Source organism: Cupriavidus sp. GW822-FHT03E04 (assembly GCF_058801495.1).
On the sequence record NZ_JBXANI010000021.1, the window covers coordinates 1 to 57,671 of the forward strand.

45 protein-coding genes and 1 pseudogene are annotated in these 57,671 nt (G+C 60.8%); 14 read left to right on the forward strand and 32 right to left on the reverse strand.

Translation table 11 applies throughout. The annotated features are described in order from the left end of the window. The 8 genes from AC1RQC_RS27635 to AC1RQC_RS27670 form a co-directional block, all read right to left on the reverse strand. Positions 1 to 611, reverse strand: a 611-nt coding sequence (locus AC1RQC_RS27635; protein ID WP_492885184.1) for an MFS transporter, incomplete at its 3' end; no start/stop codon positions are given. 83 nt (positions 612 to 694) lie between these two features. Continuing rightward, positions 695 to 1,444, reverse strand: coding sequence for an SDR family NAD(P)-dependent oxidoreductase (locus AC1RQC_RS27640; protein WP_492885186.1), 750 nt, complete (start codon positions 1,442 to 1,444; stop codon positions 695 to 697). 183 nt (positions 1,445 to 1,627) lie between these two features. Next, positions 1,628 to 2,533, reverse strand: a complete 906-nt coding sequence (locus AC1RQC_RS27645; RefSeq protein ID WP_492812030.1) for a LysR substrate-binding domain-containing protein — start codon at positions 2,531 to 2,533, stop codon at positions 1,628 to 1,630. Between the two features lie 691 nt (positions 2,534 to 3,224). Next, positions 3,225 to 3,950 (reverse strand): hypothetical protein, encoded by a 726-nt coding sequence (locus AC1RQC_RS27650; RefSeq protein ID WP_492812260.1) that lies wholly within the window; start codon positions 3,948 to 3,950, stop codon positions 3,225 to 3,227. A gap of 105 nt (positions 3,951 to 4,055) precedes the next feature. Next, a complete protein-coding gene (locus tag AC1RQC_RS27655) occupies positions 4,056 to 6,191 on the reverse strand; it encodes a TonB-dependent siderophore receptor (protein WP_492812032.1) in 2,136 nt (711 codons plus the stop codon). Between the two features lie 187 nt (positions 6,192 to 6,378). Then, the gene (locus tag AC1RQC_RS27660; protein WP_492812034.1) at positions 6,379 to 8,664 is read right to left on the reverse strand and encodes a TonB-dependent siderophore receptor; all 2,286 of its coding nucleotides are present in this window, start codon (positions 8,662 to 8,664) and stop codon (positions 6,379 to 6,381) included. Positions 8,665 to 8,786: 122 nt separating this feature from the next. After that, complete coding sequence (locus AC1RQC_RS27665) at positions 8,787 to 9,788, reverse strand: FecR domain-containing protein (RefSeq protein WP_492812036.1); 1,002 nt, start codon at positions 9,786 to 9,788, stop codon at positions 8,787 to 8,789. Continuing rightward, complete coding sequence (locus tag AC1RQC_RS27670; RefSeq protein WP_492812038.1) at positions 9,767 to 10,273, reverse strand: sigma-70 family RNA polymerase sigma factor; 507 nt, start codon at positions 10,271 to 10,273, stop codon at positions 9,767 to 9,769. Before AC1RQC_RS27670 ends, AC1RQC_RS27665 begins: the two co-directional genes overlap by 22 nt. A 629-nt stretch (positions 10,274 to 10,902) precedes the next feature. On the opposite strand from AC1RQC_RS27670, the gene AC1RQC_RS27675 reads away from it, so the two are divergent. The 3 genes and pseudogenes from AC1RQC_RS27675 to AC1RQC_RS27685 form a co-directional block, all read left to right on the forward strand. Continuing rightward, entirely contained in the window at positions 10,903 to 11,478 is a 576-nt protein-coding gene (locus AC1RQC_RS27675; protein ID WP_492812040.1) for a TetR/AcrR family transcriptional regulator, read from the forward strand. 101 nt (positions 11,479 to 11,579) lie between these two features. Continuing rightward, positions 11,580 to 12,275: a pentapeptide repeat-containing protein gene (locus tag AC1RQC_RS27680; protein WP_492812042.1), complete on the forward strand. Its 696-nt coding sequence runs from the start codon at positions 11,580 to 11,582 to the stop codon at positions 12,273 to 12,275. Between the two features lie 456 nt (positions 12,276 to 12,731). Continuing rightward, positions 12,732 to 13,117, forward strand: a pseudogene (locus AC1RQC_RS27685) (transposase); the annotation flags it as partial. A 454-nt stretch (positions 13,118 to 13,571) separates the two neighbouring features. On the opposite strand, the gene AC1RQC_RS27690 reads toward AC1RQC_RS27685, so the two are convergent. The 11 genes from AC1RQC_RS27690 to AC1RQC_RS27740 all read right to left on the reverse strand — a co-directional run bounded on the left by AC1RQC_RS27690 (position 13,572) and on the right by AC1RQC_RS27740 (position 25,251). Further along, positions 13,572 to 14,174, reverse strand: a complete 603-nt coding sequence (locus AC1RQC_RS27690) for a nitroreductase family protein (RefSeq protein ID WP_492812044.1) — start codon at positions 14,172 to 14,174, stop codon at positions 13,572 to 13,574. A 101-nt stretch (positions 14,175 to 14,275) separates the two neighbouring features. Then, entirely contained in the window at positions 14,276 to 14,872 is a 597-nt protein-coding gene (locus AC1RQC_RS27695) for a malonic semialdehyde reductase (protein WP_492812046.1), read from the reverse strand. An 88-nt stretch (positions 14,873 to 14,960) separates the two neighbouring features. Further along, positions 14,961 to 15,713: a class II aldolase/adducin family protein gene (locus AC1RQC_RS27700; RefSeq protein WP_492812048.1), complete on the reverse strand. Its 753-nt coding sequence runs from the start codon at positions 15,711 to 15,713 to the stop codon at positions 14,961 to 14,963. 100 nt (positions 15,714 to 15,813) lie between these two features. Further along, positions 15,814 to 16,254, reverse strand: coding sequence for a Zn-ribbon domain-containing OB-fold protein (locus tag AC1RQC_RS27705; protein ID WP_492812050.1), 441 nt, complete (start codon positions 16,252 to 16,254; stop codon positions 15,814 to 15,816). Continuing rightward, positions 16,251 to 17,453, reverse strand: a complete 1,203-nt coding sequence (locus AC1RQC_RS27710; protein WP_492812052.1) for a thiolase C-terminal domain-containing protein — start codon at positions 17,451 to 17,453, stop codon at positions 16,251 to 16,253. Before AC1RQC_RS27710 ends, AC1RQC_RS27705 begins: the two co-directional genes overlap by 4 nt. A gap of 20 nt (positions 17,454 to 17,473) precedes the next feature. Further along, positions 17,474 to 18,880: an amidohydrolase family protein gene (locus tag AC1RQC_RS27715; RefSeq protein WP_492812054.1), complete on the reverse strand. Its 1,407-nt coding sequence runs from the start codon at positions 18,878 to 18,880 to the stop codon at positions 17,474 to 17,476. Positions 18,881 to 19,042: 162 nt separating this feature from the next. Next, positions 19,043 to 20,281, reverse strand: coding sequence for an FAD-dependent monooxygenase (locus tag AC1RQC_RS27720; protein WP_492812056.1), 1,239 nt, complete (start codon positions 20,279 to 20,281; stop codon positions 19,043 to 19,045). Between the two features lie 71 nt (positions 20,282 to 20,352). Beyond that, the gene (locus AC1RQC_RS27725; protein ID WP_492812058.1) at positions 20,353 to 21,339 is read right to left on the reverse strand and encodes a fumarylacetoacetate hydrolase family protein; all 987 of its coding nucleotides are present in this window, start codon (positions 21,337 to 21,339) and stop codon (positions 20,353 to 20,355) included. 12 nt (positions 21,340 to 21,351) lie between these two features. Further along, a complete protein-coding gene (locus AC1RQC_RS27730; RefSeq protein WP_492885188.1) occupies positions 21,352 to 22,287 on the reverse strand; it encodes a VOC family protein in 936 nt (311 codons plus the stop codon). Between the two features lie 122 nt (positions 22,288 to 22,409). Beyond that, positions 22,410 to 23,588, reverse strand: coding sequence for a CaiB/BaiF CoA transferase family protein (locus tag AC1RQC_RS27735; RefSeq protein WP_492812062.1), 1,179 nt, complete (start codon positions 23,586 to 23,588; stop codon positions 22,410 to 22,412). Between the two features lie 163 nt (positions 23,589 to 23,751). Then, positions 23,752 to 25,251 carry an aldehyde dehydrogenase gene (locus tag AC1RQC_RS27740; protein WP_492812064.1) on the reverse strand — a complete coding sequence of 500 codons (1,500 nt, stop codon included), beginning with the start codon at positions 25,249 to 25,251 and terminating at the stop codon, positions 23,752 to 23,754. A gap of 441 nt (positions 25,252 to 25,692) precedes the next feature. Here AC1RQC_RS27740 and AC1RQC_RS27745 point away from each other — a divergent pair, with 441 nt between their 5' ends. Beyond that, positions 25,693 to 26,994, forward strand: a complete 1,302-nt coding sequence (locus AC1RQC_RS27745; protein ID WP_492812066.1) for an NtaA/DmoA family FMN-dependent monooxygenase — start codon at positions 25,693 to 25,695, stop codon at positions 26,992 to 26,994. Between the two features lie 62 nt (positions 26,995 to 27,056). Beyond that, entirely contained in the window at positions 27,057 to 28,376 is a 1,320-nt protein-coding gene (locus AC1RQC_RS27750) for a flavin monoamine oxidase family protein (RefSeq protein ID WP_492812068.1), read from the forward strand. 142 nt (positions 28,377 to 28,518) lie between these two features. Here the strand turns inward: AC1RQC_RS27750 and AC1RQC_RS27755 are convergent, their stop codons facing one another. The 8 genes from AC1RQC_RS27755 to AC1RQC_RS27790 form a co-directional block, all read right to left on the reverse strand. Beyond that, the gene (locus AC1RQC_RS27755) at positions 28,519 to 29,130 is read right to left on the reverse strand and encodes a TetR/AcrR family transcriptional regulator (RefSeq protein ID WP_492812070.1); all 612 of its coding nucleotides are present in this window, start codon (positions 29,128 to 29,130) and stop codon (positions 28,519 to 28,521) included. Positions 29,131 to 29,781: 651 nt separating this feature from the next. Continuing rightward, positions 29,782 to 31,251, reverse strand: coding sequence for an MFS transporter (locus AC1RQC_RS27760; RefSeq protein ID WP_492812072.1), 1,470 nt, complete (start codon positions 31,249 to 31,251; stop codon positions 29,782 to 29,784). A gap of 83 nt (positions 31,252 to 31,334) precedes the next feature. After that, positions 31,335 to 32,126: a TorF family putative porin gene (locus AC1RQC_RS27765; RefSeq protein WP_492812074.1), complete on the reverse strand. Its 792-nt coding sequence runs from the start codon at positions 32,124 to 32,126 to the stop codon at positions 31,335 to 31,337. Positions 32,127 to 32,751: 625 nt separating this feature from the next. Next, positions 32,752 to 33,123 carry a nuclear transport factor 2 family protein gene (locus AC1RQC_RS27770; RefSeq protein WP_492812076.1) on the reverse strand — a complete coding sequence of 124 codons (372 nt, stop codon included), beginning with the start codon at positions 33,121 to 33,123 and terminating at the stop codon, positions 32,752 to 32,754. Positions 33,124 to 33,293: 170 nt separating this feature from the next. After that, positions 33,294 to 33,812, reverse strand: coding sequence for a flavin reductase family protein (locus AC1RQC_RS27775; protein ID WP_492812078.1), 519 nt, complete (start codon positions 33,810 to 33,812; stop codon positions 33,294 to 33,296). A 166-nt stretch (positions 33,813 to 33,978) separates the two neighbouring features. Next, positions 33,979 to 35,154 (reverse strand): cupin domain-containing protein, encoded by a 1,176-nt coding sequence (locus AC1RQC_RS27780; protein ID WP_492812080.1) that lies wholly within the window; start codon positions 35,152 to 35,154, stop codon positions 33,979 to 33,981. 105 nt (positions 35,155 to 35,259) lie between these two features. Continuing rightward, positions 35,260 to 36,228 (reverse strand): dihydrodipicolinate synthase family protein, encoded by a 969-nt coding sequence (locus AC1RQC_RS27785; RefSeq protein WP_492812082.1) that lies wholly within the window; start codon positions 36,226 to 36,228, stop codon positions 35,260 to 35,262. A gap of 52 nt (positions 36,229 to 36,280) precedes the next feature. Then, positions 36,281 to 37,750, reverse strand: coding sequence for an aldehyde dehydrogenase family protein (locus tag AC1RQC_RS27790; protein WP_492885190.1), 1,470 nt, complete (start codon positions 37,748 to 37,750; stop codon positions 36,281 to 36,283). Positions 37,751 to 38,072: 322 nt separating this feature from the next. On the opposite strand from AC1RQC_RS27790, the gene AC1RQC_RS27795 reads away from it, so the two are divergent. Genes AC1RQC_RS27795 through AC1RQC_RS27805 form a run of 3 tightly spaced genes read left to right on the forward strand, consistent with a single transcriptional unit; the run spans position 38,073 to position 40,464 of the window. Further along, on the forward strand, positions 38,073 to 38,768 hold the full coding sequence (locus tag AC1RQC_RS27795) for a MarR family winged helix-turn-helix transcriptional regulator (RefSeq protein WP_492812086.1): 696 nt from the start codon (positions 38,073 to 38,075) through the stop codon (positions 38,766 to 38,768). Beyond that, a complete protein-coding gene (gene ribBA / locus AC1RQC_RS27800; RefSeq protein ID WP_492812088.1) occupies positions 38,765 to 39,916 on the forward strand; it encodes a bifunctional 3,4-dihydroxy-2-butanone-4-phosphate synthase/GTP cyclohydrolase II in 1,152 nt (383 codons plus the stop codon). Before AC1RQC_RS27795 ends, ribBA begins: the two co-directional genes overlap by 4 nt. Before the next feature lie 41 nt (positions 39,917 to 39,957). Next, positions 39,958 to 40,464, forward strand: a complete 507-nt coding sequence (locus AC1RQC_RS27805) for a MarR family transcriptional regulator (RefSeq protein WP_492812090.1) — start codon at positions 39,958 to 39,960, stop codon at positions 40,462 to 40,464. Between the two features lie 91 nt (positions 40,465 to 40,555). On the opposite strand, the gene AC1RQC_RS27810 is transcribed toward AC1RQC_RS27805, so the two are convergent. Continuing rightward, complete coding sequence (locus tag AC1RQC_RS27810; RefSeq protein WP_492812092.1) at positions 40,556 to 41,536, reverse strand: tripartite tricarboxylate transporter substrate-binding protein; 981 nt, start codon at positions 41,534 to 41,536, stop codon at positions 40,556 to 40,558. 377 nt (positions 41,537 to 41,913) lie between these two features. Here AC1RQC_RS27810 and AC1RQC_RS27815 point away from each other — a divergent pair, with 377 nt between their 5' ends. After that, a complete protein-coding gene (locus AC1RQC_RS27815) occupies positions 41,914 to 42,531 on the forward strand; it encodes a MarR family winged helix-turn-helix transcriptional regulator (protein ID WP_492812094.1) in 618 nt (205 codons plus the stop codon). 263 nt (positions 42,532 to 42,794) lie between these two features. On the opposite strand, the gene AC1RQC_RS27820 is transcribed toward AC1RQC_RS27815, so the two are convergent. Further along, positions 42,795 to 43,325: a MarR family winged helix-turn-helix transcriptional regulator gene (locus AC1RQC_RS27820; protein WP_492812096.1), complete on the reverse strand. Its 531-nt coding sequence runs from the start codon at positions 43,323 to 43,325 to the stop codon at positions 42,795 to 42,797. A gap of 190 nt (positions 43,326 to 43,515) precedes the next feature. On the opposite strand from AC1RQC_RS27820, the gene AC1RQC_RS27825 reads away from it, so the two are divergent. The 3 genes from AC1RQC_RS27825 to AC1RQC_RS27835 all read left to right on the forward strand — a co-directional run bounded on the left by AC1RQC_RS27825 (position 43,516) and on the right by AC1RQC_RS27835 (position 46,979). After that, a complete protein-coding gene (locus AC1RQC_RS27825; RefSeq protein WP_492885192.1) occupies positions 43,516 to 44,538 on the forward strand; it encodes a Rieske 2Fe-2S domain-containing protein in 1,023 nt (340 codons plus the stop codon). Positions 44,539 to 44,738: 200 nt separating this feature from the next. Next, entirely contained in the window at positions 44,739 to 45,935 is a 1,197-nt protein-coding gene (fdhA, locus tag AC1RQC_RS27830) for a formaldehyde dehydrogenase, glutathione-independent (RefSeq protein WP_492885194.1), read from the forward strand. Positions 45,936 to 46,031: 96 nt separating this feature from the next. Beyond that, positions 46,032 to 46,979 carry a PDR/VanB family oxidoreductase gene (locus AC1RQC_RS27835; RefSeq protein ID WP_492885196.1) on the forward strand — a complete coding sequence of 316 codons (948 nt, stop codon included), beginning with the start codon at positions 46,032 to 46,034 and terminating at the stop codon, positions 46,977 to 46,979. A 1,042-nt stretch (positions 46,980 to 48,021) separates the two neighbouring features. Here AC1RQC_RS27835 and AC1RQC_RS27840 read toward each other — a convergent pair. Then, positions 48,022 to 48,378, reverse strand: coding sequence for a hypothetical protein (locus AC1RQC_RS27840; RefSeq protein WP_492885198.1), 357 nt, complete (start codon positions 48,376 to 48,378; stop codon positions 48,022 to 48,024). 476 nt (positions 48,379 to 48,854) lie between these two features. Next, on the reverse strand, positions 48,855 to 49,481 hold the full coding sequence (locus tag AC1RQC_RS27845; RefSeq protein ID WP_492812108.1) for a hypothetical protein: 627 nt from the start codon (positions 49,479 to 49,481) through the stop codon (positions 48,855 to 48,857). A gap of 4,692 nt (positions 49,482 to 54,173) precedes the next feature. Between AC1RQC_RS27845 and AC1RQC_RS27850 the strand changes: the two genes are divergently transcribed. Continuing rightward, positions 54,174 to 54,881, forward strand: coding sequence for a nucleotide-binding protein (locus AC1RQC_RS27850; RefSeq protein ID WP_416046825.1), 708 nt, complete (start codon positions 54,174 to 54,176; stop codon positions 54,879 to 54,881). Continuing rightward, positions 54,881 to 55,213: a hypothetical protein gene (locus tag AC1RQC_RS27855; RefSeq protein WP_492812110.1), complete on the forward strand. Its 333-nt coding sequence runs from the start codon at positions 54,881 to 54,883 to the stop codon at positions 55,211 to 55,213. The genes AC1RQC_RS27850 and AC1RQC_RS27855 overlap by 1 nt, the downstream gene beginning before the upstream one ends. Before the next feature lie 79 nt (positions 55,214 to 55,292). Here AC1RQC_RS27855 and AC1RQC_RS27860 read toward each other — a convergent pair whose 3' ends face one another. Then, on the reverse strand, positions 55,293 to 56,627 hold the full coding sequence (locus AC1RQC_RS27860) for a replication initiation protein (RefSeq protein ID WP_492812112.1): 1,335 nt from the start codon (positions 56,625 to 56,627) through the stop codon (positions 55,293 to 55,295). Positions 56,628 to 57,671: the final 1,044 nt, after the last annotated feature.

Below are 57,671 nucleotides of genomic sequence, written 5' to 3' on the forward strand. Positions count from 1 at the left end.
GATGGCAGCGCCTCCAGCATGAACAGCCACTTCCACCCGGCCAGGTCCAGCGCGCCGTGGAACGCGTGCATGATGTAGCCGGAAAGCGGCCCGCCAACGATGCCCGCCAACGGAATCGCCATGAAGAACATCGATAGCGCCTTGGCCCGTCGTTCCGATGGGAACCAGTAGGTCATGTAAAGGATGACACCCGGCGCGAATCCGGCCTCCGCCACGCCGAGCAGGAAACGCAACACGTAGAAGGAAGTGGGGCTGCTGACAAAAGCAAAGCTCGCCGAGATGACGGCCCATGTCAGCATGATGCGTGCGAGCCAGTTGCGCGCACCCACCTTGTGCAGGATCATGTTGCTCGGGACTTCGAAGAGGAAATAGCCAAGAAAGAAGATGCCGGCGCCGAGGCCATAGATCGTTTCGCTAAAGCGCAGGTCATTGAGCATCTGCAGCTTGGCGAATCCCACGTTGACCCGGTCCAGGTAGGCGCCAAGGTAGCAAAGCATCAGGAACGGTATCAGGCGCCGTACCACTTTTGCGTAGGTTCTGGATTCAAAGGTGGCGGCATCCGCGTGCGCCATCACATCGCCCGCAACGGGCGAAGCGTATTTGGTTTTCATGTTGTCTCCTGCCATGCGCCCCGGGTTCGCCCGGGTGCGCGGATTGTTCCGCCAGTTGAAGGGAAGGCGGTAGTCGGCGATGATCAGTGAATCAGCATCCCGCCATTGACGTCGAGCGTGATGCCCGTCAGGTAAGCGGACAGGTCGCTGATCAGGAAGAGGCAAGCGTTGGCCACGTCGGCGGCGTCACCCAGGCGGCCCAGCGGAATCCCCTTGATGATGTCGGCCCGCATTTCCGCGGTGAGCTTGTCGCCGGTGATGTCCGTCTGGATCAGGCCGGGCGTGATGGAGTTGATGCGGATGTTGTCGCCACCGAATTCGCGGGCCATGGCACGTGCAAGGCCAAGTACGCCCGCTTTGGCCGCGCTGTAGTGCGGCCCCCCGAAGATGCCGCCGCCGCGTTGCGCGGAGACAGACGACATGCAAACGATGCTGCCGCGCCTTTGCTCCTTCATTTGCGGGAGGACGGCCTGCGACATGTAGAGCGTGCCGCGCAGGTTCACATCGACCACGGCGTCGAAATTGGCGGGCTGGATGTCCAGTGTCCGTACCGGCTGCGTAATCCCCGCGTTATTGACCAGGCCATCGATCCGGCCGTATTTTTCCAGGGTGGCGCGTGCTGCCAGTTGGCAGGCCTCGCGGTCGGTCACATCGCATGCGAGGCCGAGATGGCCTGCGCCCAGTTCCAGCGCTGCGCGCTCAGCGTCAGCCTGCAGCAGGTCCAGGACCACCACCTTGGCGCCCTGCGCGGCAAGGGCGCTTGCCGTTGCCCTGCCGATGCCGCGGGGGGAGGCGGCGCCGGTTACGATCACAACCTTGTTCTCGAGCATCATGTCTGTCTCCTGATTATTGAAATGATGATTCGAGTGTGGTGCCTCGGGCAGCGCTGATCAATGCAGTCCATCTCAGCTATTGCTGAGAAATTTTCAGATGAGAAACGCGGTTCAGCAAAAACGGGAATGGTGCGCCGCACAATTTCCGGCTTTGAGCGAGAAATAGGCCAAGCAAAGCGTGGGCTAAGCTCCCGCCATTTTTCCGGCAGTTGACTTCCGTTCGCGCTCGATCCAGTCCAGAAATCGTTGAACCCGAGGCAAGTCCGCATTCTGTGATGGGCAGACGATATGGTGCGCTCCCACTTCCACGGCATGCGTATGGTCAAAGACCGGTACCAGCGTTCCCTTCCGGAGGTGCACTGACGCCAGCAACATGCTTTCCAATGCCACGCCGATGCCAAGGGCCGCCGTCTCCAGTGACATGTACGAGCGGTCAAAGGAAAAATCAAACGCTTGGGGCTGACTTGAGACGCCGAACCTGGCGAACCATTGCTGCCACTGGACAAGAGGCGTCTCTGAGAAGATCAGGCGTTGCTCAAGCAGATCAGCCGGACTACGAACGGGGTGCTCGGCAAGATACTCTGGGGACGCCAGAGGGGCGATGAACTCGTCGCGGAGTGTCTTGACCTGCAAATCACGCCAATGCGCATAGCCGTATCGGATATCGATGTCGTAGTAGCCGCTAGTGAACGAGATGTCCTCATAGGAGCAGGATAAATTCAACTGGATGTCGCCATTGTCGGCTTGAAACGACTCAAGCCGCGGCAGCAGCCACATCAGGCCGAAACTCGGACTCGAGTGCACCCTGAGTATGTCGACTTCGGCCTGGCTGGATGCGCGCTCCGTGGCGCGGTTCAGTTCTGCAAGCGCCCCCGTGACGTCGCGCAGGTATTGCTCACCAATAGGAGTGAGGGCCAGCCCCCGTCCTTGTCGAAAGAACAGCGGCTGGCCAACGATGGACTCGAGATTGGCAATCTGATGGCTCACTGCCGACGCGGTCAGACCTAACTCCTCGGACGCCCGGCCTACGCTCTTCGTTCTGGCGACACTCTCAAACGCGACGATCGACTTCACCGGCGGAATGCGCATGTTTGGTTCTCTAGTGACAGCGGTGAAGAGAGTAAATACTTGAAGTACCCGTCCCAGCGGTCTTCTGCTCCCAAGTCAATCGGCATACCGCCAAGACATGAAAACGAGCAACACGATTCTGAAGTTTCGCATAAAGTACACCACGGTTGTGAAGGGTCCCGCAATCGGTGATGACATCCCATCAGAGCGAGGCGAGTCATTTCACACCAAAGCTGCGAACGACGGAGCCGACGACGGCGTCCCTGCTTTCGAAGCAGCCGGTACAGTATTCTCCACTTGGCGGCGAGTTGGACAAGCGTCGCCTCAGATGTGGGTATTGACAAACTCGCGGTAGCTCCATCCTTGATCTGAGATTCACGCGGCGACGGGGCCAAGCGCCTGTTGGTATGGGTCGCCCCAATCGCTGGCGCCGCTACGTCGCAAGGCTGGGCTAAGCGGCTACAGCCTCGTCAGCAAAACAGACGCGGTGCTATGAGCCAGCAACCGGTCATGACTGCCCGGTCTACGGTGAATTGTAAACACAACCCCTCCGCGAGCGTAGCCCCCTCACAATGGCAGACCGCATCAACCATTCAACTCACCTCGTGTCCAGTGCGAGCAGTTTCGTACTTCCGCCGGCCAAGACAGAATGACCAGCAATCGACCATGGAGTCGCCCGACTGAAACGGGCGCCCCCCCGGGACGGCACGCGCTACCTGGCGACCTTCTCCTTCTGCAAGCCGACCGCCCAGTCCACCGCTCCATCGAATAACCGCACACCCTGCGTGCTGAGTTGTCCGAAGGTCAGGTTGTCCAGGAATAGCGCCGCACGGCGCGCCGGCGCGATGAAGTCATAGTCCATGGTTGCGCCCTGCTCATAGCCAAACACCACCGCCTTGTCGGGATCGCCCGGCAACGTGGCGATCACGATGGCGCTGCGCGCAGGGGTGCCCCAGCCCATCGCCACGTCACGCGGATAGACGTAGGTCTTGCCGGCCGGCAGCCCCGCTGCCAGTGGATGCGGCGCATTGACGACGCGGATGTAGTGCTCTTTCTCGACCTCGCCGTAGTCCACGCCCTTCCTGCGCCCTGTCAGGCGCAGCGAGTCGAGCAGGTCGTTCTCCCAGGTCACCAGCGGAACCGGTAGATTGCGGTAGGCGGTGTCCGCCATCTCGCGAGACTGCACCACCGACGACAAAATTACCAGGTCGTAGTTGCGTGCGGCATCAGGTGCCGCAGCCTGGTCCGCCATGGTGACTCGGAAACCACGGGATTCGAGATGCGCGCGGACCCTGGAGTCGCTCTCCAGCCCTTTTTGCTGAAGTTCACGGTGTCGCTCCGAGGCATTGGGATCCTGCTTGAGGCGGGTGACATACAGCACCGATTTGCCGTTGTCTTGCGCCTGCGCTGGTGCAACGCCCGCGATCAGCATCAGCATGCCGAGTGCGGCGGAGGCAGTGAATCGCGTCAGCAAGGACTTGGCATAGGGGGCAAATTGCATGGGAAATCCTTGTAAAGAATCAGATGGAGACGTTCGGGAAACTCAGAACTCGAAGACCGAGGCGAGGGTCACGGTGCGCGGCATGCCTACAGCCATCTGGCCGCTGCCCGCCGCACTCCAGTAGCGCTTGTCGCTGAGGTTGTCGATATTCGCCCGTACCGTTGCCCGCGTACCGTAAACCCTGGTGGTATAGCTGACGCCGGCGGTAAAGGTAGTGTAGCCACCGATATAGGCCTGGTTCAGGTTATTGACCGGCCGCGAGCCAACCGCATAGGCACCCGCATTGACGCTCAGACCCGCCAACAGCGGCACGCGATAGCTGAGAAACACGCTGGCGGTGCGCTGCGGCGTATTCTCCGGCGTCTTGCCGACCAGGTTGGCGCTGGTCGACGAAATGACCTTGGCATCGAGCAGCATCAGCGAGGCCAGCACGGAGAGATCGCGCGTCAGCTTGCCTTGCAGCGAGAACTCCAGCCCGCGATAGCGCTCCTTGCCGTTGAGCGAATAGATGTCGTCGCTGCCCGTGCTAGCCGACGGCCGCCCTAGTTCGAAGTAGGCGGCCGATGCCAGCAGGTCGCCAAAGACACGCGAGCGGATGCCGATCTCCTTTTGCCGGCTGACGGCGGCGGGCAGCGACTGCCCCGCGTTGCCGGCAGTGACGGGCGCCGTGCCGGCAGACTCCAGCCCCTCGATATAGCTGCCGTACAGGCTGATACGCGGCGTGGCCTTGTAGATGACGCTGACCGCCGGCGATGTGGCCGAAGCCTCGTAGGACGCGCTATTGCGCTGGTCGATGGTGTACTTACTGTAGCGCAACGCGCCCACCACCTGCCACTGCTCGTTCAGAGTGATGCGGTCCAGGGCAAATACGCCGCCGTTGCGCACGGTCTGCTCATAGAAGGAACGGTCCCGCTGCGTGTTCTTGCTGCCGTTGGGCGCGCGCTGCAGCGAGGTGATCTCGACCGGGTCGTACAGGTTCTGGGAGGCTCGGTACATCGACGTTTCGAAGCTCGGCTGATATAGCCGGTTCTGGCTCGCCCCGATCAGCACGTCATGCCCGATCGGGCCGGTCTTGAACACGCCGTTGACTTCGGCCCGCACGTTCTGGTTGAGGTAATCCTGCCCCGGCTGGTCCGCACCGTACAAGGTGCCGGCGCCGGTCTTGACATTGTAGTTGTCGAAGATCCACAGCCAGCGGTCCCGCCGCGTGCGGGATTGGCCCAGGCTCAGGCTGGCGGTCCAGCCTTCATTGAAGGCGTAGTCGGCTCGCAGCAAATGCGTGGTGGCCTCGGACTGTGTGTCCTTGCCCTTCATGGACAGCAGCCTCCCAGGGTCCGGGATTGAGGGCAGCGTGATGACGCCGTTGACCGCGTTCTGCGGCACGATACCCGCCTGCTCCGTGATGCGGGCGCGGATGCGCTCCATATCGTACTTGAGGGTCAGGCTGTCGGTCACGCGCCAGTCCAGCGCGGCGCTGAACATACGGCGGTAGCCATTGTCGCCGTCAATCGGCGTATGGACGTTGTTGGTGAGTGCGTTGACACGCACGCCGAACTGCTGGCGCTCGCCAAAGCGCCGGCCCAGATCGATGTGGGCCAACGACGAACCGTTGTTGTCGGTGGAAAACGCCAGCGCCGTGACCGGGTTGGCGCCGGCGCGCTTGGTCACCATATTGACCACGCCGCCCGGATCGACAAAGCCGTAATAAAGCGCCGCGGCGCCCTTGAGTACCTCCATGCGCTCCTTGTCCTCCATCGGGATCGGGAGATTATTGTCGAACGGCAGGACACTGTTGAACATATAGCTCGACCGGTTGTCGAGGCTGATGCCACGTACCGAGAGCTGGTCGTAGGCAATGCCGCTTTGCTGCTGGCGCACTACGCCGGCCACGTTGCGCAGCGCGTCGTGCAGGCCGGTGGCGCCCTGCTCGTCCAGCACCTCGCGCGGCACCACGTTGACCGTAGCAGGGATATCGAGCATGTCCAGCCCGCGGTACATGCCCAATTCCGCATGGACCGGCGCGAATCCGTTGGCGATGTTGCCGACCACGTTGACGGCGGGCAGGTCGTTCGGGGCAGCCGCCGCCTCCGGCGCGGCGGTTTGCGCAAGCGCGGGGGCAGTCGATTCGATCAGGGCAAGCGTGATCAGCGCGCGACGAAGCGCTACGGCAAACATCATGATTTCCTAGGTTGTCTTTCGGCCGGCGAACGGGAGCGGCCATGCGAGCGCGCGCCCCGAGGGCGCGGCGAGCGGCGTGGCTCCTATGCACCACGCCCTGCTCCGCCGAGCTCCTACCTGGTAAGCCGGACGAGAACAGAAAACGTGCAAATGCGCGCGAGAAATTCGCGCGGCGCGGAGCGCGAGCTCAGAAGGCGACGCTTGCCAGCAGCCGCGCCTCGCGCCGCGCGCCCACATTGACCCGCAGCGCGCCGGCGCTCGACGGATAGTAAGCCTGGTCGAGCAGATTGTTGACGTTGACTTGCAGCCGCGTCCTGTAGCCGCCCAGCCGGCTCTCCCAGCGCAGGAACAGGTCGACGATGGCGTAGCCGGGTAGCCAGAATGCGTTGGCCTCATCGCCAGCGCGCCTGCCGACATAGCGCGCGCCGCCGCCGATGCGCCACTGGCCGGCGAACGCGGGCAGGTCCAGCCGGTGGCTGGCGTACAGGCTGAACGCGTGGCGCGGCACATTGACTAGGCGGTTGCCCGCCGTGACGGGATCTTCCAGCACCCGGGCATCGGTATAGGCATAGGCTCCGACCAGTTCCCAGCGCGGGCCCAGCCGTGCCCTGACATCCAGCTCCACACCGCGCGAGCCGGCCTTGCCCAGCGCGCGGCTGACACTCAGCCCGGTTTGGGGATCGGCTTCGGCCACTACGATATTGCGCTTGCGGATGTCATACACAGCCAGGCTGCCCGCCAGTCCCGTGGACAGTTCGAGCTTCGCCCCGGCCTCGAAGCTGCGCCCTTGCTCGGGCTCGAATCCCTGCCCGGTCTGCGTAGCGGCACGGTTCGGCACGAACGAGCGGCTGTAGTTACCATACAGCGAGACCTGTGGGGTGAGCCTGTACACCAGGCCAGCGAAAGGCAGCCAGGCCTGCAGGCTGTCGTCGGTCCTCGGCACGAACGGCCGGCCGATACCCTGGTATTGGTGCAGGCGCTGGTAGCGGGCCCCCAACGCAAGCATCCACTGCTCGCCCAGGTGCCAGTTGTCCTTGAGATACAGCGCGGATGCCGCGATGCGCGACACATAGCCGCTGCTTGCTTCGTCCACCACCGCCGGCGCCGCCAGGTTGCCGTACGCCGGGTCGAACACATCGAATGCGCCGTTGACAGCGCCGCGCAGCGAGTCACCCCGGGTTTCGCCGTTGCGCTCCAAATTGGCGCCCACCACCAGGTCGTGGCGCACGCCAGCCACCACGGGATGGCCCTGCACGCTCCAGTCGAGGTAGTGGATGGTCTCGTGCACGTCCCGGTTGCCGTCGCTGCGGCGCGTGAGCATGCCCGCGCCGGACAGCGCCACCGGCCTGGCCATGCTGTCATCGTAGAGGCTCTTGCTCCAATTGTAGTGCAGCCGGGTTTTCCAGTCGCCGGCCAGGCGCCGCTCAACTTGCAGGCTGAGGTTTTCATTGTGGCCATCGGCCACGGCCCAGTGTTCGTCAAAGCGCTGGCGGTAGCCGGTGCCGACGGGCTTACCGTCGACAAATACCGTGCCCCGGTCGAAGGGCTGCGTGTAGTCGTTGCGCTCGTAGGCCAGCAGGATCCGCGTATTGCCGCCGGTCCAGCGCAGAGACGGCGCCAGCAGCGTGTGCACGTTGGCACCGAAGTTGCGCCAGTAGTCCTCATGCCCGCGCTCCGCGATCATCCGGTAGTCCAGCCCGCTGTTCGCCACCGGCCCGGTCACATCCGCCATGACGGTGCCGCCGCCATAGCTGCTGGTTTCCGCACGCGCCTCTGCGTGAAAAGCAGAGAGTGGCTGCCTGGAGATAACGTTGATCACGCCACCCGGCTCCATCACGCCGTAAAGCAGAGATGCCGGGCCTTTGAGGATCTCGACCCGCTCCGTGGTGGCGCTGAACTTGTGTTGGCTGGCGCTGCGCGCGCCGTCGCGCAGAACCGAGCCATCGGTATTGGTGCCGAAGCCGCGCTTGATCAGGCCGTCCTCGGTGTTGCCGTAGGTATTGCTCTGGACCACGCCGCTGGCAAAGCGGGCGATATCGTCCAGCGAGCGCGCGCGGAAATCGTCAATCATCGCCGGCGTGATCACGTTGACTACCTGCGCGTCTTCCAACGCCAGTATCGTCATCATGCCGGCGGTGACGCTGGCGCTGGCGTGGTAGCCCTGGATGGCGCCCGCGCTGACGGTCACGGCGGGCAGGAGTGGATCGGTCTGCGCCGGCGCTGGCGCCGCCAGCTGGCGCAAGGTGTATGCGCCGTCGCCCAGCGCCACCGCTTCCAGGCCGGAGCCCGCCAGCAAGGCGGCAAAGCCCGCCGTCACCGTGTAGCTGCCGGCCAGCCCCGCAGCGCGCAGCCCGTACGCGTTAGCGGGATCGAACGATAGCGCCACACCTGCCTCAGCGGCAAAGCGGCCCAGCGCCGTCGCCAGCGGACCGGGCTCGACGTGGTACGACCGGCCTGATTGGCTACTGGGCACAGCCGGCTCTGTACTGCTGAATCCCAGTTGCGGCGCTAGCACCGCGCAGGCAGCCACGCCTTGCGCGGCAAGCCGGATCCAGGCGGAAAACAAGATCGCCGCGCGCATCGATGCCACCCGAGCTACAACGGCAAGACAGTGACCCAGTACCGCGTCAGCGACGCAATCCGGATGGGAAGTGTCCTGGCGAGGACGGCCAGCGCCTTGTCGGTGTTGTCGAGTGGGAACGCGCCGGAAACCCGCAGCGCAGCCACCGCCGGATCGCAGGCCAACCGGCCGCTGCGATAGCGGCGCAGTTCGGCCAGGATATCTTCGAGGCGCCAGTCGTTGACGACCAGGCTGCCGTCTTCCCAGGACGCGGCGGCAGGATCGGCAGTATGGATCGGCCCAACGCGCTCGCGCGTGAAGCTGGCCTGCTCGCCCGCGCGCAGCAGCAGCGACCCGCCAGCGCCGGCGCGGATCTCCACGGCACTCTCCAACACCATCACGCTGGTGCGGTCATCTTCCACGCGCACAGTAAAGCGCGTGCCCAGGGCCCGCACGCTTCCGTGTGCCGTGCCGACGAGCAAGGGGCGCGCATCGCGCGGCCTGCGTATGCCGGCGCGGGCCGTTTCGACCAGGATTTCGCCGGCACGTAACCGCAGCAGCCGCCGTGTAGCGCCGAACGTCACATCGACCGCACTGCGGGTGTTCAGGATCAAGTGCGAGCCGTCGGCCAACGCCACGCTACGGCGCTCGCCCACGCCGGTGCTGTAGTCCGCCAGCAGCGCCGGCGCCAACTCGCCATCGCGCAACCAGCGATATGATGCCGCCGCCAGTGAGCCCATGCACACGAGCACAGCCACGTTCTTGAGCCCGCGCCGCCGGCGCCGGCCCGCCGCCGTCAGCGCCGGCACCGCGATGCCGGCGGGCACTTGGCGCATGACATCGCGAATGGCCTCCAAGCGCTGCCACGCGCGCTGGTGGGCGGCATGCCTGGCGTGCCATTGCTGCCAGGCCTGGTACTCCGCCGCGCCGACCGCGCCGGAGCACAGGCGGACATACCACGCGATGGCTTCGCGCCGCACCGTGTCGGCATTGGGCTCGGCCGCGTGCGGCCCGCTCACGGCGCCAGCAGGAAGCACTGTTCGAGCGCCTTGATCATGTAGTTGTTGACGGTGCGCAGGCTCACGCCAAGCCTCAGCGCGATTTCAGCATATGTCAGGCCTTCGCACTGGGACAACACGAAAGCCTGGCGCACCGGCGGTTTCATCGCATCGAGCATGCCGTCGATGGCCATCAGTGCCTCGAGCACAATGGCGCGCTCTTCCAGCGAGGGGAGTTGCGGTTCCGGCAAGGTGGCGAGGACATCCAGGTAAGCGCGTTCGAGCGCGCGGCGCCGGTAGAAATCCACCACGAGCCCGCGCGCAATGGTGGCCAGGTAAGCCCGTGGCTCGGCCATGGCGACCGCCTCCCGCTTGCTGAGCACGCGCACGAAGGTATCGTGCGCCAGATCTGCCGCCAGGTGTGAGCAACTCAGCTTCTTGCGTAACCAGGTAAGCAGCCAACTGTGGTGATGGCTGTATAGGGCATGTAATTCGTGCTGCAAGGCAGGCTCGGCGACCGACATGACTTCCCTTGGTTGCCGACAGGCGGCCAGTTCAAATGCTAATAAGACGTATTCGCATTATAACCGATAGAAGACGATGATGTAATGCCCCTATGCTCCCCTTGGGGTTTTGGGTGCGCTGCTCCGCCAGCGCCAGCACGCCGTAGGCATCGACCAACCCAAATATGTGCCGCAGTCAGGGTGTGCTGGCGGCGCTCCAAGGCCGCGCGCTGGCATGGCTCGGCAAAGCGGGCGAAGTTCTTGATCGCAGAGTACGCAAAATCGGCGCCATTTCCCGTACATCGCGCCGCTCGACGCGGATATCGGCACTTTCTTCCGTAACTTCTCCCATCCCGCAGTGAGGGAGGAAGTGCTCGCGATAAGCCGGGTGGTTTGCGTCGGCCACGCCGCCGTGCTGCGCCCACTGAAGTCGCAGGATCTTGGCTTTTTCGCCCTCGCCGCATAGCCCTGTCACGACGGGCTCGCCGGCGCCTAGCATAGCTAGAGCGAGCGAGAGGTGGGATCGCTCGGTGTACTCGGATCGCAGCCGCTCGGTATCGGGACCCGCTCATCGCTCACCCGAGCAAATTTCCGAAGAAGACTAAAGCGATGATAGAATAATAAATCCTTCCGGATGGATTTATTATTCTATGTCCGAAGCAAACAGGCGCCTCAAGAACCCTGAACTTATTCGTAACCAATGCCTATCGGTAGTGCGAGAGTTGCTGCTCTCGCACGGGCCCGATTCCGTTACCCTCGACTTGGTCGCACAGGGCGCCGGAGTGACCAAGGGAGGGCTGCAGTATCACTACCGCAGCAAGAATGCCCTGCTCGAGGCACTGAGCGAGCAACTTTTCGAGGAATTCGACAGAAACTATCAACGCGCGCTGGCTGCTGAGGCAGACGATCCTGGCAAATACGCTCGAGCCTACATTAATACATGTTTCCACAGCACAACTTACGACAATGCCATCGGAACACAGCGTGCCATAGCAATGCTGGCGTTGACGCTCCCCTCTTGTCGTGAGAAATGGAGCCACAGAATGACTAAGGCCCTTAAGCATGACGACGCGGGCGCGGCGAATGAAGATCAACTCCTAATATGCCGACTCACAGGAGATGGAATGTGGTTTGCGGAAATGTTCGAGGTCTATGATTTCGATGGCCCCCGGAAAGCGCGTCTACTCGCATTGCTTCTGGAAATGTGCGACAGAGCCATGCGTTAGCGCTTTAACCGCCTGGCACATACCGTGAGATACCGCCGGTACATTACCGCGCCCCTCCCCAACGCGTCTTAACGTTTCTTGACGCTCATTCGGCAAACTGCATGCTCGCACCATCTCCCCGCACCCTGTCAAACACGAGGTTCTCCCGCGACGGCCTCCTCGAGATTCTTTCGGAGCGTCCGTCCCAGCTCCGTTTCGAGCGATGCGACTTCGATGATCAAGATTTCAGTGGACTAGACCTCTCGTCCGTCGAGTTTCTGATGTGCACATTCGTGGGCGTGTTGTTAAGGAAAACTAATCTTGTCGAATCAAAGTGGATGCGCAACAAGGCCGCGGGCGCTGACTTTACTATGGCGGACGCCACAGAAGCGAGGTTTTGCAGCTGCGACCTTAACAACACGCAGTGGGAACGCGCACGGCTAGCTAGCACAATCTTCACGGAAACAAAGCTAACAGGCGCTCGGTTTCGCGAAGCCACTACCCTTGGCTTAGTCTTCCATAGCAGCCTTCTCGTCGGCTGCGACCTTCGCGGCTTATCGTTTCGTAAACAACGCCTTGAGCAAATTGACTTGTCCGACGCCGACCTCGCGGGCTGCGATTTCCGGGATGCCGTGTTCGACGGAGGCCGTCTGCGTGGCGCCAATCTGAAGCAAGCGCGCTTTGATGGCGCCGACCTTCGCCTGGCCGACATCGGCGGGTTAAACCTGACCACTGCCGTAGCTTCATTCAAGGGCGCCATCATCTCTGCTGACCAAGCAGCCGAGATTGTTGGGCAAGCGGGCATCCGCGTCTACTAACCTTGGGATGGTGTTCAAAACGACGTCATGAGAGTCGTGCTGACCGTGCGAGCGTGGTCGGATGAAATTGATGAGATCTTCGGTCAGATTTCGACACCAGGTTCAGGATTGGCACCGGCGCTATCACCCACGTTTCGCGTCGCCGGCCCAAATACCGGCGCACTCATCCCTTGGTGCTCGGCTGCAGTCGACGGCGCTCCATCCACAGATTGCTCAGTCAAGCCACGGTAGCGCCCTTCATGTGGGCAAACTGGCGTTTGATGATGCGAAAAAGGGGGACTCCATGCGGGCCTACTACGCATGACTCCGCCCCTATGCCTCGCATCGGCACGCTTACTCTCACGGGTACTCCGCTTAAGTTTCTCCCTTAGAAGCTGTTGCGAAATTACCCATAGGGTCTGTTAGGTTTTTCGAGCCGGTGTTAACTTCCTGTCTTGTTTTGCCTGACAGGAAGCGATGCCCGGAGAGCTGATAGACGACGAACTGTGGTCACTCATCGAACCGTTGCTGCCGGCGCGAGCGCCGCGCAACCGCCGATATGCAGGGCGCAAGCCGACGCCAGACCGAGCGGTGCTAACTGGCATCGTGTTCGTTCTGCGCTCTGGCATCGCCTGGAATCTACTGCCGAAAGAGTTGGGCTGTAGCTCGGGCACCGCATGCTGGCGGTGGCTGCTCGCATGGCAGGAGGCTGGCGTCTGGCAACGCATCCACGAGACACCACTGTCCGAATTGCGCCGTCGCGGCCAACTCGACATGGCGCGCGCCATTGTCGACAGCTCCTCGGTTCGCGCCATGCTGGCGGGAAAAAAACTGGCCCGAACCCAACGGACCGGCGCAAGTTGATTTCAAGCAGGGCATGCTGCGCGAGCAACTCACTGTGCACCGGGTCGCATCCCAACGCCAATCGACGCCATGCGCGTCGCGTCACCGGACTCGCATCGTTCGACAGGAAGGGGTGCGAAACCTGGGAATCTAGCCCGCGGTTGGGGGAGCAGACCAATGTGCGGTTGCTCTCCGCGCAAGCCGATTCTCGGTTCAAGACGTAGCGGCAGCGCGTACGCACGATGCAGGCGGCGTAGATGCTGAGCACAGCTTTGTCACGTTGACGTGCCGCCGCGATAGCGGCGCTCCATCCGACCGCCAACTCGATCGAAGAGAGCGCATTTAATAGCCGCGTCACAATGACCGCATCAAAAATGAGATCGGCTTTCATCGGCTTGACGTCATAGGAAACAATATCAGCCCAGACATGACGCTGGAGTCAATGCACGAATCCCCACCCAACTCACTAGCAGGTCAGTTTTCGAAACCGAATTTCCCTTCTACGGCGATGGCCTTCATGGCAAGCCGCGCGCTGGGTGCTTCGCGCGACTGTAGGGACGCGGACAGGAAGCTCTTGTCTTCGCTGCGGCGGCCAATGGCAACTGCGGCCTGCACTGTGTAATCGGCCGGAATGCCAAGGCTGCTGCGTGCCAAATCCTTGTCGAAGCCGGCGATGCCATGGGCATGCCAGCCCAGCAAAGTGGCTTGCAAGGCGACGTAACCCCAAGCAGATCCCGTGTCGAACTCGTGACTTGCGTTGTACACGGGCGCCGCTGCGCCCGGCATTTGAGCGCTGTTGGCCGACGCGATGATCAGCAAGGCCGACGCGCGCTCTGCCCAACTCTGGTTAAAGGTGTTGAGCGTGGCAAACAGCGGCTGCCAGGCCGGCGTGCCCGCACGGGCGTAGATGAAACGCCAGGGCTGCAGGTTGAAGGCCGAAGGCGCCCAGCGGCCTGCCTCGATGATGGTCAGCAGTTCCTCCTCGCTGATGCTCTCGCCCGTGAATGCACGGGGCGACCAACGGTCGATGAAGATGGGGCTGACTCCGTATTCCGGTTGGCGGGACGGTGCTGGCATAGAGAGACTCCTTTAGTGTGTCCGATATGGAAATGAAGCTGCTTGCCGCAATGGTATCCGCCCGGCGCTGGCGGTGCGTATGCCCGGTCCGGCGTGAAATCTCATGCGAACGAGCACACCTCGTCGAAAGACGGCCGAGGGAGCCGATCCCACATTTCTCGATGTGGGTCGCCGCGGCCCAGCGCGCAAACGAGGTTAGTCTTCACACGTCCGTCGGGGAAGAAATCTCGGTCGACGCTGTCATGCCTGAACCCCGACATCGGTCCGCAATCGAGTCCAACCGCGCGAGCAGCAACGATGAAATACCCTGCCTGCATTGAAGAATTCCGAAACGCCGTCTCTTCGGACAGAGCAGGACTGTCCGTGAACATTTTCGCCCGCGTCGGATCATGGGGAAACAAGACATCCAGCCGCTCGAAGAAGCGAGTGTCATAGCCGAGTATCGCCGTCACCGGCGCAGCGAGAACCTTGTCAGCGTTCCTGCCCAGCATGGCCTTTGCTAGGCGTTCGCGGCCTTCCTGTCCGCTCACGAACACAATACGCAGCGGATTTGTGTTGGAACTGGTCGGACAGAACTTCATCAGCTCATAGAGTTCGACCAGCTTTTCCCTCTCGACAGGTGCATCGGTCCATGCATTAAAGCTGCGCGCCTCGAGGAAAATCCGATCGATGTTCTCTTTGTCTGTCCCGTTACCCATTACCTGACTCCTTTGTATCTACCTTGAATCATTGAAAGTGGCTCAGCGCTCGCCTCCACGATGCAAAGCACAAGGCCAACGAGTAAATCTACCGGCCATCCTGCGGCGCGAGTTCCTTCACGAGCCGGCGCGCCTTGTTCCGCCAGAGCACCCAGGCCCGGTCCAGATGGGCATTCGTGCTTGCATCGGTGGCTCTCGCTTCTTCGTCGGTGAGATAGCGCACCTCGCCCAGCGCCATCCCCTGCAATTGCAGGCGGGCATTGAGCTCCGCGTAGACGGCCCGATGCACCGCCTGGCGCAGCGACTCGCCCACCACGGTACTGCCGTGTCCACGCATCAGCACGATCGTAGATCTCCCCAGCGACGCGGCCAGTCCCTGCCCCAGGACGGGATTTCTGACGAGGAGATCGGAGCCATCCCCTGCCACGTCTTGAATCTCGAAGACGGGACAGCCCTCACCGCCGAGAAAGCCGCAGGTGTGGCATACCGGTCGCAAGCGCGTGCCCGTCACCCCGAATGGAATCAGCGTAGGGGAATGGCTGTGGACGATAGCTTTGACGTCTGGCCGTGACCGATAGATCTCGGTATGAATGAACCGCTCCACGTAGGTCTGCATGCCGCTTTGCCCGACCACCTGACCATCCAGATCGACCCTCAGGATATCCTCCGCTCCCACGAGCGCCGGCGCCATGCTGCGTGCAATGAAGAAGCTCCCGGGATCACTGTCTGACCGCACGCTGACATGGCCGAATCCGTCAAGCACGCCCTCGCTATACAAAATGTGATTGGCATCGACCAGGTCGTCTACCAGAATGCTGTCTGAATCTGCCTGTGTTCCCACACACACTCCCAATGATCAGAAAATCGCCCGCGCAAGGCGCTCGTACATCCGCGCACCGCCTCTCGCGGTCTCTTATCCACGGCCAAGCCGAGCCTGCCGCCTACCCTGGCCGCGCCTGCTTCAGGTAATCGATGGTGAAGTGCGGCAGGATGAGGTCGCTGCGCACACGCACGAATCGCACCATCACGGCTTTACCGACCTCCGCCTGTGGCCATTGCCCGGGTAACAGATTCGATGTCAGCACCATCTCGCCGTCGGTTCCATCCAGCCGCACATGCACGATAGGCAGTGGCGTGCGCAAGGCGAAGGCCGGGTCCATCACGCGGTGGTTGACCACGTGGCCAACGATCACGCCTGTGCCGACAAGACGCTCCCATACCGGATCGGCGGCGTGGCAACGAGGACAATACTCGCGAGGCGGCCAGCGCCAGGTCGCGCACTGGCCGCATTTCTGGCCCAGCAGTTCGCGCCGCTGGCAGCCCGCCCAGAAGGCCGCGCTGTCGGGGTCCGGGCGAACGCCCGGTGGCAATGGAGACGTCATGCCCCCCTCCTCAGGATCAGCGCGCTGTCGCCGGATTCGCTGCCGACTAGCGCGAACTCGGCATTGCGCACCTGGCGACAACGGCAGCGGTCGTAGTCGTGGCCGGCGGTGCACAGGTCGTCGCGCACGCCGCCCTCGCGCAGCTGTTGCACGGCCTCGACAACGTGGCCCAGACCCGCGATGTTGCCCTCGGACAAGTGGCCACCGTGCGTATTGGTCGGGATCACCCCGTCAAGAGCCAGCTCACCGCTGCGGACTCGCGCCGCAGCCTGACCCGGCGGCACGAGGCCGAACTGCTCGATGTGCAGCAGGGCCATGCCCGTGAAGGGATCGTAGATCTCGGCAACGTCGATGTCCTGCGCCCGAATGCCAGCCTTTCGGTAAAGCGATTGCGCCAGCATTCCAGCATGCAGGTCCCAGTGGTTGGGGCCGGTCCGCGAACGCACCGGAGCACCAAGGGTACCCCCCTCTATTGCTCGGATCGTGACCAGCGACGACGGCAGCCGCCGCGCGTCCTCGGTCAACGAGACGACCACGGCCATCGCGCCGTCGTTCCATATGCTGCAGTCGAGCAGGCGAAACGGCTCAATGACCCACGGCGACTTCTGGTGGTCCTCAACCGTGATCGCGTCTGTCATCAGCGCCTTGCGGTTGAGCCTGGCGTTCGCCCGCTGCTGCACGGCCAACTCGGCGAAATCACGGTTTTGCAAGTCGTAGGCATGCATGTAAGCGCTGACGTGGGGACCATAAAGGGTCGCAGGATGCTGCGCTCCGAAAGGCTCGTTCCACTGCCGCTGCCCCGAATGCCACGTGTCCAGACCCGGCAGAAAGCCGGGCTCGGAGCGGGAATTCGCGGCCCGGTAAACCAGCACATGCCGGCACATGCCGGAATACACGGCCATTGCAGCCGCCGCGATGGCCGACGCCGCCCAGGCTCCGCCGCTGCTGTCACAGAATGACATGCGGCACGCGCCAAGCCCCAGGCTGTTGGCCAGCTCGGCAGGCGCCGGCGTATCACGCATGCCCCAGTAGTAGGTCACCAAGCCATCGATGTCGTCCGGCTCGAGCCCGGCATCCGCGATCGCGTGTAGCGCAGCCTCGGTGGCCAGCGAGAGCACACTGCGGCCACTCTTCTTGGAAATCGCGGTCCATCCGACGCCCGAGATCGCCGTACGATCCATCATCGCGTTATCCGCCATGAGCGCACTCCGTGGGCAAATCAGCTGGCAAGGTTCTTTTGCACCCAGTGCGGGAACCCGGCGATGACGTCGGCGGGAATCGGCACCCTGGCTGCAGCGCGCTCAGCCATGCGAGCCTTGACCCTCTGCGCGGATTCGTCGAGCCGAGCCAGCAGCGATGCGAGCTGGACACCGACGAGATGACCATCGCGCTTGACGATGCGGCCGCCAACAATCACCGTGTCGATGAGTCCGGCATGGGTCTGCAGGACGAGCTGCGCCACCGGATCGTTCACCGGTCGCACACCGATGTGATGGCCACCCACCACGATCAGATCGGCCTGCTTGCCCGGGGTCAGACTGCCAGTACGGTCGCCGAGACCGACTGCCTCGGCGCCGTTGATCGTGGCCCACTTCAGCGCATCCGCAGGATTGATGGTCATGCCGTAGACGTCACGGCCCTGGGCGAGCAGCGGCTCCGCGTCCGCCCATCGCACGAACCCCAGCGCCTGACGTGTCGGGGTCAGGATGTCGCCACCGTTGAGCGAAACAATATCGGCCCCGATGGTCGGCTTGAGGCCGTATCGGATCGCCTCGTTGATGGCTAACCGGCCCATGCCCATGTTGATCTCGCTCTCCGGCGTAGTCGAGAGCCAGGCTCCGGATTCCGCAACGAGCTTCCAGTCGGACGGCTGAAGCGCGGTCGCGTGCACCAGGATCACGCGCGAATCCAGCACGCCGGCCGCGGCGAGCTGTGGCACGCCCGATGGCAAGGCCTTGCTGGTGGCGATGTGCACGGTCGACACAGCGCCAAATTCATCGGCAAGGCGCTTCTGGGCAAGATTCACCGAAATCGGGGATAGCCCGATCTCAGACAGGGCGGCCGCCAAGGTCACCCGTCCGGACGAGGAGAACCGCTCCTTGGCAATCCGTGCAAAATCGGCCATGCGATCGTAGTCGGGCGGCGCGAAGATGTTGGACTGGCCGAGGCCGTAGGCATAGACGCCACGGATGCCAGACTCCACCAGCGCGTCCACGCCAGCATCGGCATGCTCGGGCGTGTTGGTGATGTGGGCGTAGTCCAGCAGGGTGGTCACGCCCGAGTCGAGCGCTTCGAGCGCACCTACCAGGGTTCCAAGCCGCGCATCCTCTGCCGTGTAGGAAGGGGTGGAATCGGCCCAGAAGCCGCTGATGTACTCCTGCAGCGAAATAGAGCCGCAGCAGCCACGAAGCTGAGTCTGCCAGGTATGGCGATGGGTGTCGACGGTACCCGGCGCGATGATCCCGCCTTCGGCGTGGATGACTTCTGCATCGCTCACGCCCAGATCACGCCCGACGGCGACGATCACATCGTCCTCGATCAAGACCTCACCATCTGGAATGACGCCGAGCTTGGGGTCGACCGTGACCACATGTCCGCCCCGGACCAGAATACGCCGCCTGTTCATGCATGACTCCTGTTGGTAATAACCGAACCCAATTCCATCGTCTGAAACATCATCTTTCTCCCGGTTTTTGAATGACCGCAATCCTTGTGTGAGCGCCCATTTTCCCGTCAGTCACCAAGAGACCCGAAGCAAGCCAGCGGCAGCTCCAGGCTCCCATGAGCATCAGGCGTCGATCGGCTCTCCGAACGACAGCGGGTATTCCTGCCGTACGTTCCATTCCTGCTCGGGCTCATAGCCATAGATCCAGCCCAGCCCAAGCGGGGTATCCCCCGCACGCTCACGCGCCCGGAACTGTTCCTGCCGCTTTTCCCAGTCGCCAGCGTGCACGAGCCGGCTGTTGATGAGGGATTGCCGCTGTACGGCATGCGCACGCGGAATACGCACGTTGCGGAATCCGGCCAGGGCCGCTTCGGGATCGCCGCGCCCGGCATCGAGCCAGCGCGACAGCACATAGGCGTCCTCGAATGCCTGCGCCGCGCCCTGCCCGGCATTTGGCAGCATCGGATGCGCGGCATCTCCGATCAACTGGATCCTGCCGCGGCCCCAGTTCTGCGAAGGCTGGCGCCCGAACAAGCCCCACTTCGAGCACTCGGTCACTTCGCCCAGCAAGCGGTTGAGATCGGCGGTCGGGCACGCGAAGCTGCTGCGCATCTCATCCGGATCGCCGGGCGTGGTCCAGCTCTCCGCCACCCACCCGTCCGCGTCGGCCTGCGTGGTGATATTGATGATCTTGCTGCCGCGCAGGTAATAGGTCATCAGGTGCATGCCCTTGCCGATCCAGCCATAGAAGCCGTGCGGGCCAAGGAACCCCTCGGGCAATCGGCTGCCATCGATCAGCGCGCGCCAGACCATCTGCCCCGTGAACTGTGCCTCGTCCTGGCCATACAGATACTCGCGCACCTGCGAGCGGATGCCGTCGGCACCAATCACCAGGTCGGCCGTGTGCGTACGGCCATTGGCAAACGCCAGCGTGATTCCGCCCGGCCCTTCCGAAAGGTCAACGAGCGAGTGCCCGAGGTGGATCCGGCCGGCATCGATGGCGCCAGACAGAACGCCGATCAGATCGGCCCGGTGGAAAGCGTAGTACGGTGCGCCATAACGCCCGACGGTGGTGCCAGGATCGGCGAACCGCGTCTCGGCCAGCGACTCACCGGAATACAGCGACCGCTGGATGTAGCCTGTCACCGGATTGCCCACTGACGCCAGTGACTCGCCCAGACCGATCGCCGACAAAGCCTTAACCGCCTGTGGACTGATGTTGATGCCCGCCCCGACCTCGCCCAGTTGCGGGGCGCGCTCGAAGACGTCAACCTCGAAGCCAACGCGAGACAAAGCGATGGCCGTGGCCAGCCCGCCAAGGCCGCCACCGACAACTGCGATGGAAGGAGTTTTCCCATTCATGACGTCTCACCTTTCTAATAGTTTTTTCAGGTCGCCTGGGCATGTGCGAAGCGCGCACACCTGGCAGAGAATCAACGCGCAGTCTGCGCCTGACGCTCCCGAATGATGTTGCGCAACGGCGCAAGACCGGTGATCTCGACGCGAACCTCGTCGCCATCGACAAGCCGCTCGCCACGGGTATGGCCAACACCTGCGGGCGTGCCGGTGGCGATCACGTCGCCGGGTTCCAGGGTGAAGTAACGGCTAGCGGCTGCAATGATCTCGGGAATACCTGTAATCAGACTGGCCGTGCTGCCATCCTGCTTGACCACGCCATTGACGAGGCATCGGATACGCAGATCGTTCGGATCGCCGACCTGCCAGGCGGGCTTGACCGCACCGAGCGGGGAAAATCCGTCCAAGCCCTTGCAGGCCGTCCAGTCGAACTGGAACGGCGGCGCGATGGCGACCTTGCGGCGCAGCAGCCCACGTGCGGTGATGTCGTTGAAGCAGGCATAGCCGGCCACATGGCCGAAGGCATCCTCGGGACGGATATCGCGCCCACCGCGCCCGATCACCACCGCCAATTCGGCCTCCCAGTCGACCGCGAAGGCGGGATCGGCGGGGATCGGCACGGTGTCGCCGTCGCCGACCAGAGCCGTGGTCGGTGGGACCAGGAAGAAGTATGGCTGCCATCCTTCGGGAATTTCGGTGACGCTCATCTCGGCAATATGGTCGCGATAGTTCGCGCCCACGCACAGTACCTTGCGCGGATGGCGGATGGATAGCAGTTCCTTACCCTCCAGAGGCTCCAGCGCATCCGGATCGATGTCACGCAGGATCGGCGCCAATGCATCCCAGTCGTTCAGCGCATGGAAAAGGCCTGGATAAGGCCGCAGCGCATCGGGGACCACGACGCGGCCGTCCGCACGACGGATCGCAGCTACCTCGGTCTCGCGTCCAGCCGATTCCAGGCGATAGGTGATAAGACTCCAGGAACTCATGTTGTTGCCCTTTCTCGATGTCATGTCGTTGGTCTGCCTGCGTCGTTTGCAGGCCGGTGCCTCGTCCGTTTGCACGGATTCCGCGCCTTATCGCTTAATGGGCCCGCCGGGAGGAATCGGTCCCCACAGGTTCATGGACACCGGATTGGCCTCCCACGTGGTCGGGCGCATCGGGAAATACTCGTGCCAGGGCCTCGGCTCGTAGTAGCCCTTGTCCTCGTCGAGCATGACATCGAGCTGGGTAAACAATTCGATATGGTTACCGTCGGGATCGTCGTGGTAAGCGAAGATGTTATGACCCACGGCGTGGCGACCAGGTCCCCAGTTCAAGCGAATCCCATGCTTGACGAGGTTGTCGATCATCCCCTGCAGATGCGTCAGATCTCTCGCCTCGTAGGCCATATGGTGTATGCCGGACATCGTGTCGCTCTGCATGAAGACGCCCGCATGGTGATCGGCGTTGCAGCGCATGAAGACGAAAAAGTTGCTGATCGAGTCAGACCAGCGGAAGCCAAGCGCACCCTCGTAGAAAGAACGCATTGCCGCAATCGACGGCGTGTAGGCGCCGACGTGTCCGAGCTTGCTTGGTCGATGGTCGAAGCTCAGACCGACGCCGCTTTGCTCCTGCTCCTGGTACAGGTGCAGTGCAGCCCCTGTCCCTGGCTCGGTCAGCACCAGCACATCGGGGGTGCCTGGACCGATGTCAGAACGACGCTCGGCCTTGAGACCAGCCGCCGCGAGGCGGCGTTGCGCGCTCGTCAGGTCCTCGTTGATCTCATAGCCAACGATGGAGCGCCCTCGGGACGCCTCAGCCTTGTTGATAACGATGCAGTGGTGGTCGCCCCCGGTAGTGAGAAACGCCTGCTGCTGCGACTCGTCGAGCGCGACGAACCCCAGCACCTTGGTGTAGTGTTCGGTGAGGCGGGCGACATCCGGCGTATCGAGAGAGACATACCCCAGTCGCGAGACATGCACCGGCGAATCGGCAGTCCTCGTGCTATCGGGCGTGGTGGAATCTGTCATGTTCTATTCCTCATGTTTACGCAGCAAGGGCGTAGGTATCGGCGATGTGGCAGACCGGGGGCATCGTTCGGCGACTGCCCGCAAGTCCACACGTCAGGCGCGCATCCCGGCAGGAACGCGCTTCAGATGGCTCCGGCTTTGCGCAGCTGGTCGAGCGTCTGCTCGTCGTAGCCAAGTACTTCCCGGTAAACCTCGTCGTTGAACTCGCCGACCGCCGATCCCGCATGGCGAATTTGCGAAGGTGTCCGGCTGAAACGGATCCAGGGCGCCAGCAGGGTGACGTCGCCGGCCTCGGCGTGCGGTACCGTCACGAACGCCTCGCGCGCCTTGATGTGGCGGTCCTCCAGGACTTCGCCGATCGAGTAGACCGGTCCAACCGGGATCTTCAATGGGGTTAGCAGATCGAACAGTTCCTTCGGCGTGAACTCCTTCAGCCACCCGGCCGCAGTCTGCTGAACGAGTTTGAGGTTCGTCCGGCGCGCCTCGACCGTTGCGAACCGCTCGTCCGCGAGCGCGTCGGCGTGTCCGAGCGCCGTCGCGAAGCCGGTGAACTGCTCTTGCGTCATGTCCGGCACGTGGAAAGCAACGTGGCCGTTCTTCGCCTCCATGTACGCGCCTGCCGGCCCTTGTCCCTCGAAATGCTCATGGAAGCCCTGCACCATAAAACCCATGAGCGCCTCCTGCATCGAGACCTCGACCTTCTGCCCCTCGCCCGTCATCGAGCGATGATAGAGCGCGCCGAGAATGCCAACAGCGAGCGAGACGCCAGCCGCTTCATCGCCGATGCCGAGCACCTGGGTACCGTGTGCACCCGAAAGCCCCCAAGAGGTGGCTGCCCAGCCCGACACGGCCATGGCAACGGTCGCGTACGAACGGAACGATGCGTACGGGCCGGTCTCGCCGTACCCCTTGGACGAGCCGTAGATGATCGAAGGATTGAGTTCCTTCAGCGCTTCATAGCCGAAGCCTAGCCGGTCCATGACGCCCGTCGAGAAATTCTCCACCACGACATCGGATTTCTTCACCAGTTCGGCAAAGACCTCACGACCTCGCTCGCTCTTCAGGTTCAGGGTGATCGTCTTCTTATTCGCATTGACGGCGAGGAACTCGTATCCGTCATGGTCTGCGTCGACCGGCATCCAGGCGTGACGAAAGCGATCGGGAGCTTCCTGCTGCTCGACCTTGATCACTTCGGCGCCCATGTGCGCCAGCAACATCGTCGCAAAAGGACCGTTCAAGACATGCGAAAGGTCGAGCACGCGAATTCCGCTCAGCGGCCCGGAATTTTTGGTTGCACTCATCAGATACCACTCCCTGGAATGAAAATGCCAGAATGAAGATGACAAAGCGAAGACAGGCAGCAGGCCGTTGCCCTCTGAAGGCCGGCTCGCGCCTGACCGGGCCATGTAGCCGACGGCGGTACGCGGCGAATTCCGCCGACGACCACCAGGGTCAAGGGCCAGCTCAAGCGTCGCCCCTTGGAGCCTGCACCTGCGCACCAGCCGCCTGGGCGGCGAACAGTGCTGCAGTTGATGCGGTGAGATTCACCGTCTTGAGCTCGTGGAAGGCATGCAGCCCTTCCAGCCCTAGCTCACGACCCACGCCCGATCCCTTGACGCCGCCAAAGGGAACCTGCACGTTGTGGGCAAACGCATTGATGCTGAACGTACCTGCGCGCACCGACCGCGCCACCCGCGCAGCGGTCTGCGGGTCCTCAGTGAAGACGCCGCCATGCAGGCCATACTCGGTGTCGTTGGCGATCGTCACCGCCTGGTCGAGCGTGTCATAGGGCAGCACTACGGCCACAGGTCCGAAGATCTCCTCGCGGCTCACGCGCATCGCATTGCTGGCATTGGAGAACACCGTCGGCTGGACGTAGAAGCCGGTGGCAAGGTTGGCGGGCACGCCACCACCGGTCGCCACGGTCGCGCCCTCTTGCCGGCCGGTCTCGATATAGCCTAAGACTCGGTCGCGCTGCGCCTTCGAAGCCAGCGGCCCCATGGTCGTGGTCGACTCGTGGGGATCGCCGACGACGAACGATTCGGCAGCGCCAACGACCACGTCCAACCATTGGGTATACTGGGAGGCCGGCACCAGGATGCGTGTGAATGCCGAACAGAGTTGGCCGGTATTGGAGAAGGTCCCCTCGACAATGCCGCGCAAGACCGTGTCGCGGTCGGCATCCGCGGCGATGATCGCGGCGGACTTTCCGCCAAGCTCGAGCTGCAGTCGGGCGAAGTTCGCGCCGGCCGTACGCGCGATCTCACGGCCAGCGGCCGTCGACCCGGTGAAGCTGACTTTGTCGATGCCGCGGTGGGCCACGAGTGCTCGGCCGGTCTCCCGGCCTCCCGTCACCAGGTTGAAGACCCCTGGCGGCAAGCCGGCCTCGCGGAACGCTTCCGCGACCAGGTAGATGTCCAGCGGTGTCTCCGGCGCCGGCTTGAACACCACAGTGCAGCCACTCACCAGCGCAGGCACGATTTTGGCGATGGCCATATTGAAGGGGCTGTTCCAAGGCGTGATCGCGGCGACCACGCCAACCGGCTCGCGCAGTACGGCAGCCGGACCCCAACGGGTCTCGCGGATGTCGCAGAGCGCGTCCTCTCGCGCCAATGCCAGGAAGTACCGCCCCACCCACAGGCCGGCGGGTGCCTTCTTCAACGAGATCGAAGCGGGCAGCCCCATCTGCGCCGTCACCAACTCGGCGATCTCGCCGAGCTTGGGCTCCAGCAGCGCGAGCGCACGCTCGATGAAGGCGGCGCGCTCGGCCGTTGGCAAAGTGGGCCATGGACCCTGATCGAAGGCACGCCGGGCCGCCGCCACTGCCGTGTCGATATCACTGGCGTCAGCATCTGGAACCTGGCCAATGGCGACTTCCGTCGCCGGCGACGTGACGACGATGCGCTCACGCGAATTCGCAGCGCGCCACCGGCCATCGATGAACAAGTCGTGCCGCACATTCATGTTGTGTCTCCTCTCATATGACGAAACGCCGGCAACGGTACCGAGCCCGGATGAGCAACGGGATTCATCCCTAGCCATGCCATTGCCAAAGCATAGCTAATGCAATGTTTCACTGTCAAGGAGGAATATTCAGAAAAAGACAAGTACCGCTGCACGAAGGCGCGAAATCCCCATAAAACCTTATAATCCCTCAATATTCGGGATGCGCATGAACTCATACCATTGGAGATCCTCCCAAGGGAAAGCCCTAACAACAATGCACTTGCTATGTTTTGCACACTTGTGCACGATAGATGGATAGGCTGCGTGCTCCGCTCATCCGCGGCGCTTGAGGGATCCCCGACACCGGCGGCAACCGGACGGCATCCTTCATGCACCGCATGACGTCGCACAACCTGCATCGACCTTCAACATCGACCTTCAACCCTGAGAGGATCGGCCATGAAAACCCCATTGCACTTCGGCTTCTTTAGCTCGTTCTCACAACCGGCGTGGCACGCGCCAGACGACCGACTCTTCGGCGATGACTGGCCGACCGGCGCGTACCACGCCTGGCTCGCGCAACGCGTCGAGGAGGCCACCTTCGACTTCCTGTTCTTCCTGGACACTTCGGCGGTCTCCCGCGTGCTGAACGACAACACCGACATTGACCTGCGCTACGCGCTCACGTCGCCGCACAACGATCCCGTCGCGCTGCTCAGCTATCTGGCCGCCAAGACCAAACGGCTGGGCCTGATCGCCACCGCCTCGACCACGCTGTACCCGCCGTTCCTGCTTGCGCGGCTCTACGCCACGATCGACAACCTGAGCCATGGCCGGGCCGGATGGAACATCGTCACCTCCAGCGAGAACGAATCTGCGCAGAACTATGGGATGGACGCACTGCCGCCTACGCAGCAGCGTTACGACATGGCCGACGAATTCGTCGAAGTTGTCAACAAACTATGGGATTCCTGGGAGCCCGACGCCATCGTCAAGGACATGGAGAACGGCTGCTATACCAACCCGGCGAAGGTCCACTCCATCGAACACGTCGGCCCGCACTTCAAAGTACGCGGACCACTGAACTCGTATCCCTCGCCGCAGCGGCGCCCGGTGTTTGCCCAGGCCGGAGGCTCGCCTCGCGGGCGCGAGTTCGCGGCCCAGCATGCCGAACTGATCATGTCGGTGACGATAGGCGGCGTCGAGGCGATGAAGGAGTTCAAGGAAGACATTCATGCCCGGATGAAGAAGCACGGGCGAGATCCGCGTGAAGCCCGCATCCTCTACGCACTGCATCCCTACATCACGGATGACAACGAGACCCTGCGCAAGTCGATCACCGATTCTCAACTCATCCCCGTGCTCGGCAAGCACAGCGCCCACTTGGGTGTGGACCTGCTCTCGTTCGACCTCAACAAGCCCTTCCCCTCTGACGTTGTCGCCAACGGCACGACGAGCATGCTGGAAATGCTCAAGGAGAAAGGTCGCAGAGGCATCACGTTGCGCGAGGCGATCATCGACTTCAACTGGGGGGACGACGAAATCGGCGCAGTCGGAACTGCACAGTCGGTGGCCCGCAACCTCGTCGAGGTAATGGAAGAAGTCGGCGGCGACGGTTACATCATCATGGCGACGCAGGACGCGAACCGCGCCTATCTCGACGGCATATTCGAAGGGCTCGTCCCGGAACTCAAACGCCTCGGCGCCATGCGGACCTCGTATACGGACGGCACCCTGCGCGACAACCTTTTCGCCTTCTAAACCCCTTTGCGCGCGCAGGCTAACTTCGTCTCGCGCACCTACGACTCAGGACGCTAACACCCATGACTATTGCACCTCCTTCCGACGTCACGGCTGACGTCGCCATCGTCGGTGGCGGCTTCGCCGGCCTCGCAGCCGCGCGTGACCTCACCCGTGCTGGCCTGAGAGTCAAGCTATTCGAAGGCCGCGACCGGCTGGGAGGCCGGACCTGGTATCGCGACAGCTCGCTCGGACGCCCGCTGGAGTTTGGCGGCGGCTTCGTCCACTGGACCCAGCCGCACGTGTGGGCGGACCTCGTCGCCTATGGCATGGAGCTCGAACCCGTCGATCCGGTCGACACCGTCTATTGGATCGGCGACAGCGGCGTGAAACAGACGCCTATCGACCAGTACAGAGCATTTGTCGGACAGGGCCAGGCGGCATTGGCTGCCGGTGCCCTGAAGGCTTTCCCTCAGCCGCATGAACCATTTCCGTTGACGCACGAGGCGATCAAGGCAGATCAGGTGTCCGTAGCCGATCGCATCGCCGAACTCGGCCTGCCGGAGGAGCTTGCGCAGATCCTGCGCGGCCACTGGACACTGTCCTTCAACGGATCGACAGCCGACGGTGCCTGGTCGCAGATTCTCCGCCATACCGCACTGGCCGGCGGCGTGTGGCAGATGCGCGCGGAATCTGCCTCGACCTATATCATTCGCGGTGGCACAACACAATTCGTCGATGCATTCGCTGCCGACACCGACGCCGAGATCCACCTGTCCACGACGGTACGAGCCATCCGCAGCACCGGCGAAGGCGCCTCGATCGAGACCGAGAACGGTGACACATTCCACGCACGCCATGTGATCGTGACCGTCCCGCTGAATGTGCTGGGTTCGATTGAGTTCGAACCCGCCCTGTCCGATGTGAAACAGGCCGCGGCGCAGCAGGGGCAAGTCTCGACGGGCTTCAAGGTATGGATGCGCGCGAAAGGCAAGGTGGACCGCTTCATCGCCTTTGCGCCGGACAGCTATCCGCTGACCATGATGGGCTACGAATATGAACTGGACGGCGATACCATCCTGCTCGGCTTCGGCCCGCGCACGAATGATCTCGACCTCACGGATGTACGTGCCGTGGAAGCGGCGGTACGGCAATGGCGACCGGACATTGAACTGGTCGGGGTTGACGCGCACGACTGGAGCGCCGACCCGCTCGCCGGCGAGACCTGGGCGATGCTACGCACCGGTCAGCTTTCCGGCCAGATCGAGGAACTCATCCGACCTGAAGGCCCGGTGCGCATTGCCGGCAGCGATTACGCGCTGGGCTGGAGCGGCCACATCGACGGCGCTATCGAGAGCGGGCGGCGCGCTGCCCGCGAGATCATTCGTGAACAGGGTCGTTGACGGCAGCCCGCGACTGCGCTGAATAGATGTTCGCGAGCCGATCGCTCAACATCGGCTCGACCGCAGAATATCGTCGTGGCCCCATCCCGGCAGCGCTCCGGTCAAACGCCGGGGGATCGAAAACGTTCACCGACTACACCCTCTAGGCCGAAAGGTGTTTGCTGATGGCGCCGACCTGCTCTTTGAAGAGCAGCGCCATCAGCAGTCGCTGTGCGCCACTCACCTGCCGTTCGGTCACCTCAGCATAGGAGGGACCGAAGATCACCCGCTGGTACATCAATCCGTCCCCGATCGCCAGCACCGCGTCGATCAACTCGTCATCCACGGACAACCCGGCCGCCTCGAGCGAAACCCGGACACGGTTGCGGTAGCTCGCCTGGTGCCGCTGCACGATTTCCAGCAACTCGGGGGTGTGACGCGCGAACACGTAGACCTCCGTCAGGAATGCCGGAATCTCGGGCCGCTCGTGCATCATCTGGATCATGTGGCCCAGCAGGTCGTCGCCCTGCCGCTTAGGCAGCGCCAGATACGACTTGGAAACATCCAGGCAGCTCTCCAGGGCAGCCTCCAACACGCCGATCAAATGCGGAAAATGATGGCGCAGGCTGCCCTGACTCACGCCCGCCTCCGCGGTCAGTGACCGGTACGTCAATCGCGGCATGCCTTCACGCGCAACCAGCTTGATCGCCGCGTTCACCAGTGCTTGTCGCCCCTCACCGTATGGCAAACGGCGAGAACCCATGTCATCGTCCACGTTCAGACTTCCATCGTTATGTACACCCAAATCCGACCTCTCAGTCCATGCGAGCGCAACGTGTCCGAACGTGGCGCGGAAGCTCCGACGGAGCCAGATCTCGAATCCGAAAAACCCGGGGAGCATAGCGCATCCGCCATGCTTCGCGTCGCAAAGAGCCGTTTCACGGAATGGCGGCCCTTGACAACATGGCACAGCACGATTTTCGTCGCGTAGTTGGCGGCTTGGTAGCAGATGCACTGGGGCGAAGCCCACGTGCCCGGCCATGATCGGCGCCCAGTGCCTCATCAGTTGCAGGCAACCAGCACGCCCCACAGTTCCAGGAGCACCAATACGGGTGCTTGGTGCACAAAATGACCTCCCAGCGCTGGCCGTAGATCTAGCCCCATGTCTGCGTCGGCGGGTTCCTCGAACAAGCCGCGCAGCAGTCATGCGGCGACGTTAACCTCAATCCAGCGCACCTGTCAATGGTTGGGCTGCCGGTGCACAGTTGCCGCCGCCAGACCAAGGCGCGTGGCAACTGCGCACCAGCATCCATTGCACCTTGACGCACAATCGCGCGGACACCCGGGCCGGGCCTCCGCGCGATCGTCGCGACAAACAGGTTCAACGTATTCAGCCTGCTGCCGCTGGCCTAGCCCATTGCGGACCTCACGATTGCGTTCGTGCGCGCCCCCGCGTGCCCAGCACTTCAATCACACTGATAACCAAAGCCGCGCTTGCAAGCAACGCGCAGAGCAGGACCGAACTTGTCCCCGTGCGGAGCATCGTCTCCGGCCCGAAGTCCTGCGGCCCGCCTGGCCCCGGCTGGGAGATCAGCAGGATCACGATCGCGGATCCGAGTGCCGCGCCGATGCGCTGTACGGTCACCAGCATGCCCACCGCGCTGCCGGCGTTGCGGCCCGCGACCGTCAAGAGCGTCGATGCCATGTTCAGACTGAAGAAGACACCGCTGCCGAAGCCGGCGACAGACAATGGCACGATGAGCACGGCCGGGCTGACATGGGGATCGGCCCGCAGGATGAGGTAGCTGACCAGGTAGCCGCCCGACAGCATCAAGAGCGATGCGGGGATGACCCAGCGCTTGAGCATGTTGGCCAATCGATCGCCGACCAGAGGCCCGATGGAGCTACCGAGCGAGAAAGGCAGAATCACCAGCGCCGCCGCAAGGGCACCCTCGCCTCGGCCGCTTTGCCATATGACCGCGAAGGCAATATAGATGGAGCCGGTGAAACTCGCGAACGTCAGAAATGCCGAAGCCAGGCCGAAGGAGAACGTCGTCTCCCTGAACAAGCTCAGTGGCAGCAGCGGGAACGCGTTGGCCTGCTCAAGGCGGCGCTCCCAGAGAATGAAGGCGATCAGCAGCAGCACGGCAGCGATCGCACTGATCGACGCCCACCAGGCCACTTGGCCGTTGCTGATTTGAATCAAGGGTACGAAGAACCCGACCACCGCCAGCGACATCAGGATGGACCCGAGCAAGTCGAAACGTCCCAGCCCTTCTGCCGCACTGCTCTTGCCAGGCAAGGTGGGAATACCCAGCAGGATGGCGAGAACACCCAGCGACAAGCCGTATGCCAAGGCCCAGCGCCAGCCATTCTCCATGCCGACCGTCTCGATGATCCAGCCACCGATGATGGGACCGAAAAGTGCAGCGAATGCCACGACGAAAGCGTAGAAGCCGAATGCCCGCGCGCGCTCGGCACCGTGGAACATCACCTGGATGAGTGCGGCAATCGACGGAATCATCAATCCACCGGCAACGCCGTGGAGCAGGCGGAACACTACCAGATGGCGTTCGTCCGAGGCCAGGGAGACGGCAATTCCGGTGAGCACGTAGAGCAAGGTGCCCAGGAGGAACACCCACTTGTGGCCGTAGCGGTCGCCCAGCCTGCCTCCTGGCACCAGGGAGAGCGCGTAGGCGAGCGCGTAGCCGGCGAGGACCCAGGACGACGCGGCCTCGGACAGACCGAGCCCTTTGCGGATCGACGGCAGCGCAATGTTGGCGCACGTGAGGTCGAAAAAGGACATGGCAAGCGTCAGGAAAAGGACCGCAAGCGCGACCCATCGAGCGGCGGATGATTGTCCGACCGCGGTATTGCCAAGAGTTGTACTGGACATGGGGGCACCCTAAGGAGGAGTTGCGAACCGTCTCTGGACTGGCCTCGCAACAAGGATTTACACGGGCATTTAGGGAAAAACGGCTAGAACGAATAGGTTACTGACGCGACGAAACGAGGTTTGTTTCTCCACCCGACATTCGGGCCACCCACAGTGGAGGCGCCGGTATACACCAGCCCCAATGTCATGTCATCCCGCCACTTGTAATCGACCCCGACCAAAAAATAGTATTTGTCCTTTAATCCCTGATCCTTTAGCCCGTCCGGCAAGAACAAGCGGCCGACCTCGCCCTTCAACACAACTCGCTCGGTCAGATTTTTCCATCCCTCCAGCGCCAAAGCCTGCCGGCCCCGGCCATCGGGGAGCCCGACGTAATATTTGCTGATGACTCCGGTCCATTTAATGGAGAAATTTTGAAGATAATATATCGCGTACAACGATGTGGTGTTTGCGTACGCCGCGCCCGGGTAGAAGTTATAGCCGACACTGATGTCGTAAACTCCGGGGCCGAGCTTTGAGCGATACCCGAGGTATGTCGTCGAATCTATCCGGTTGTTGTCCACCATCTTGATGGTAGAGGACCAATTCCCAAGGTAAATACCGTTGTCGAACCCGTAAAACAAACTTGCCTGCAGGGTCGGGAAAATCGCCTTGTCTTCATAGAAGTCCTGGTCCGCACCCGCCCATTTGTAATGGCTCAGGACGGCGATGCTGCCATGAAGGTCCCCTGCAATGGCCTGTCCGGCACTGCCTGCTGCGGCCGTCAGCACCGCCGCGGATAGCCAGCACGAACCTGGCCTTAGATACTTTTTTGCGGTCCTTTTAATACTGAAAACACTCCTCATATCAACCTCATCATCATGTGTGGAAGACAAAAGAACTCCCCGGCCATCGCTCGGATGGACTGCTCTGGGAGTAACCTGGTGGTGGTGTGGTAACGAATAAACGTCTTGTGACTGGTCTCTGGATAACTCGCGGGCCAAACCACAGCAAGAGGCCGTGTGGCCGGCATGCATTCGGCCTCGGGTTCTCCGCAGTTGCTGGTATCCGTGCGGGCTAGCAGCAGCTCAGGTGTTTAGCATGCGCGATGCCGCACCCGGTTTCCCTGACCATCGTACGGCCGGGTATGCGGGCATGGCGCTATCGAGCGCACGCTTAGAACACTTGTTTTTGCTTGCCTTACCGTTAGGCTCATGACGGAACTGGCTCTAACACGCCAGACGCCGGCCTCGCTCGAACGGGGACTCGTCCCCATCCATCCGTTGCGGCTCGGACTTCATGTGATTTACCGTAACACCCGATAAAGCCCGCCCCGTAGCCACCACCATGCATGAGTGATTCATATCTCCTCCTTGTATTATTTTTTTGATTCGCTGCCCTTATATAAGGGCAGCTGCATTACTGGCAATGCATGGCATCGCGTTCACAAAATCTACTGGAACCGGCAGAGCCCATCGCAATGCCAAGTCGTACCGGCCCATCGCCACCGGACAAGAGGTCTCAGGTTGCTACCTGCTTCAAGTAGGTATCCTTCACTAGGACTTTTCCGTCACGGAAGGTCCATAGATCACACCCGAGCGCATCGATGCCGGCCGCAGGCGACTGCACCCGCCACTCGGTCACAGCACGATCGCCGGACACGAACTCGGCAACAGAGGTCCAGCGCATGTCGGCCAGACTCTCGAATCGCTTGGCAAAGAATCCACGGATCGCATCGGCGCCCTCAATGACCTGGCCATTCCCATTCGCGCCAGATGCCGCCACCATGATCGCGTTCTCGGCAAAATGCTGCATCACGCCATCCAGGTCATGGCGATTGAAAGCCGATAGCAGGTCATTCAGCATGTCAGCGGTAAAGTCATTCACACTCATCACGCACCTCCCTCTCAAAAAAAAAACAGTCTAAGGTTGAGTCAACGTCGGTCCTTGCGGCGTACCGTTTGTCCCATCGCGCCTCACGACATCGATGACCGACACAGCGAACGATGCCAACGCGTGCGGCGCCGTTCATGCCGAATCGGGGTCGCGAAGGGTCATTTCGCTCATGCCGCGACCTCGCGTCGAGCCTCCGGTTCCGGTGACAATCCACGGAATCTCGAGCCATGAAAGATGAGCGGATCCACGCTCAGGATCAGCTCATAGTCGACAACTTCCAGGAGCACGATGACGTGGTCTCCTGCATCATGTTCGGCATAGGGAATGCAGTTGAGCCAGGCGCACGCCCCATGGATCCGGACGGCGGCATCCTCGACGTAGCTCCTGGTAACCCCGTTCCAGCGCGCCTGCCGATCCTTGGAGGCCAGTTGGCGGCATAGTCCCTCCTGTCCTTGCCCAAGAAGCGAGACACCGATACGTCGAGCCTTGCGCAGCGATGGCCACGTCGTGGAGGCACTCTGCACGGCTACGGAAACCAGCGGCGGATCAAGTGAGATCCCGGGCATGAACGAGGACGCGACCAGAACATGGTCGTCTCCTCCTACCTTCGCAGCGATCGCGGCGACGCCGGCGGGATAGTGGGCAAAGACGCGCTTCAACGCGCCTGGATCGATCTTCGAAACCATCTTTTGTCTCCTACTCATTCACTCTTTGAGTGCATCGTTTTGTTTTTCATGCAGTCTGCAATGCGAGAGCTGCGCAAGCCGGGAAGCGCATCGCGTTTCGGGCTTCCCGCTCTTGGCGGCCAGCCAACTCGCCGCGCCGCGGATGATGCGACTTGCCCGCCATTCGTCAGCGCACTTCGTCGCCATCGAGGAAGATGTCGGACCGGTACGTCTGCTTCAACGGCACGCCCGGAACCTTGGGAGCTGGCGCGCGGCCGATGATGGGTGTGGGCTCTTCGTACAACAGGCCCAGGGCCTGCAGCGTCGGGATATCGTGTACCGTGAACAGTCGCAGCGGCTCGCTGCCAGTGTTGACCACGCGATGCCAAGCGTAATTCGGAATGGCAAAGGTGTCGTGCCGGGCGATCTCTAGCGTCTCGTCGCCCACCTCGATCCGGCCCTGACCCGAGATGACCACACCGACACTGCTTGAGGTTCGGCGGTGCTTCGCGCCCTGGAATCCGGGCGCGAATTGCTGCACCCAGCAGTCCATCGTCGGGAACGTCGGGCCGCCGTTGACCGGGTTAGCGTAGCGCAGGGCCAAGCCGTCGTACTCGTTGCCGACGCGGCCATCCTTGGCATACTGGTCGAGGATCGGTTCGATGTCTTTCCATGCGTAGCGGATGGGCTGGCGCGCCTGGCGCGCCTGCTCGTCCACGGGACGCAGCAGAGTGGCCCGCAAGCCCTGCGACTCCGAGGCAGAGTCACGCTGCGCCTGGCTGGCGCCCCCATACGGCTCGAAGAACGCCTGGTTCAGGCCGAGCGTCAGGCCCAGGTCCAGCGCGTCCCACCAGATCACCTCGTCGTTGGTGGGATTGTGATGGTCATGCCAGGATCCGCGTGGGGTGAGTAGCAGGTCATAGGTGTCCATCGAGAGCGGCTCGCCGTCGACGACTGTGAATGCCTCGGGATTGCCCTCCAAGATGAAGCGCAGCGCATTCATCGTGTGCCGGTGCGACCAGCAGACTTCTTGTGCGCGCATAGCCTGGATGCCGGCAGCCAAGGTATGGGTCGAGCCGGGAGGCCCCTGCGTGATTCCCGGGTTGAGGAACACGATGCTGGTGCGACCGACGCCGCGCGGGCCGAGGATACGCGAAGCTTCCACCAGCCGCTCGCGCGTGAGCGACCAGGGCCACACGTAGCCAGTGCCCCGCGGCTGCGGCCCCCCGATGGCGTTTTCCAGCAGGGGTTCCATTGTCCACTGGCCGATGATGTGCTCGGCCTTGATCTTTGCGTCGTACTCCTTCAGATCGCGAGCTTCCGGAGCTTCACTGGAGGCGGATCTGTTTTCGTTGGCTGACATGTGCTCCTCCTGGGGTCGTGAACTGAGCTGAGGGACGTTTTCGAAAGGGGCGGCTTGCGCGATGGCGCGGGTGCCGATGCAGGACGCCCCGTTGCGCGAGCAGCCCTACTTCGAATCCGAAAACTCCCGTTGCAGCTCGGCCCATCGCTTGCCGGTCTCAATGCCGCCCGCGCGATAGTTATCGGGTACGAACATATATGGTGGGCGTACCGGCCCCGGATTGACCAGCCCCGCATGCTGGAAGCGCAGATGCCCAACTGCGATGCTGTAATCCATGAAACCTTCAAGGTCGCCGCCCGCGAACATCGGTCGCTCTGCCCAGCGCACACGGTCGCAGAGCCGGCTGGCCAGCGCCCAATCGCGTGCCAGGATAGCCTTCGACACGGCATTGAGTACCGCCGGCGCGCAGGCCGTCGCACCCGACCAGGCAGCCAGTGCCCGCTCCGGCATCTTCTCGGCCAGCGCCTGCCAGTCTCCGGGCAACGGCAGGATACGGATCTTGTCGCCAATGGCACGCATGTCGGCTTCCAGCGCAGGTCCGCCGGTATGCTTGGCCGCCACCACCTCAGGGATCTTGGCGAGTTCAGCGTAGGCTAGCGATGAAATCTTGCCCTTGAAGGCGACAGGATTGTCGTAGACGATCAGCGGCACGCCCGGCAGCGCCTCGGCCACGTCACGGTAGAAACGAACGATGCCCTGATCGTCCAAGGCCAGCCACATCGGACGCCCCACGAACAAGCCGTCGGCACCGCGCTCGACCAGCGCCCTGCCGCGGCGGATGGTGTCACGCGTGTTGAGCGTTGTGATACCGGCGAACACCGGGCGCCGTTTGGCTACCGTTTCGACAACACAGGACACGAGCTCGTTGAGCTCGGGCTCCGTCAGCGTCGCGCATTCGCCGAAGGTACCGGTCGTGGCAATCATCTCGATGCCCGAGTCCACGACCAGCCGGATCATCTTCTCTGTTTCGGCGAGGTTGACTGTCTGCGTCGAGCGCCAGTTCTCGGCGTCGGGCGTCGCGGGCGTGGGAACGATGCCCAACATGCCGCGAAAGTCGGCGTAGGTGATTTTCATGTGAAACTTCCTTGTTGGCTGTTATTGAATAGTTAGGGAGAGGCGGTGCAGCTCAGTAGAGCTTCACGTTGACATTCTTGTTCTGCGTGAACGCCATCAACTCGGACAGGCCTTCTTCACGGCCCAGTCCACTCTTCTTGTATCCACCAAAGTCGGCGCCGGGAAAATGCGCGCTGCCATGGTTGACCCAGACGTAGCCCGATTCGATGCGCGCGGCCAGACGATGAGCGCGTGCCAGGTCGCGTGTCCAGATCGATGCGGTCAGCCCGTATTCCAGGCCATTGACCTGCTCGAGCATGGCATCCTCGTCATCCCATGGGGTCACCGCTAGCACCGGCCCAAACACCTCCTCGCGGAACAGGCGCATCTGCGGCGTCACATCGGCGAACACCGTGGGCTCAACAAACCATCCCTTGGCCAGCGCCGGGTCCGGGCTGCGCCGCCCCCCCGTCACCAGAAGGGCACCTTCGGCCCGTGCCGACTCGATCAGATCCAGCACCTTCTCGTAGTGCTGTCGGGATACCAGACTGCCCATCGTCGTGTCGGGATCTGTGGGCAAGCCACAGCGATGGCGCTGAGGGATGCGCTTGGCAAGCTCTTCGATCACCCGCCCATAGACTGACCTATGCACGAAACAACGTGAGGTGGAGCCACAACTCTGGCCAGCCCAGGTCAGATTCATCCCATTGATAACGCCGTCGATCGCCTGGTCAAGGTCCGCGTCAGGGCAAATGACGAGTGGATTCTTGCCACCGAGTTCCAGCGACACTGGCATCACCTTGTCCGCCGCAGCCCGCAGGATCGACACGCCGGTGGAAGTGGAGCCGATGAGCGTAGCCTTCTTGACGAGCGGGTGGGCCACCAGCGCCTGCCCGCATTCGTGCCCGCCGGTCAGGATGTTGACGACACCCGGAGGAAAACACTCCCACGCGATGTCGGCCAGACGATAAGCGGACAAGGGCGCTTGATCCGGAGCCTTGAGCACCACGGCGTTGCCAGCGGCGACTGCGGGAGCCAGCTTGGTCACCAGGAACATCGCGGGATGGTTATAGGCAACGATGCGTGCCACCACGCCCAGCGGCTCGCGCACCGAGTAGTTGAGATGGGCATCGCCCATCGGCAGCGTCTGGCCCTTGGCTTCATGCGCCAGTCCGGCGAAATAGTCGACCACGCCGGCGGCCACCTGCGCGTCGTTGATCATTTCGCGCACTGGATTACCGCCATTGATGGCATCCAGCCAGCCCAGTTCGCTGGCCGCCTCGCGCACGCCTTGTGCAAAGGCACGTAGTGCCTTGGCTCTCTCGGCAGGCTTGGTACGCCGCCACTCGAGGAACCCCTGCTGCGCCGACTGCACCGCGGCGTCAACGTCATCGGCATTGGCATGCGCGGCAGGTCCGAGGTCGTCCTGCGTCGCCGGATTGAGCGTGCGCTGATAGCCACCGAGCGGCTCGTGGAAACGTCCGCCGTAGAACAGTTTGCGCGAGTCCGGCAACGCCGGAGGGATGGCAGCAATTTGCGTCATGTTTTCGACCTCGAGATACCTACCTTGATGAGCATGCGGCATGGGCGTCTGCCGCGAGCCTAGAGGGCACAACAGACCTCGACCATTGCCTGACGGGTTGAATTAAACGACTCAAATACTTAGGAGGCTATAGGTGTTTTCTCCTATGCATGAAGAGTTCACGCAGATTTCACGAGTGTATAGAATTGGTTCCTAACCTTATGAGCGTGCTGGCCACACGGAACTGCCAAGGACGCAGTGGCACGGACCACCCCCTTGGCGCAGCCGCCGATGCCGAACTGCGGTACGGCCCGGCGGCACCAGCCCTCGCTTCGGAATCCGCATGCAAACAGACTTGATGACCAGCCGCCCCAAGGACACCGACAAACGCTTGGAAGACGACGTCCCGACGCAGAGGCTCGATGAATCCATCGGCTTCCTTCTGAATGAGGCAGCCCGCCTCAGTCGGCGCCTGCTCTACGGCCGCCTGGCGGCCCGGGGCGTCCGCGGGGGTAGTTGGCACCTGTTGCGCGTGTTGTGGGACGGCGACGGCTTGACGCAGCGGGAGCTGGCTGAACGGCTGGCCATGACTCAGCCGTCAACCCTGGAGATGCTGCGCACCATGGAGCGTGATGACCTGATCCGCTTTGAGCGCGACACCGTAGACAAGCGAAAGACGCGCGTCTACCTCACGACCCAAGCATGGAACCTGAAGGCACCGCTGCTGCATCTGGCCGACGAGGCCACCCGGCTAATGGCGGGACGCCTATCCCCACCCGAGGAGGTGGCGCTCAGGATGCTTCTTCGCGGCATACGCGACACCGCATCGGCAGTCTTGGATAGCGAGCCGCAAGACGAAGCCGCTACAGCCCTCACACGTGGCCGACAACGGAGAGCCACGGCGACTACCAAAGTGGGTCCCCAGGCATCCGCAGTCAAGCCGACTGCCCGACCGTTAAAAGAGGACAGCGTGAATCCGGTGCACGACACCGCCGCCGAGTCCACGATTACTTCAATCGGTACCCGCACGAAATCATGAATGCAGCTCACGATCGCCCCGTTCTTCCCGCTCAAGTCGAAACATGCATCTCCTCTGTCGAGGAGATCGTTGCGGAAATTCGTCAAGGCCGCATGGTTATTCTGGTCGATGAAGAAGACCGCGAGAACGAAGGCGACCTCATCGTTGCCGCAGATCACATCACTCCTGAAGTGATTAACTTCATGGCGCGCTACGCGCGTGGCCTGATCTGCCTGACACTCCCGCGCGAGATGTGTGAGCAGCTTCGCCTGCCCCCCATGACTCAGCGCAACGGCGCCAAACATGGCACGGCATTTACCGTATCGATCGAAGCGGCAGAGGGCGTAACCACGGGGATTTCCGCGGCTGACCGTGCGAGAACCGTTCAGGCTGCGGTAGCCAGAGGCGCCCTGGCCGAGCACTTGGTCCAACCAGGTCATATCTTTCCTCTGCAGGCCGTCGATGGCGGCGTCCTTATTCGCGCGGGTCACACAGAAGCAGGTTGTGACCTGGCCCGCTTGGCTGGCTGCAGCCCGACCTCGGTGATTTGCGAGGTGATGAACGAAGATGGATCCATGGCGCGATTGCCCGATCTGCGACTATTCGCGGCGCAACATGGGTTGAAGATTGGCACGATTTCTGACCTCATTGAATATCGCAGCCGCAGTGAATCGATGATTGAGCACATAAGCACTCGCGCGCTGGAAACGCATTGGGGTCATTTTGTTGCGCATGTTTATCAAGACCGTCCCGGTCATCATTTGCATCTTGCACTTGTGCATGGACAATGGGCCGAAGACGATCTGGTACCGGTCCGCGTACACGAACCTCTGTCTGTACTTGATGTACTGGAAATTAATCGGAGCATACACTCGTGGAGTTTGGATTCGAGCTTGGCTCACATTGTTCAGGAGGGCCAAGGCGTTGCCATATTGCTCAATTGCGGAGAAAGCGCCGAACAACTGCTTGCCCAGGTCGCCAGGACATCACAGACCGCGCATGCCCCCATCCGGGGCGCCATGGATTTACGGACCTACGGCACGGGAGCACAGATCTTGCGCGAATGTGGAGTGCGTCGGATGAAGCTATTGGGAACGCCACGCCGCATGCCCAGCATGGCGGGTTACGGGCTTGAGGTCGCCAGCTACGTCGAGCCTCATACCAGCTGAAATGCATCACGATCAATACTATTTCCCATCGTGGATATCTCATGTCCCGAAATAAAAATCAATCGCCATCCACAGCATTTCTGACAAATAGCGACAGCCCTGAGGAAATCTTCTTCTCATTGCCATCCTCATTGTTGCGCGGGCGCGAAGCAGTATTGAGTCGCCTTCGCACCATCCTGCGCGAACACGACATCACGGAGCAACAATGGCGCATACTTCTAGCGCTCTCCTCATCCCATTCCTCGATCAGGCCTAGCGATCTTTCCCAGATAACTTTGTTAAGCACGTCGAACCTTTCGCGACGGCTAAAGACGCTGGAATCCCGGCTTTTAATAGATCGTGCAGCAGATGAAAAAGATCTCCGTGCAAAACAAATTCATATTACGCCTATGGGGCGAGCGCTAGTCGAAAAAATCACTCCGCTTTGGAAGGAAAACAATAGAAATATAGAGTCATCCCTCGGAAAGGAAGATGCTCATTCGCTTTATAACCTGCTTGAGGATCTCGCAAAGAAACTAGGCTCGTCGACTACTATTGAAGTCGAGTAGCTTATTTTTCTGGCTCCGCACGCCGCCCGGCCGGCAGGAGACGATGCGCCATCCCTGAGTGCCGGCCAGTGCGGTTATGAAGTGCACGGCCTCAGCTCTCCTGGACGAAGCCAGAGGTCTTAATGATTTCTCCCCAGCGCGCCGAGTCGGCCCGGGCAAGTTGATCTAGTTCCTGCGGCGTCGAAGCAACGGCCTCGAAACCCTGCTTCGCAATCGCCTCGGCGAAAGCAGGCGTCTTGACGGCGGCCTGAACCAGCGCAACCAGGCGCTCAAGCACCTTCGCTTCGGGCTTGCCCCCAATATAGATGCCATGCCATTCGCGCATCCCGAGCCCGCGCACACCTTGCTCCTCGAAGGTAGGCACGGACGGGAAGAAGCGGGAGCGCCCGACACCTGTACTGGCGAGGACGCGCAGCCTGCCATCGGCGGCTTGTGCCATCAGCGCGGGTAGCGAGCCGGCGCCCGCCGCAATTTGCCCCCCCAGAATGTCGACGATCATTGGGCCAGCGCCCCGGTAGGGGACATGCACCATGTTCAGGTTTCGGCTTTGGCTGTAGGCATGAGCCATGAAGTGCAAGCCCGAGCCGGTGGCTGGAGAGCCGTAGCCCACCGCCTGGCGCTGCTGACGGACCCAGGCTGTGAAATGGGAAAGGGTCTTCACTGACTCCGGCACTGCCGGCCCGACAGCGAAGCCGAGTTCGTAGCGGGCCACCAGGCTAACGGGCTGAAGGTCCTTGAAAGGCGAGAAGCCGAGCTTGCGGAAAGTGTGCGGATTCACGGTCAGGACGCCGCTTGGATTCGAGATCAGCGTCGTGCCGTCGGGTGCCGCGGCCAGCGCGGCGCTCACTGCGATGTTGCCGGAGGCTCCCGTGCGATTGTCGACGATGATAGCGGCAGCGAGCTTGCCGGTCAGTTCGTTAGCGAGACGCCGGGCCACGAGATCGATGCCCGACCCTGGCGAGAACCCAACAATGATGCGCGCATTCGCGGGGAGCGACTGGGCCGATGCGTGCTTCGTCAGCAAGCTGGCGATCGCGCCCAGCATCAGTTCGCGACGGGTGATATGCGCCATGTTGTGCTCCTATGTGACTGTTCTGTTGACGCAAGGCGTGGGATGGCGAGTTCAGATTTCGGCGGTAGCGCGCAGCTCCCGGACGATTCTTCCCCATCGCTGGGATTCCCGTTGAACCGGTTCGGGCGGTTGGCGCAGACTAATCCATCCCGTCTCCAACACGTTGTCCTTGGCCGCCCCGGCCAAGTTCCTCCGACCAGCTATCGAACCCTTGGATTGGAACTCAATTTTAATTTGGTTCCTATAAGTGTTTTCTCGAGGTATAAGACTGTTACTCTTGGACAGTCCTGTGGAATAAAATTGGTTCCTATTCGACAGCGCTTGCCCGCGAGCGTAGAGCTGGTATTTCTGGAAATTCACACTGCTGGAACGAGCCGATGACCCGCAACCCACGAACGCCTCCCATGCACGCGGAGGATGACGTCCCGAGCCAGAGTCTGGATGAGTCAATCGGATTCCTGTTGAACGAAACGTCCCGACTGAGCCGGCGATTGCTTTACGGCCGCCTGGCAAGCCGAGGCATCCGTGGCGGCAGCTGGTACGTGCTTCGTGTGCTGTGGGAAGGCGATGGCGTGACCCAGCGCGAACTGGCCGAACGTTTGGGCATGACCCAGCCGTCGACGCTGGAAATGCTACGGACCATGGAGCGCGATGATCTGATCAGGTTCGAGCGTGATACGCTCGACAAGCGAAAAACGCGCGTCTACCTGACCACTCGGGCATGGGACCTGAAAGTACCGCTCCTGCATCTGGCCGAAGAAGCCACCCAGGCCGTCGTGCAGGGGCTTTCCCAGCCCGAGCAAGTCGCCCTCAGAATACTGTTGCGAAACGTGCGCGACACCACTGCGCAAGCGCTTGCAAACGAGCCCCTGGATGGCAGTGGAGCCTCGGCACCTGCGCTCGATCTACGGCGCGAAACAGCGGCGGCGACAGGCACCCCTGCGAGGGCGCCCAGCCCAGGCAAGGGTAAGGGCCGCGGACGAACCGCCGCCTGACGCACGTAAATCCGCAGATAAGCACAACCATACCCAGAACTGGAAACCGAACGGTGCACGCGCGAGCGCTGCGCATGCACCTGCCCTTGGAGCGAAATCCCGTTCCCGGGGACCGCAACCACATCAGCAGGCTGGCGTACCTGCACCATATCCCACCCCACCCGGCCTACGCTGTCTGGAGTAGGCCACGAGTGCATTGCCCCTGCCACCCCTTGGCGGCGATACGGCCATCAAGCTCAATCCTGCTGCCAAGAACATGATAGTCAGCGATCGGATTCCCCAGGGCCGCGGCGAAGCGGCGCTCTGCTCTTCTCGTTGTTCAGTCGGACAAATTTCGAGAGGAGCGCAAGAAACGTGGCCTGCTCGTCTTTCGTCAGAGGCTCGAGCAGCCGGTGACGCAATTCGTGCACGGACGGCACAAGCTCTTCCAAAAGCTCGGCGCCAGCACGAGTGAGCCGCAGCAGGCGATAGCGCTTGTTTTCCGGCGGCACGAAGCGCTCGATCAGTCCTCGCTCTTCCAGGCGGACAGCAAGCGAGGCGGTCGTAGAGTTATCTAGCGCACACAGCTTCGCCAATGTCACCTGATCAATATCGGGATGATCCTGGAGGATACGCAAGGCACCATATTGAATCGCCGTGACCTCTTGCCCTATCACGGCATGGAACATCGAGACGGAGATCTGATGAGCACGACGAATCAGATGGCCTGGCTGGTCATAGAGATCTGTCGACAACTCCTCTTCGGGTCCGCTCGGTTTTGTGGTGCGACTGGATGATGCTGTCTGGCGGCTCATGTCCTTCCTTCGAAATTTGGGTACTAGGGATTAATCCCTAGTACCTGTGCAGCAAAAAGATCTTTCTTGCACGGGTGACGATGAGTATACTGAACGTCAGATTAAGTACACTGAACGTTGACTGAAGAGCGTCGCCTTTCGACAGGTAGAGGGGCGAGCCATAGGTGACGCACCCTCACAAGGAGACAGCATGTTTGCACTCAACCAGTGGTATGCCGGCGGTTTCTCATCAGAACTGACTGATAAGCCGCTTGCACGCACCCTGCTCAATCGGCACCTGGTGTTGTTTCGAGGCACTGACGGCGTCGCAGGCGCACTTGAAGATCGCTGCTGCCATCGGGCCCTGCCGCTGTCATGCGGCACTGTGGAAGAACGAGGTATCCGCTGTGGGTATCACGGCCTGCTGTTCTCGCCGCAAGGTAAATGCCTCGAAATTCCGGGGCAGGATCGCATTCCCGAGAAGGCTCGCGTTGCGAGCTTTCCCGTGGTGGAAAGGGATCAGATCTTGTGGATATGGTTCGGTGCCCATCCCGAGAGCGAACCCGACATCGAGCCCCCCGCCTATCGCTGGCATAACGACGAGCGCTACGAGTTCCGAGGCGGCGTGGTTCACTATGATGCGCCGTACCAACTCATCCACGACAACCTGCTGGATCTGAGCCATCTTGGCTACGTTCACCTGCGAACGATTGGTGGCAACCCCTCCGTGCATATGAATGCCGAGATGAAGGTTGAAAGCAAGGGAAACGCGGTACGGATCGTACGGCACATGATGAACTCTCAAGCGCCGAAGACCTATGTGGATGCCTGGGGCTTTCGCGATCGGATCGACCGATGGCAGGAGATTGAGTTCGACGTCAATCACATTCGAATCTGGACCGGGGCCGTTGATGCTGGCGCCGAGTCACTTGAAAACCAGGATCGTGGCGGCTTCCACATGCGTGGTCTTCATTGCATTACGCCAGAGACGGATAAGACAGCGCACTATTTCTGGACCATTGCAACCAACCGGCCGTCGTCCGGCAGCAGCAATCTGGATGTCGTCTATGAGCAGACAGCGTTGACCTTCGAGGAGGACAAGATCGTAATCGAAGCGCAACACCGGAACATGTGTCGCTTCGGACCCCAACCACAGGTCGACATTCACGTCGACACGGGAGCGAACCGTGCACGCCGCATTATCGCAGCGTTGACCGCAAAGCAGGCAAGCTAGTCCGACCTCACGGACACCGTACAAGTTCGATACGAAGGGACAGCGCGAAGCGCCCGCTCGTCCAGCGATGACGTAAATCACCAAAGGAGGTCGTATCGACGCCAGCAAGTCGAGGCTTCCACACGTCCGCGGCGAAATATCTGCGGCCCGCAGGATCCGTGCTTGCGCGCATTGTCCTCACTCATATAGCGGAGATAGAGATGTCAGGTAACCGAGGTGTTGTGTATATCGCCCCAGGCAAGGTCGAGGTCCAGTCGATTGCCTTTCCAGAATTGACCGAACCGAGCGGCCGTAAGGCAAACCACGGGGTAGTGCTCCGTGTGGTGTCGACCAATATTTGCGGATCGGACCAGCATATGGTGCGTGGCCGCACGACGGCTCCTGCTGGCCTGGTGCTAGGCCACGAAATCACCGGGGAAGTGGTCGAGGTAGGCTCAGATGTCACGACGCTGCAGAAAGGAGACATCGTATCCGTACCATTCAATGTCGCATGTGGACGCTGTCCGATGTGCAAGGAGATGAACACCGGCGTTTGCCTGAGCGTTAACCTTGCACGGCCAGGTGGTGCATATGGGTATGTCGACATGGGGGGCTGGATCGGCGGACAGGCCGAGTATGTGATGGTGCCCTATGCGGACTTCAATTTGCTCAAGTTCCCCGACCGCGAGCAGGCCATGGGGAAGATTCGTGACCTGACGTGCCTGTCGGACATCCTGCCAACCGGCTACCACGGTGCTGTGACCGCAGGCGTGCGTCCCGGCTCGACGGTTTACGTCGCCGGCGCCGGTCCGGTTGGTTTGGCGGCGGCTGCGTCGGCTCGCCTTCTCGGCGCGGCTGTCACGATCGTCGGCGACGTCAACAAGATCCGGCTGGCACACGCACGCAACGTCGGCTTTCACACGGTCGACCTTTCCGAAGACGCGTCACTCGCCGACCAAATTGCGGCCATCCTGGGTGAGCCGCAGGTAGATTGTGCGATCGACTGTGTCGGCTTCGAAGCGCGCGGCCACGGACATAGCGGTTCGCATCAAGAAGCTCCCGCAACTGTCCTCAACTCACTAATGGAAGTTACGCGGGCAGCCGGCAAGATCGGTATTCCTGGCTTGTATGTGACGGAGGATCCCGGTGCAGCCGATGCCGCGGCGCAGCGCGGAAGCCTGTCTGTCCGATTTGGCCTCGGTTGGGCAAAGTCGCACAGCTTCTTCACAGGGCAAACGCCGGTCATGAAATACAACCGAAACCTGATGCAGGCCATTCTCTGGGACCGGATCAAGATCGCGGACATCGTCAACGTGCAGGTAATCACGCTTGACGAAGCGCCTCAAGGCTATCTGGAGTTTGATTCCGGCGTGCCGAAGAAGTTTGTCATCGACCCGCATGGACTGCTCGCTAGCTAACAAAAACCCAAGGTGCCACGCGCCTAGGCGCGTGGCGCGGAGAACCCTTGATCGCGTGATCGAAGCAGAACGTGTCACGAAAATTGGCAGCCAATCATGAAAGTGAAGATATTGAAGAAGGTCGAAACGGCTACGGATATTTTCTCCTTCGAGCTCGTGGACCCCACCGGAAAACCCTTACCCGGATTCTCCGCGGGATCGCATATCGACGTCCACGTCGGCAATGGGTTGGTACGGCAGTACTCCCTGAGTAACGATCCGAACGATACGCATCGCTACGTCCTTGGCGTGCTGCGCGACCCAAATTCCCGCGGGGGGTCAATCGCCATGCATGCCCAGGACGAAGGGGCGGAAATTGAAATTAGCCACCCCAGAAATCACTTTCCGCTCGCCAATGAAGCCAAGCACTCGATTCTGCTCGCCGGCGGGATTGGCGTGACGCCGATACTCTGCATGGCCGAGCGATTGGCGCATCTCGATGCATCGTTCGAATTTCACTATTGCACACGCGCACCGGAAAGAACTGCCTTCCGCGAACAATTGAGCCGGCCTGGGATGAAGGAGCACGTGCGAATCTACTTCGATACGGCGCCCCCCGAAGAGCGTCTCGATCTGCAAGTGATTCTCGCGGGCCCCGATGTGGACAAACATGTCTATGTCTGCGGCCCCTCAGGCTTTGTTGATGCAGTGCTGTCGCGTGCGCGAAGCGCGGGCTGGGCAGAATCCAACCTCCATCGCGAGTACTTCAGCGCTCAGCAAGCGTCCGTCGCAGGAAATAGCGCGTTTCAGGTGAGGCTGGCTAGCTCCGGAAGAGTCATAGATGTTAGGGCTGAGCAAACCGTGGTGGAGGCGCTCAGTACGTTCGGTATCGAGATCGAGACCTCGTGCGAGCAAGGCATATGCGGCACGTGCCTAACTCGCGTACTGGAAGGCGATCCCGATCACCGCGACGCTTACCTGACCGATGAGGAGCGCGCCGCAAAGGACCAGTTCCTGCCATGCTGCTCACGCTCTAGAACCCCGATCCTGACGCTAGATCTTTAGGGATAGGGCCCTGGCGGAGATAGCGGAATTGATTCCGAAGCACTTCGTAGTCGTGACGTGCAGTAACAATACGATTTTTGCGTAGTGGATGCCTTGACGAGGCTTGCGGCTTTTCTGGTCGACGCGCCCTACTTTTTCCGCCAGCGTTGTGATGATGTTGCGTGGATGGCCTTTCTGTTCGACAACGCCGAAGCCGCTAAGCCAGCACTGCTGTCGGTGAATGCAGCGGCTTGCACCAAAGGGCGTCGGGACGGCGGCAGCCGCATCAATGCATCGCCGCAAGCAGCCGGGCAGCCGCGTGGGCCTGCGTTGGCGGTACCTCGAGGATTGGCATACCTGGATCGAAGGCCCGGGTAGGGCCGCGGAGCCTGCATCATTCGCGCCGCCAACGGAGCTGTAGCCGAGTCAAGCGCTCTCACGAAGCAGATCGCACGACTCGGCTTTTGTCATCGCGCCAGACGTCGTGTCGCGCAGGACCACCGCCCTGCCCTTTCACTGCCCCGGCAGCCTAGCACTCCGCGCGAATGGCGTGTGAGCGCGTCGCGGTCATTCACTGCTACCTGTTCTGGCTCAGGACCGATCTCCGGCTCCGGCATTGGCTCGGGCACACGAGTCTCGGCAGAACCATCGCTACAGCTACAGTCACAGCTGCAGTCGCGTCGTCCGCCGTGAAGGAGAGCGTGCAAGAATTGGGGAGGCCGATTTCGTTAGGCGCGCTGGCTTGCGGCGAGGATGTCACGCTTAATTCTGTTCGTTGGCCGATGCGGGTCTGGCGATGTATGTCGACGCATTGACTGTGACGGGAGGCGGCGACCTCGAGTGCGGAGATGCAGTCGGATGAGAGTTCCCCGTTCAAAACCGCGACCCTCACCCGCACCATGCAGTGCCTTGATCCGGTCCACCGCCTTGCTGCCCTTGCCATGCCAGACCGACCACCTGGCGTAGGTGATTTCGGTCTCCACCGGCGCCCGTTCCAGCGAGGCGATCCTCTTGCTGCGAACACAGAACGCTGCGCCGCCTTGAACTTAATCGCGATGTGGAATCAATCGAGGACCCGGCCACGGGCCAGCTGACTGCCTTGGGCGGTCTTCCCAAATTCGCCAGCGTCGTCGCTGATGACGGTCACGCGTTCATCGGTCGCCACACCGTTTCGACTGAGGAACTGATCGAGTCGCGCTGCAGCCGAGGGGATTTCCCGGTGCACATAGGCATACAACCTTGGGGGACTGTTGTTGAATGTCGCTCGCCCGGCGACAATGTTGACGTGGCGGCCAAGGCCTCTCACGGAGTCGCAATGGCACAGCCACGACGTGGCTGGATTCGCGAACCTGGACTTCTGCAACGGCTTGGGGCAGCTTCGCGATGTCACGCTCAATGTCAGCGTCGAGTCGATTTCCAAGAGCGCGAATCCGACCTTGGGTGCCGCTGAGCGAAATGCCCTTGTCCAGCGGCAGCACTTCCTTGAGCATGACCGTGGCCTGGCGGTACGGCAGATGGGCCTGGAGGTATTGCAGCTCCGGCGTGGCGCGGTTAGTCAGAGCTTTGGCCAAGGGGTGCACCACACGCCGCGGCATCCGCGCAGTCCGCTAGCAGGCATACGACCACAGCCGCGGACCGTTCACCTTCACCGTACAAGAGGCGCAGCTCCGTGGAGCGACGGTCCTTGTGGCTCAAGGCCACGCCCCAGCGCCGACAATGGGTCTGGCCCGAGAGCCACCACTCCACCTGTTTCGAAACCAGCTCGGCCTGTACCTTGGCCAGCAGCGACCGCCCCTCCGCGAGGGTCAGGCCCAGTTGCGCAAGACTACAGTCACGGCTCGCAACCACGGCCAGAACTCCGTCAGCGTCATGGACCGTGTCGCTGCGCTCGTCGGCCTACCTGGCCTCGATGATCAACCGCATGGTTTGCTCCCACGTGGCGAACGCACGCTTGCCCTGCTCAAGGGTCAGTTTCTGTCGCGCCATGCTGTTGAACAGATTGACCGTGAAGGCGACAAATTCGTCGCCAAGCAGGGGAAACGGTTCGAGGGGTGCCCAATTGAAGAATGGCTCTGATACCCGGGCAAACATCCCGCGCAATGTCGTTTCCGAGCTGCCCGCGAAGATGACCTTGATACGGTCCTTGCGAATATCGAGCGCCGCGCGCAGTGCATGGGCAAAATCACTGTGGTCCGCACCCGCCGGGACCTGAGCTTCGTCGATGACCAGCAGAAGCGGCTTCTTTTTGCGGTCGAGCTGCTTGAGTACATCGTGCAGGGCCGCGGTTCTATCCATTCCCGCCTTACCCAGCTCAGCCTCCAATGAGCCCTCTACGCCGCCTGGAATCTTCGCGGTGGCTTTCACCTTCTTGAGCGGTGCGCGAAGCTTTAACAGTACTGCCGCGGCCCCTTTGGGCTCAAGGGCTTCGGTGAGCGCTGCGACGAGCGCGGCCTCCTGCGAATTACGGTTGTCCCAGAGGTTCGTGTACGCCGTCAGATAGCCGCGCTCCACGGCCGCAGGCATCAGGTCTCGACGTCTTGCCCATCCGCCGGCGCGCGAACAGCCCGCGGGCTGCAGAGAGCTTCAAATCGAACGCATGCAGATACGCGCTGGCCAGCTCCGGCCGCGCAAAGTGCCAAGGGTCCACCACAGTTGCATCATCTATTCTCATGGATTGTGAGAATTCTCAAAAATTGTGAGAAGCCTTGATACAAGTCGTCCCGCCTCTCGTAAAGGGAGCTATCAGGTACAAAGTTGACCTCTTCCAGCAATGCTGGAGGGGAGGCTTAGGCCATCTTGAGGTAGCGCATCGCCGCGAGTAGCCACGCAGCAGCGTTGGCCTGCGCTGGCGTGCATCGCTGCAAGCAGCTAGGCAGCATTTGCCTGCGCTCGTGCCACCTTGACGATCGGCAGGTCTGGTTCAAAAACCCGAGTAGTGCTGTGGATCCACCGCCGTTGGCGACGTGGAAGGCTCGCCGACAATCGGCGCAGCAGTAGCCGAGTCAGCCGCTCGCAGTTGCGAAGCAGATCATACGATTCAGCTTCTGTCACCGCGCTAGACGTCGTGCCGTGCCGGACTACCGCCCTGCCCGGCCCTGACCGCAGCCAATGGGTTGCGCCGGCAGCCACTGCAATCGTCGCCTAAAGCATATGAGCGCGTCGCGGTCAATTACCGCCACCTGCTCGGACGCAGGGGCTACTTCCTGTGCCGGAAGGCGCGGCACTCTGAGTATTGGCAGTACCGTCGCTACACCCGCAACCGCACTGTCTGCTGCGCCGCCACATAGCCGGACTTCCGGACGGCTCGCTCGCAGTGCGCTGGCTCGAGCACCAACCCGGTTGAGTCCCACCGCGGTCCGTTCAGCAACGTCCACTCCACAGCGCGGGTAAAGTAGTCCATTGGGATCTCCACTGGCCCTGCCAGTCGCGCGGCGCATGCGCGCTCACGAACCCGTTCCATAGCGCCGCCGATGATTGCTCGATCCGTAGTCCGGCAGCGCACGGGTCGGATAGAGGAATGCTGTGAAGCTGTCGCCCGTGTCCTCCGGATAGCGGCTCAGGTCATAGCTGGCCAGGCACTTCTCCCTACGCCTCCGTATCCAGTGCGACTCCGTTATCACAATGGAAACCCCGGGCAAGACGTACAGTTATCGGCATAGCATTTCGCTCGTCATTTCTGAACGGATGATTGGCGCACTAGATAGTAAATATTGAAAATCAAAGACTTACACTCGTGGGACAGTGCCAGCGGACTTGCGTCGATCGCCCCCTCGCGCTGCGGGGTGTACCTCCTGATGCCGGCTCCGCGGGACTTCTGGTTGCGTGTTGATCTGCCACTCCCCTTGCTTGATTCGGCTACGTTGGGGAGACCTCTGTCTTCTTCAGACTGTCGCCAGACATCGAACCGCCAGAAGGGGGACGCGGCAAGGCTTCTTCGCCAGCGATCTCGAATGGCGATCTGTCTGCTGGGATTGCTTCGCCGCAGGCGATACATGGTGCTTCCGAGTGGATTGGACTGGACAGCCAAACACAGCAGCATTTGCAGCGACCCGTTATGTGGATCTCCGGGAGGGTGATAGTCTATAGCTATAGATCGGAGTCCCCCCATTTTAAGTTGCACCGAAATACAACTTTCCAAATGGTTGCTGCTGATTGTGAGTCTCCCAACGCACTCAGTCCACGGCTACGTGCCGGGGCTCTGTCTAAAGGACAGCCCTCCCCGGCGTCCATATTTGACAAGCTAAGACCACGATCGCAGTCCCGCGAGGCCAATTTCCATACCGCCCCGAAGGGTGCGCTTATGAGGTGCATATTGTCCCGCACGGAGGTCGCGCTAGGTCTACTCATCTGATTCCGGCGCGAAGCTATCTAGTAGCTATCTAGTACTTCGATTGCGCATTTTCCCGCTGTAGCGCTCCATTTCGCTAGGGAACAAATGCCCCTGCCAACTAGCGAGAAGGACGCGAGCTACTCTTCTCACCCACAAGGATAGCTATCTGGTAGCCATCTACGGCGGACGCTCCCAGGATCCGAGATCAACTGGTGGCTACTACCGACGGATAGATAAGTAACTAGTCCTATTACCTGTCTCTCAAACACCCACGTACTTCCCGCTGGACCGCGTTGGAGTATCAACTGGCAATGCATATTCGCGGATACCTGGTAGCTATCCAGTAACATCCCTCCCTGCAACGCGAACGCGCTCCAATACGCTTAGCTGATAGCTATCTGATATCCGTCCGAGATGTACTTCGGCCGCCCTCTCATTAAGGCAAGTGTTCGAATGCAGAAACTAGGAAGTCTACGATCCCACGCCATAGCGCGTCGGACTTATTGATAGCTACCAGGTAACACTGTGGTACCCACTAGCTATCATATCAACGGGCCGATGCCCCGCTTTAGCATTGGCAATCTCCAGAGTAGCTCGCCGGGGAGCCCATTCAAAGATACCTATCAGGTATCTTTGAGGTACCTCCAGACCTGTCGACCGTTCGGTAATGCGTTGGATGATGCAGCTAGCTACCAGCTACCTATATAGATATTCCAACCTGCTGCTACGGGAAGGATTTGGAGTCTCTACACGCCCGCGCCGAAGCGAGTTGGATATATTAGTAGCTACTAAGTAGCAGCGTTGGTTTTCGCCGTGGTAGCTACCAGCTATCCATCGACGGTCGGTGCGTCGTTTCGGCGCCGGGCAGATCCTGCTGTGCTCGTCATTTTGCCTTTCCAAAGATATCTCTTCGGTATCTATCAGGTATCTTTATCCCAGTTGCCCTGGTGGTCTATGTCGACCATTTCGTTGCGCTAGTAGCTACCTAATCGCTACCTAATAGCTCTTGCCGCCAAGCGGCGATCGAACATCGCTGCATCTCGCGCCAGAAGCTATCGGTTAGCTACCAGCTAGCTTAAATCGATGTTCTACTCTAATGCTGCAGAGATTTGGAAGTCTTCGACCCCGCGGCATAGCGAGTCGGATTTACTGGTAGCTACCAAGTAGCTGCACGGGCGGTTGCGGCACCGAATGAATCCTGCTGTGCTCGTCGTTGTACCCACTAAACAATAGCTTGTAGGTATCTATCAGGTATCTTGATCCCAGTTGCCATGTCGGTACCATGTCAAACATTTCGTTGCGCTAGTAGCTACCTAGTAGCTATTGTCGCCAGGTGGCAATCGAACGTCGCTGCATCTCGCACCAGAAACTATTGGTTGGCTACCAGCTGGCTTGAATCGGTGTCCCACTCTGTCGCTGCAGAGATTGGGAAGTCTACGACCCCGCGGCATGGCGAGTCGGATTTATTGGTAGCTACCAAGTAGCTGCACGGACGGTTTCGGCACGGAGTGAATCCTGCTGTGCTCGTCGTTGCGCTCACTCAAAGATATCTCACAGGTATCTATCAGGTATCTTGATCCCAGTTGCCCTGGTGGTCTATGTCGACCGTTTCGTTGCGCTAGTAGCTATTGCTGCCAGGTGGCGATCAAGCATCGCTGCATCTCGCATCGGAAGCTATTGGTTAGCTACCAGCTAGCTTGAATCGGTGTTCCACTCTGTCGCTGCAGAGATTGGGAAGTCTACGACGCCGCGGCATGGCAAGTCGGATTTATAGGTAGCTACCAAGTAGCTGCACCGACTGCTTCGGCACTGGAGGAATCCTGCTGTGCTCGTCGTTGCGCTCACTAAAAGATATCTCACAGGTATCTATTAGGTATCTATCAGGTATCTTGATCCCAGTTGCCCTGTCGGTACTATGTCGACCATTTCGTGGCGCTTGTAGCTATTTCAAGCATCGCTGCATCTCGCATCGGAAGCTATTGGTTAGCTACCAGCTAGCTTGAATCGGTGTTCCGCTCTGTCGCTGCAGAGATTTGGAAGTCTACGACCCCGCGGCATAGCGAGTCGGATTTACTGGTAGCTACCGAGTAGCTGCGCCGGCTGATTCGTGTCGGAGTGATCCCGCTGTACTCGTCGTTGTGCCCATTCAAGACTAGCTTTTGGATATCTATCGGGTATCTAGATATCAGTTAGCTATCCGGTACTGTCTCGGCTATTGCATTACGCTAGTAGCTACTGCTATCCGGTACTTATCGGACATCGTTACATCTCTATCCGATAGCTACCAGATACCTTATGCAGCCGACTACTGTGTCCGGGTGCCGGTACTGGGCGAATCGGGGAAAGCAACATCGTCTTGGTCCGCAGGCAAATCCCGGAATGTACTGCAGGAGCAACGTCGCCAGTACTGCCAGGCCCAACGTCCTCTGAAGCGTCTACCGGCGGAAGTGCCTGCTCGAGGCGGCTTAGTCTGGCACTCGATATCTACTCGCTATCGAGTGCCATCGCCACCGGAAAGCCGGAGCTATTGTTCTAGCGAGTTAGCTGGTAGCGAGCTGACAGGTCGCCTAGATGCACTTCGACGATTGGTAGCCAGATAGATACCAATGTGGTAGCTATCTGGCTACATTCATCTCAGGGGTACTCTTGTATTCCCAAGGGGTCCTGCTTATTTGGCCGCTATCCGTTAGGTACTTTTAAGATATCTATAAGCTAGCTGGTAGATACCTAACATCCGAGTGGTCTAGTCAGCCAAGGATACCAATCGGGTATCACAGTAGCTACCTAGTAGCCATTGATATCTAGTAGCTATCCGCTATACTCCTGTAACTAGTTAGCCACGCCACCGGTTAGCAACCAGATAGCTACTTGCAAAAGGAAACTCGATGCCGACAATCGTGTTCGTAAGCCCGAAGGGCGGAGCAGGGAAAACGACATCATCCCTAGTCTTAGCCACCCAAATCGCAGAGCGCGGCAAGAGCGTCACCGTCATTGACGCCGACCCGAATCACCCCGTGAAGACCTGGGCTGCTGAGGGTGCGGCTCCAAAGTCTATGGCGGTGATCTCGGATGTCACTGAGGAGGACATTGCCGACAGGATTGATGCGGCAGCGAAGGAGTCCGCATTCGTGATCGTCGACTTGGAGGGAACGGCTGCGACAATCGTCGCGCACGCAATCAGCGAAGCAGACTTTGTCGTAGTGCCCACTCAAGGGTCGCAACTCGACGCGGAGCAGGCTGGCAGAGCGTTCCGCCTCATCCGTGCACACGAGAGAGGTATCCAAAAACACAAGCCTGACTACAAGCTTCCCTATGCTGTCCTGTTCACTAGAACATCCGTAGCAATCCAGAGCCGAGAAACAACACACATCCGGCGCTCCTTTGCTAATGCAGGTATTCCCGTGTTCAAGACAGAGCTGAATGAACGTGCAGCTTTCAAGGCAATGTTCGCCTACCGACAGTCGCTCTCGGGGCTTAGCCGCTCCGAGGTGTCAAATGTCGACAAGGCAATTGAGAACGCGGAGTTGTTCGCAGGTGAGGTCCTTCAGTTCCTGCGCAAGGGCCACATGGAAGAGAAGAAGGAGACCGCATAATGAGCAGAGCGAATCCACTTGACGCCGCGCTTGATGATTTCGAGCCGCGGCCGCGAGAAGACAAGCCACGGCCCGATCGGCAGGCCATTGAGCAAGTCGCAAAGGAGAACGGCTTCGTGAGTCGCGATGCCCGCAAACTGGAGACGGCGGCGACCGCCGCACCTCCACGACGCCAGCGTCGATTCACAACTGGTCGTAATCAGCAGATCAATATCAAGGCAACCCCCGATACGATTGCGCGCTTCAATGCTCTGGCCGAAGCATTGAATATCCCGTCCGGTGCGTTGCTCGAGCGCGCCGTGGAAGCGATGGAAGACAAATATAAGCGCTGATCGCTATCTGGTAGCTATCAGCTAATCCGCGCCATTAGAATAAGGGGGCTAGCCCCCTTATTCTGTGAGAGTGCCGCAATCACTGCGGCACTACAGGTTGTCCTCGCGTTCTGCTCATGAAGAGGCCCAATTCCGTCTTCAGGGCCTTCCGCCCAAGGATGGCTGCCTCATCTGGCTCAGACTTAATCTTTGCGCGCCGTGTGGCCATCTTGAAGGTAGTCTCGCGATATAGCGAGGCAAGTACATCGTCTCGTGCCGCCTTGTCCAACGCCTGAAATGCCGCCAGGCCTGCATCAACGTCCCGCTCAAGTGAACTGGCGAACTCGAGTTCGGCAGGGGCGATCTGGATCGGCTGACCGGGTTCGACCTTTTTACCAGCAGCAATCTCTCGTTCGATTTCGCTAAGCTCCCAGCCTTCCTTGATCGCTCGCATTAGGTAAGCGCCGGGAGACTTCACTCCGCCGACGCGCACACGATGCTTCACCAACTCGATAGCCTTACGAATGCGTTCGTCCGTATTCACTTCGCGGTTGCCAATGATTTCGTTGAGTTGCCGCTTGCTAAGGCCGAAACCCTTAACCAGGGTCTCATAGAGATCCTTCAGTTCGTGAGGATGAGCGAAGTCCAGGACCAACTTGCCCTTTGCGTTATCGCGCAGCTTGAAGCGCAGAGCCGCTACGCGACGCGATCCAGGCGTGGTCTTCGTCTCGAATTCAACATACAGGTCGGTCAATTCGTTGATCTGTTCCGTGCTTTTATCAAGCACGAGACGCTTGAACTGCTTGTACTCGGTCAGCGACTTAACCGAGTCAGCATTGACCCATTTTCGGACCACATCAAGCGGAATCCATTCAGTCGTCCCCATGAAGCGGAGCGAGCTCAACCTCTCGTACAGAATGTAGGCATAGTTGCTCAATGCAGCCGACATGCGCAACGATAGATAGGTGTACCGCTGTGGATCCTTGAGTTGCCGCCTGATCATCTCGTCGACCTTGAACACCACGCGGCCGCCGGAGATACCAACAGATCCGAGCAGTGGCACGGAGGCCCACTGCGGATCACCATCGGTATCGTCGACAGATACCTGCACCGACGCACTTTGGCATTCGCGCAATGCCTTCTTTAGGTGGGCTAGATTGTTAGATGTCTCGAACTTGGCAAGCCATTTGAAATAGCCCAGTTCAATATCGTAGTGTGATAGGTCGGGATTCTCGGAGACGGTCAACCAGAGAGCATTGATAGCACGGCGGGCGAGGAGCGTCAGCGGGGAAACATCGATCAATACGTTCGTTTTCCGATAGCCTATCTCGCGGCTCGACTCAGTGATCGGCGTTGCCGCACCCATTTCCCCACGCACTGCGTTGAAAATGTCGAAGCCCAGTTGTTCCTGGAGATTACGTGGGACGTCAGCCATAGGGGAGGGGGTGCACTAGCGGTAGTGCCGGTAATATCTATCTAAAGGTGCAACGAGTCAAGTATACGATTGCACCTTGATGCGGAGGCGACGTCCACGCCGCACCAAAAATCTACACCTCCGCACCAAAGCTTTATACCTTTGAAATGAACCGTGGCTTGCGAAGCCTTACCTGCCAAGCGATCCACGGTCTTCGAAGGGTCGCAAACCAATGGTTAACACCATAGGCCAATGAATTGCACTTTGAGACCAATGAATAACACCTTGAGGTACCAATAGTTAACACTTTTGCGGCCCAAAAAATGACACCTCCGAACCAATGAATCGCACCTTGTTACCAAAAAAGTACACTTTGCTTGCCATAACCTTTTGATTTACAACAAGAAAAACGCCCTCGTATACGTTAGCTGGTTTACAAACAAAGAAGCTGCTGGCTCTCCACAAAAAAGTGCGGAAAGTCAAAACCGGCCAGGTTATCCACAGCGGCTGCAGTTGAACCGCAGAGCATCCGTATGTATAGGTGTCATGTATTGGTCCGCAATCGGAGCGCTCCTGATAAAGTGCAATCGATTGGTCCGCAAGACTGCCGAACTACTGACGGTGTAGTCCATTGGTCCGCAAATCAACCCACGGAGCCAAGGTGTAATCGATTGGTCCGCGTCCTGGCGATTCATCCAAAGGTGCACTCTGTTGGTCCGCAGAATCGTTCACCCGCCAAGGTGCTATCTATTGGTGCGCAATACTCTGAGTTCAAAGAAGGTGCAGTCCATTGGTCCGCAGCACTACCCAGCCCATAAGGTGTAATTGATTGGTGCGCAGTCTGGTAGCCGATGCGCAATGGTGTCGTTTGTTGGTCCGCAGTGCCAGCGCCACGCTCAAGGTGCAATCGATTGGTCCGCTCGAGTACCCTCATACTCGCCAGCGGCGGCACGTGCCTCCGTTTTGCCGCAAAGAAGGTGTTATTCCTTGGTCCGCAATTCCCATCGAACGCGTACGGCACCTGTCCGTAACACGGTACATTGCCAATCGGACAGCACCTCGCTC

Excerpts from the sequence above, each read along its gene's own strand:
- AC1RQC_RS27640 (WP_492885186.1), bottom strand. The coding sequence starts at position 1,444 with ATGATGCTCGAGAACAAGGTTGTGATCGTAACCGGCGCCGCCTCCCCC.
- AC1RQC_RS27645 (WP_492812030.1), bottom strand. The coding sequence starts at position 2,533 with ATGCGCATTCCGCCGGTGAAGTCGATCGTCGCGTTTGAGAGTGTCGCC.
- AC1RQC_RS27650 (WP_492812260.1), bottom strand. The coding sequence starts at position 3,950 with ATGCTGATGCTGATCGCGGGCGTTGCACCAGCGCAGGCGCAAGACAAC.
- AC1RQC_RS27655 (WP_492812032.1), bottom strand. The coding sequence starts at position 6,191 with ATGATGTTTGCCGTAGCGCTTCGTCGCGCGCTGATCACGCTTGCCCTG.
- AC1RQC_RS27670 (WP_492812038.1), bottom strand. The coding sequence starts at position 10,273 with ATGTCGGTCGCCGAGCCTGCCTTGCAGCACGAATTACATGCCCTATAC.
- AC1RQC_RS27675 (WP_492812040.1), top strand. The coding sequence starts at position 10,903 with ATGTCCGAAGCAAACAGGCGCCTCAAGAACCCTGAACTTATTCGTAAC.
- AC1RQC_RS27680 (WP_492812042.1), top strand. The coding sequence starts at position 11,580 with ATGCTCGCACCATCTCCCCGCACCCTGTCAAACACGAGGTTCTCCCGC.
- AC1RQC_RS27690 (WP_492812044.1), bottom strand. The coding sequence starts at position 14,174 with ATGCCAGCACCGTCCCGCCAACCGGAATACGGAGTCAGCCCCATCTTC.
- AC1RQC_RS27695 (WP_492812046.1), bottom strand. The coding sequence starts at position 14,872 with ATGGGTAACGGGACAGACAAAGAGAACATCGATCGGATTTTCCTCGAG.
- AC1RQC_RS27705 (WP_492812050.1), bottom strand. The coding sequence starts at position 16,254 with ATGACGTCTCCATTGCCACCGGGCGTTCGCCCGGACCCCGACAGCGCG.
- AC1RQC_RS27710 (WP_492812052.1), bottom strand. The coding sequence starts at position 17,453 with ATGGCGGATAACGCGATGATGGATCGTACGGCGATCTCGGGCGTCGGA.
- AC1RQC_RS27715 (WP_492812054.1), bottom strand. The coding sequence starts at position 18,880 with ATGAACAGGCGGCGTATTCTGGTCCGGGGCGGACATGTGGTCACGGTC.
- AC1RQC_RS27720 (WP_492812056.1), bottom strand. The coding sequence starts at position 20,281 with ATGAATGGGAAAACTCCTTCCATCGCAGTTGTCGGTGGCGGCCTTGGC.
- AC1RQC_RS27730 (WP_492885188.1), bottom strand. The coding sequence starts at position 22,287 with ATGACAGATTCCACCACGCCCGATAGCACGAGGACTGCCGATTCGCCG.
- AC1RQC_RS27735 (WP_492812062.1), bottom strand. The coding sequence starts at position 23,588 with ATGAGTGCAACCAAAAATTCCGGGCCGCTGAGCGGAATTCGCGTGCTC.
- AC1RQC_RS27740 (WP_492812064.1), bottom strand. The coding sequence starts at position 25,251 with ATGAATGTGCGGCACGACTTGTTCATCGATGGCCGGTGGCGCGCTGCG.
- AC1RQC_RS27745 (WP_492812066.1), top strand. The coding sequence starts at position 25,693 with ATGAAAACCCCATTGCACTTCGGCTTCTTTAGCTCGTTCTCACAACCG.
- AC1RQC_RS27750 (WP_492812068.1), top strand. The coding sequence starts at position 27,057 with ATGACTATTGCACCTCCTTCCGACGTCACGGCTGACGTCGCCATCGTC.
- AC1RQC_RS27760 (WP_492812072.1), bottom strand. The coding sequence starts at position 31,251 with ATGTCCAGTACAACTCTTGGCAATACCGCGGTCGGACAATCATCCGCC.
- AC1RQC_RS27770 (WP_492812076.1), bottom strand. The coding sequence starts at position 33,123 with ATGAGTGTGAATGACTTTACCGCTGACATGCTGAATGACCTGCTATCG.
- AC1RQC_RS27775 (WP_492812078.1), bottom strand. The coding sequence starts at position 33,812 with ATGGTTTCGAAGATCGATCCAGGCGCGTTGAAGCGCGTCTTTGCCCAC.
- AC1RQC_RS27780 (WP_492812080.1), bottom strand. The coding sequence starts at position 35,154 with ATGTCAGCCAACGAAAACAGATCCGCCTCCAGTGAAGCTCCGGAAGCT.
- AC1RQC_RS27785 (WP_492812082.1), bottom strand. The coding sequence starts at position 36,228 with ATGAAAATCACCTACGCCGACTTTCGCGGCATGTTGGGCATCGTTCCC.
- AC1RQC_RS27790 (WP_492885190.1), bottom strand. The coding sequence starts at position 37,750 with ATGACGCAAATTGCTGCCATCCCTCCGGCGTTGCCGGACTCGCGCAAA.
- AC1RQC_RS27795 (WP_492812086.1), top strand. The coding sequence starts at position 38,073 with ATGCAAACAGACTTGATGACCAGCCGCCCCAAGGACACCGACAAACGC.
- ribBA (WP_492812088.1), top strand. The coding sequence starts at position 38,765 with ATGAATGCAGCTCACGATCGCCCCGTTCTTCCCGCTCAAGTCGAAACA.
- AC1RQC_RS27805 (WP_492812090.1), top strand. The coding sequence starts at position 39,958 with ATGTCCCGAAATAAAAATCAATCGCCATCCACAGCATTTCTGACAAAT.
- AC1RQC_RS27810 (WP_492812092.1), bottom strand. The coding sequence starts at position 41,536 with ATGGCGCATATCACCCGTCGCGAACTGATGCTGGGCGCGATCGCCAGC.
- AC1RQC_RS27815 (WP_492812094.1), top strand. The coding sequence starts at position 41,914 with ATGACCCGCAACCCACGAACGCCTCCCATGCACGCGGAGGATGACGTC.
- AC1RQC_RS27820 (WP_492812096.1), bottom strand. The coding sequence starts at position 43,325 with ATGAGCCGCCAGACAGCATCATCCAGTCGCACCACAAAACCGAGCGGA.
- AC1RQC_RS27825 (WP_492885192.1), top strand. The coding sequence starts at position 43,516 with ATGTTTGCACTCAACCAGTGGTATGCCGGCGGTTTCTCATCAGAACTG.
- fdhA (WP_492885194.1), top strand. The coding sequence starts at position 44,739 with ATGTCAGGTAACCGAGGTGTTGTGTATATCGCCCCAGGCAAGGTCGAG.
- AC1RQC_RS27835 (WP_492885196.1), top strand. The coding sequence starts at position 46,032 with ATGAAAGTGAAGATATTGAAGAAGGTCGAAACGGCTACGGATATTTTC.
- AC1RQC_RS27845 (WP_492812108.1), bottom strand. The coding sequence starts at position 49,481 with ATGCCTGCGGCCGTGGAGCGCGGCTATCTGACGGCGTACACGAACCTC.
- AC1RQC_RS27850 (WP_416046825.1), top strand. The coding sequence starts at position 54,174 with ATGCCGACAATCGTGTTCGTAAGCCCGAAGGGCGGAGCAGGGAAAACG.
- AC1RQC_RS27855 (WP_492812110.1), top strand. The coding sequence starts at position 54,881 with ATGAGCAGAGCGAATCCACTTGACGCCGCGCTTGATGATTTCGAGCCG.
- AC1RQC_RS27860 (WP_492812112.1), bottom strand. The coding sequence starts at position 56,627 with ATGGCTGACGTCCCACGTAATCTCCAGGAACAACTGGGCTTCGACATT.